This window comes from Streptococcus sp. A22 (assembly GCF_043674215.1).
GTDB lineage: Bacteria > Bacillota > Bacilli > Lactobacillales > Streptococcaceae > Streptococcus > Streptococcus suis_V.
On record NZ_JBIMJQ010000002.1, the window covers coordinates 1 to 57671 of the forward strand.

A 57671-nucleotide genomic window follows, 5' to 3' on the forward strand; every position below is an offset into this window, starting at 1 on the left:
CATCGTCATTCCTCCTGCTATCTTTTTCTATTATTCTACCTTATTTGATAGTAGATTTAAAACTTTGCAACAGAACCTTTTAACTTATCGTTCATAAAACTCCTTTCGCACTACGATACATCGAACTTCGATACATAAAGTGTATCGCATCTCGATATATAAATCAAGAAAAAAATCAGAGAAAAGTCCCTGATTTCATTTCTTGATTGTTTTAGAAAATGGTGTTTTATGTGTCGTGATAAAGTTTTCAAGCCAGATAGCATCATCGCTCTCCGTCGCTACTTCTTCCCTTTCCTCATCCGTGTCCTGTTCTTCATCGTCTGAAAAATCGACTTTTCCAAACAGAACTACCTTGCCCTCCGTTTCAGCACTTGCTGAACTGCTATTAGTTGTTAGAAGCCCAAATGTTACAAAACCTAGCATTGCAAGAGCACCTAAAACAAGTAATTTCTTCATCATTATTTCCTCCAAGATAATTAAGAACCTGTATTCACAGTTCAGCACTTCTAACTAAGGCTAGTTTTTCAGCTACTCACCGCTCGTTTTTTTCAAAATACAGTTAGTATTCCCTCAAAAAACTGCCTTGATTAGCGAAAAACCATCTCTTCTCTAAAAGCACTTTTCTTGTGAATACAATTTCTAAACATTGTTTTGTAAAGTTGTCAAACTTACAAGTATTATCTTACAGGAAATGACGAGCCACTTAAAATTCATTACATATCTGTAACTTTCTCAATTTCCTTATTGATCTGGTGGATTAAATCATAGCAATCTAAAAATTTGGCAATATGCAGGCATTCCTTCATTATTTCTAGGCCACCATCATTTCCATTCATGTAGGACAAGCGTGCTTTTAGGAGCTTAAGCAGCAAGCGATCCCGCATATTCTTTTCCATGATATTGACAGAGTCAAGAATTTTGAGAAAGCGAATCGCAGCAAGCTCCTCTCCCCTATCTAACAAACTACTCGAAATATTGATGAGCACCTTATAGACATTGTCTCTGTTTTCTGTGATGTCCATATAAAACTTTGTTCGATTGAGAACTTCCATTCCCAGAACTTCTAACATTTTGCTAGGAAGACCTCTGCTACAATTTCCGAAAATCCAGAGTTCAAATTTCCCCCAATCATCTATGGACATTAAATAGTCCGATAGAATAGCTTTTTCATCCTCAGAAACATCATAATCAGGATCGCACCATTGTTGCTTAAAAATATGAAAGGCCGCGACCATTACCCTGTCAAACTGACGACCATCTCTATCATACTCTGCTTGATGGTACAAAATTCTATCATCCATATACTGAGCATTGTGACTATAAACTGCACGGACAAATTCCTCTGATGAAAACAAATTATCTATCTGAAAGTAGGACTGGTAGAGGGTAGAAAATTCGCCCTCTACCACATTCATCCGTCTCAAGCAATAAAAAAATGTATCTACAGAAAGATTGCTCTTTCCATTTTCAAAGCGTGATAACTGAGCAGGTGTCACGAAATCCCCTGCCACTTCTTTTAGAGACATATTTTTTGATTCACGAATGAGTTTAAAAATTTTTCCGTAAGTTCCCATTATATTCTCCACGCGTTACATTTATGTAACGAAATTTGCCAACTTTTGAATCTAGTATATCATAGATTTATCATTTTTTTATAGAAAGGCAGGTAGTTATGGCATCTCTCTTATCTACCCAAGAATTATCAAAACAATATGGGAAACAAAAGGCCGTTCATCAGGTTTCCTTGACTCTTAATAAAGGAGAAATCTGTGGCATAGTCGGTGAAAATGGTGCTGGGAAAACAACGCTTCTCCGAATGTTATCGGGCGTCATTTCCCAAACTTCAGGTACCATTACTAGTTCAAAAGATTGTCGTATTGGAGCTTTAATTGAATCCCCTGCTCTACAACCTAATTTATCTGCGATCGATAATCTTCGTTACATGGCTCTGCAATTAAATCTCAAGCAAGCGGACGAAAAAATCTTAGAGACATTAGCAATTGTCGGTTTAGAGGATGTTGATCCTAAGAAAAAATCCAAAGATTTTTCACTGGGAATGCGTCAACGTTTAGCCATTGCCTTAGCTATCCTAGATGACCCTGATTTTTTAATCCTAGACGAACCGATTAATGGTCTTGATCCTGTTGGAATCAAAGAAATGAGAAGTATTATTTTAAATCTTCGAAATCAATATGGGATGACCATCCTTATCTCCAGTCATATCCTATCAGAGCTTGAGATGGTGGTTGATCGCTACATTATCATGCATAAGGGTCTTATCGTCAAAGAATTCTCAAAGCAAGAGCTTGAACAAACCCTAGAAGAACATCTCTATCTACAAACGAACAACCATCCTAAGACCTTGACTATCCTTGAAGAGCAGGGCATCGCTTACAAAATAGATAAGGATTATATCAGTCTGCCATCAAATACGAATGTTATGAGCCTCATTCATCTCTTGATAAACCATGAGATTGAGGTCAAAGAAATTTTTAAACAACAAATGTCATTTGAAGATTATTACCTGACATTGATTCAAGAAGGAGAAGAGCATGATACATTACTTTAAAGCTGATTTATTTAAGATTCAAAAAGAACAGAGATTAACGATTTCATTGGGAATATTGGCTTTACTGTCCTTTTTATCCGCTTTTTTGTTGCATGGCAACGAAGACTTCACTAGCTCTCTTATTCAATTGCTTTCTCAATTTATCACACTATTTTTTATCGTTCCAGCCAACCTATTCTTTGGAGAAGATTTTACTTACCGTACCATCAATCATATTATTATCAAGCAACAAATAAGAAAAGGAGTATTTTTCTATAAAGTCTTAGCAACCCTTGTGCTAGATCTCGCTTATATCCTTCTAGCCTATTTATTGAGTAGCAGTATTGGCTTACTTCTGGGTGCCCCTGTTGATGTTGCAGTGATAATACACAGTTTCATTGCTCAAACACCTTTATTTATCTGTATCTCTCTGTTATCCATCCTGATATTTGTCAAGTCCAATAAAGTCAATCAAGCCTATCTTGCCTTTAGTTTAATGAGCCTTCTTTTTGACAATGTCACCAACCTTATTACTAGTAACCTACTCCATATGACATTACCAACAGATTATTTTCTATTTCTTTCGCTTCAACAGGGGGAACATATTACACAGCTATCCATGTGTGTTAGCTTCATATCTGCTATACTATATCTCTATCTGAGTTACTTTATTTTCAGCAGGAAAGAGTTAAAATGATGTAACTTAGATTTCATATATAAAAAACATGTATGTCACACATCAGAAAAAACGTATGACATACATGTTTTCATTTCACATTTATTCCCCTTGGGCAATCAATTCTGCTCCGCGTTGGCGGTAGGACATATCCCCAACCGACTCAATCAAGAGCTTACCATTTTCATATTTGAGGACGGTGATCGAACCGTTATCAAGGAAAATATTAGCCCCACGTTCTGGCTCTAACAAATGAGCCAGGGTTGCAATGGTCATACCGTGGCTGACCACAAGGGCGTTGCCTCCACCTTGTTTTTCCAAGTCTTGGGCGATGGATTCAAAACCTGTTAAGATACGATTGCTCAAGACCTCCCAAGATTCTGCCCAGCCAGCCGTGTCTGCCTCTTGGATACCTGCTGCGATTTCCGCAAAGGACATAGCCGTCGCATCAACTGTCCCTTTCAAACGAGGCAGGACACCTTGGAAAAGCTCGGCATCATACATACCCTCAAAACTGCCGAAACACCATTCACGGATACGCTTGTCTTGGTAGTAAGGGATTTTTCCTAAAATTCCCAACTCACGCTGGGCGATGGTCATGGTCTGAACGGTCCGCCCCAGGTCACTGGATACAGCTAGTTTAAAATCAAGGCCCGCATCCTTTAGCCCCAAGCCCAGTTCACGAATCCCTTCCTCACCTGCCTTGGTCAGCGGTGTGTCACACCAGCCCTGCACGCGCCCAATGGTATTGAACATGGTTTTCCCGTGACGAGAAATATATAATCTTACATCTGCCATAGTGTTCTCCTTGTCTTTTCTTACTATATAGTCATTTGAATTAGCTTTGATACATCGTCACTTTCGGCTTGCTGTACTCTAGTACTACCTGCACCTCGGTTCCTTGTCTGAAAGCTAATTCACTCGACTATAGTATAGCAAAAAACCGACTGCTTGTCGCAATCGGTTTACGTTTTTAGTTCTTAAAACTATGAATTGGAGCTGGAATTTGTCCGCCACGGTTGATAAAGTCCGCAGAAGATGCCTGATTGACCTTCATGACAGGAGCCGTTCCCAGAAGGCCGCCAAATTCAATCATGTCTCCTTCTTTTCCGAGAGGAATAATACGGACCGCAGTTGTTTTCTGGTTGATGACCCCAATCGCCGCCTCATCCGCAATCATGGCTGCAATGGTTTCAGCAGGCGTTGTTTCTGGAATAGCAATCATATCCAAACCTACAGAACAGATGGCCGTCATGGCTTCCAATTTTTCAAGGTTGAGCGAGCCATTTTGCACCGCCGCAATCATGCCCTCGTCCTCAGACACAGGGATAAAGGCACCTGACAAGCCACCTACTTGGTTGCAGGCCATAACCCCACCCTTTTTAACAGCGTCATTGAGCAAAGCCAGGGCAGCAGTCGTTCCGTGCGTACCAACGGTTTCTAAGCCCATTTCCTCCAAAACTCGTGCCACTGAATCGCCAACAGCTGGCGTTGGAGCAAGGGACAGGTCTACGATACCGAACTTGACACCCAGGCGTTCACTGGCCATATTACCAACCAACTGACCGATACGGGTAATCTTGAAGGCGGTCTTCTTGACGGTCTCCGCCACCACATCAAAGCTCTCACCGCGCACTTTTTCAAGAGCACGCTTGACCACACCGGGCCCAGACACGCCGACATTGATAACCACATCCGCCTCGCCGACACCGTGGAAAGCACCCGCCATGAAAGGATTGTCCTCAACCGCATTGGCAAAAACCACCAGTTTAGCCGCCCCCATATCAGAAGCCTCCGCCGTCTCCTTGATGATCCGCCCCATGTCCCGCACAGCCGTCATGTTGATACCTGTCTTGGTTGAGCCGATATTGACTGACGAGCAGACCTTAGAGGTTTGGGCCAATGCCTGCGGTATAGAGTTGATAAGGATTTCATCACCTTTTTGGTAGCCCTTTTGAACCAGAGCTGAAAAGCCACCGATAAAATCAATGCCGATCTCATGAGCCGCCTTGTCCAAGGCATGAGCCAAGGGCAGATAATCCGTGGCATCTGTCGCCGCACCAATCAAGGCAATAGGCGTCACCGACACCCGTTTGTTAACAATGGGAATGCCTAGTTCTGCCGCAATCTCATCGCCGACTGCTACCAGGTTTTTGGCCTTGGTGACGATTTTTGTATAGACTTTATCCGCAGCTTTCTCAATATCCGCATCAATACAGTCCAAGAGGGAAATTCCCATGGTGATGGTCCGGATATCGAAGTGCTGCTCCTCGATCATCTCAATGGTTTCAGTAACTTGTCTAATATCCATGAAATCTCTCCTTACAAGTTGTGCATAGCATCAAAAATGGCCGCACTTTGAATGTTGATTTTCACATTCAAATTTTGACCAAAGGCATCCAACTCCGAACGCAATTGAGTGAAATCTTTCTTCTCATCTGACGATACAACCGCCATCATGGTAAAATACTCATCCAAAACCGTCTGGGAAATATCATCAATATTAAGCCCCAACTCCGCAATCTTAGTCGCAACACCCGCAACAATCCCTGATTTGTCCTTGCCGACAACAGTAACAATTGCTTTCATGTTTCTACCTCATAAAATTTTCTCCTATTTTACCACAAATAAGAGGAAAACGGAATTGCTAGGACATATTGACCTCGAAATGTTCGCCTCTCCAGTTTATCTGAAAGACAAGGACAATCTCAAAAAATAGTCCTCATGGCTACTTACTTTCCTTTTTCTGAATAGTATGTTACACTGGAATGTACATTTATAACCTGTATGACTCTACAGTCTGGGGAGAGACTGTTGGAAGTTGGAGAGGGAGCGAACAGAGTCCGTATCATTCGTTATGACCGGTTCGGAGCCTATAACGCGAATAAACGGAGTTTGCTACGCTACCTCAATCTCTAACTAAAAAACAGGAACTATCTGTTGGAGTCTTAGAAAGGATATCCAACCTTTATTTTGCCCAAATTCTATGAAATAAAAGAAAGGATGATTATGAAAATTGTCAAACAACTCTGGTGGTTTTTTAAGCTAGAGAAAAAGCGCTACCTCCTTGGCATTATCTCTCTGTGTCTGGTCAGTCTCCTCAACCTGCTGCCGGCCTATATTATGGGAGAAATCATTGACCAAATCGACAGCCGTGCACTGACAGGACAGGGACTCCTCTTGGGCGTACTGGGGCTTATCCTATCTGGCTTTGGCATGTACGCCCTCCGCTATGTCTGGCGAATGAATATCCTGGCCACCTCTTTTCGTCTAGGAAAAATTATGCGGGCTCGCCTCTTTGAGCATTTTATGAATATGTCGCCCTCGTTTTTCCAAAATCACAGGACCGGTGACCTCATGGCCCATGCCACCAATGATATCAATGCCTTGACCCGTCTCGCAGGAGGCGGTGTTATGTCCTTCGTCGATGCGACTGTGACCGCTGTGGTGACCCTGGTAACCATGAGTTTTCTGATTTCTTGGCAAATGACCCTGGTAGCTATCCTGCCCCTGCCCTTCATGGCTATGACGACCAGCTATCTGGGCCGCCGCACTCATGAAAATTTCAAGGCCTCTCAAGCTGCCTTTTCAGAGCTGAACAATAAGGTCCAGGAATCTGTGTCTGGTATCAAAGTCACCAAGTCCTTCGGCTACCAAGAGCAGGAAAGCAAGGCCTTTCAAGAGGTCAACCAGGCAGCCTACCTCCAAAACCTCAAGACCATGCGCTACGATTCCCTCTTCGACCCAGCTGTCCTCTTCTTTGTCGGACTCTCCTATGTTCTCACCTTGATTTTTGGCTCCCAATTCATCGCCCAAGGCCAGGTTACCTTAGGGCAATTGGTCACCTTTATGACTTACCTGGACCTGCTGGTCTGGCCCCTCATGGCTATCGGTTTCCTCTTTAATATTACCCAGCGTGGTGCTGTTTCCTACGACCGCATCCAGAGTTTACTGGATGTTCATTCTGATGTAAAAGAGGCCAGCAAGCCTCTGCCAGCACCAGAAAATGGACAAATCTCCTACAAGGTCGACCGCTTTTCTTACGATAAGTATTCTGAGCAGCCTACTTTAGAAGATATTCACTTCAGCATTAAAAAAGGTCAGACTATCGGCCTGGTTGGTCCAACAGGTTCTGGTAAGACCAGTCTCATCAAGCTCCTCCTACGGGAATATGATGTAGACCAGGGCGCTATTTCCCTAAACGGGCAGGACATCAAAAACTACCGCCTGGCAGACCTGCGTGCCCTTATGGGCTATGTTCCCCAGGACCAATTTCTCTTTGCAGCCAGTGTTGCGGACAATATCAGCTTTGGCGACCCTGATTTGGAATTGCAGCACATCAAAGAGGCGGCCAAAACTGTCCATGTCTATGCAGACATCGAAGATATGCCTAACGGCTTTGCGACCATGGTCGGTGAGAAAGGGATTTCCCTATCTGGTGGGCAGAAACAACGTCTAGCCATGGCCCGTGCCATGATTCTCAACCCTGACATCCTGATTTTGGATGATTCCCTATCAGCAGTCGATGCCAAGACAGAACATGCTATTATCGAAAATATCAAGAGCAGCCGTCTGGACAAGACCACTATCATCACAGCCCACCGGCTCTCAGCTGTAGTCCATGCTGACTTGATTTTGGTTATGGAAGACGGAAAAATCGCCGAGCGGGGTACCCACCAGGAACTCTTGGAAAATCAAGCCTGGTACTACGACACCTACATGATGCAACAACTGGAAATGGAGGAAGAAAATGCAAGCTAAATCAAAAGAAAAAGGCGTTTTCTGGCGCCTCCTATCCTATCTCAAACCCTACTCGCTCCTAACTGCTGCAGCCCTGACCTTTCTCTTGCTGACGACTGTTGTTCGCAGCATTATTCCCCTTCTAGCCTCCCACTTTATTGACAATTATATCGGCCATATCTCCCAGTCTGGGACCATGATTCTGGCTGCCTACTTTGGGCTTTATCTGGTGCAGATGCTCTTTCAATATCTAGGCAATATTTGGTTTGCCAAGGTTTCCTATAGCGTAGTCCGAGATATTCGTCGGGATGCCTTTGGCAAGGTCCAATCTCTAGGCATGGCCTATTTCGACCAAACACCGAGCGGTTCTATCGTGTCTCGCCTGACCAATGACACAGAGAGTATCTCAGAGATGTTCTCAGGAATCCTATCCAGCTTTATTTCAGCCCTCTTTGTCATCGTGGTTACTCTCTATACCATGTTTGCCCTGGACTGGAAATTGACCTCCATGCTGGTACTTTTCCTGCCCGTCATCTTCATCCTGGTCAATCTTTACCGCAAAAAATCCGCTCCTGTCGTCGCTAAGACACGCAGTCTCCTCAGCAACATCAACAGCAAGCTAGCAGAGTCTATCGAGGGCATCCGGATTATTCAGGCCTTTTCTCAGGAAAAACGTCTAACTGAGGAATTTGAGGCTATCAACCAGGAACACCTGGCCTATGCTAGCAAGTCTATGGCCCTGGACAGTCTCTTCCTCCGTCCTGCCCTATCGCTGATTAAGATTTTGACCTATGCCCTGCTGATTAGCTACTTCGGCTTGGACTGGTCAGACGCTACTGTATCTGCTGGGATGATTTACGCCTTCATCCAATATGCTAACCGCCTCTTCGACCCGCTTTTGGAGGTCACCCAGCATTTCTCTACCCTGCAAACCTCCATGGTTTCGGCCGGTCGTGTCTTTACCCTTATGGACCAGACCATTGAGGAACCCCAGCAGGTTGACCAGGGAGCCTGTATCAGCCAGGGAGATATCGTTTTTGAGGACGTTTCCTTCTCCTACGACGGCAAACGGAAAATCCTTGACAAGGTTTCTTTTCAGGTCAAGAAAGGCCAGACTATCGCCTTTGTCGGCGCGACCGGTTCTGGAAAATCGTCTATTATCAACGTCTTCATGCGTTTTTACGAATTTGAATCCGGGCGGGTTCTGATTGACGGTCAGGATATCCGAACCTTCCCTGCCCAGGAATTGCGGTCAAATATCGGTCTGGTCTTGCAGGACCCCTTCCTCTATCACGGAACCATTGCCTCCAATATCCAGATGTACCAGGATATCAGTAGAGAGCAGGTCGAGGAGGCAGCCCGTTTTGTGGACGCTGCTCCCTTTATCGAAAAATTACCAGACGGCTATGACCACCTGGTTACCGAAAAAGGTTCCGCCTTCTCAACTGGACAACGTCAATTGCTGGCCTTTGCTCGCACCATGGCCAGCCAGCCTAAAATCCTGATTTTAGATGAGGCCACAGCCAATATTGACTCCGAAACCGAGCAAACTGTCCAGTATTCCCTGGAAAAAATGCGACAAGGACGGACAACCATTGCCATCGCCCACCGCCTATCCACCATCCAAGATGCCGATTGCATCTATGTCTTGGACAAGGGCAAGATTATCGAGTCGGGCAACCACGAACAACTCTTGGCCATGAAAGGCACCTACCAACGCATGTACCAATTGCAAGCAGGCCAATTGGCAGAGTAAAGATTGTAAAAGGAGCACCTCAGCCAGGTGCTCCTCTTTCTATTCTATTATATTCCATAAAAATCAATCTAGCCTATCTCCCTCCGAGTCTTTCAGTCACCAAGGCTCTCGACAAGGATAAGATGATTTTCTAAGAGTATTATTTTTCTGCTGACCGTCTTGCATAGGCCGTCCAGTCAATACCACGTGCCTGACACCAATTCTGCACAGCCGGTGCTAGAATCAGGTCGGTCTTTCTCAAGTCTGCCACAGTTTTAGCACCCAGCATGGTCATGATTTCCGCAATCTGTGTCTGGTAGCGGTCGATAGCCTGCATGGCCTCTTCCAGGCGGTCTGCCTTGCCGTCTTTTACAAATTGCAGGAAGTGATTGGACATCCCGACCAGGTCAGCACCAAGGGCTAGGGCTTTGACAATATCTAGCGGATTTTTAATACCACCTGAGGCGATGACCTGAGGACGACGGTCAGCCGGCAGAGACATGACCTCCACCAGAGATACCACCGTCGATTGGCCCCAACCCTCCAGGTAGTCGTAATCATGAAAGGCCCGACGGGCATTCTCAATCTTGGCAAAATCCGTCCCACCAGTCCCCGAAATATCAACTGTCTGGACACCAACCGAGGCCAATTTTGCCACCGTTTCCCGGCTCATACCAAAGCCAACTTCCTTGGCAATGACAGGCACATCCAGCTCTCGCACCAGGATCTCGATATTCTTCAACCACATAGAGAAATCTCGGTCCCCCTCTGGCATAACAATCTCCTGAGGAGCATTGACATGAATCTGAATGGCATTGGCCTCCAGCAAATCTACAGCCCGCTTGGCATTGTCCACATCGTGGTGGGCACCTAAGTTAGCAAAAATGATTCCGTGAGGATTTTCTCGACGCATGACAGAAAAGGTCTCCGCCACAGAAGGATCCTTAATGGCCGCACTAACAGAGCCCGACGCCAGCGGAATCTTCCCAAAGCACCCCAAAATCCCCAGCATTTGATTGATTTTCCCAGTCCTTTCACTTCCGCCAGTCATGGCATTGATGAAAAATGGGTGGGCAAAATCCAAACCAGCCACACTGGTTGCAAGGGACACATCCTCCAGCTTAAGCTCTGGCAAAGAATGGTGCACAAAACGAGTCTGGGCAAAGTCCGACGCCGACTGACTACTATACTGCTGGTTGGCCAGCCCCACATGCTGGTCCTTACGATCCAAGCCAAATTGTCCAAAATAATACATAAAATCTCCTTATTCACGCATGGCGATGTTTAGTTGGAGTGGAAGAATCCCGGCTTGTCGCCAAGCCATCTCAATGATCTCTTTTTGTTCCCTACTGTCTACCAGGCAGATGCCGCAGTCACCTCCACCTGCACCTGAGGATTTGGCCACCGCCCCATAAGCCTGGGCCCGATTAGCCAGTTGACTCAGTATAGGCGTCTCGATGACCAGGCCCATATCAGCCGAAAAATCCTGCAAGAGCCTGCGATTTTCTGCCACAGCCTGCTTGACCGCTGCCACTTGTCCTGTCTGACAGGCCAGGATAAACTGCTCCACACAGGCCTTTGAGTCGGCCAGAAACTGGCTATGGATACGATCCTTCTGCTCCTGGCTTTTCTGACTTTCCAGCTGCTGGACCAAACTGTCAGTCGAGGCCGCCGACCCCGTCCAACCAACCAGGAGTTGCAGGGGAGCGGGTAGCTGGATGGATTCAATCTTCAGGCCCAGCCAATCAGAGACTAACAAGTCCTCCAAGGACTGCTCTACCATTGCCTGCAAAAGCCAAGCCCGGTCCAAAGAATGGTAGGCCACAAGTCCCCCAAAGCTAGAAGCTGCCAGGTCACCAAAGGAACCGGTCATGCCCAGTTGGGTCTGGGCCAGGGCAGCCAACTTGTAGACCAAGAGGGGCTCAGCTGACTGTTGGTAATAGGCCAAAACCGCCTTGACCGTCGCCACCGTAACCGCACCTGAAGAACCCAGTCCGTACTTGGTACCTGATACCTGGTCGTCCAGGTCTGACTGGATGCCTAGGGCATAAGCTCCTTGACAGGTCAAGCCCTTGGTCCGCAGATAAACCTCGGTCACCTGCATGGCCATCGTAATCAGTGGATAGGGATTTTCCCCATGGGTAACAATAGTCGCTCCCTGACGGCTCCAAGGCAGATAGAGGTCTGCCTGCTGGCTAGAATGAATACTGGCCTGGTCTGACGTTTGAACGGTCACGGTCAGATACTGGTCCACTGCCGCAATGACAGCTGGCTGACCAGCCTCGACCACCGCATATTCCCCTGCCAGAAAGAGCTTGCCTGGTGCTTGTACTTGTACCTGCATCCTAAGACCTCTCTTCAAATGCCTGCTGGGAGCCTTGCCAGTCCTCATCTGTCAGAACATAGGCCGCAGGACCTGGTAGGCTGGTAATGATTTTTTCTTTGGGGAGGTACTGAGATAGGCCATCGACCAGCTCTGCCATTTGACTGGCTCTGCAAAGAACCTTGACATTTGGTCCCGCATCCATGGTCATGTAGGCTGATAGGCCGCTTTCCTCACGGACCTGACGAACAGCCTCCTGGGCCAGCAAACTATCTGCCGACCAATAGGTAAACGGCGGATTGGCAGACAGGGTGGTAGCATGCATCTTCATGCCATTATGCTCGGTAATCTGACCGACCTGTTCAAAATCCCGGTCCGCAATAGCCTGCTTAATAGCCTGCAAATCTTCCTTAGCAGTGTCCATCCAGGCCTGGTAAAAGGGGGACGTTGCGACCGTATGGTCCATGCCTTCACGGCTGGCAATCTTTTTCTGACCTGTATTGACCGCAAGAACAATCATGCCAATATCCCAGTCCGCATCATCGATGGGATGGGCCATAGAATCTGCCGAACCTGTCCCCATATCCCACTCGACAAAACCTCCGAAAAGGCTACGGGTGCTGGAGCCTGAACCACGACGGGCAAGGGTTGACAATTCCTCTCGACTCAAATTCAGACCTAGAGCTGTCGCGGTAGCCAAGGTCAGGGCCGCAAAGGCTGAGGCTGAGCTGGCTAATCCTGCCGCAGTCGGAACAAAATTGAGACTTTCCACTCGGGCAAAAGTCCTCTCACCTATATATTCGCAAAATAAATCCAAAAATCGCGAAATTTTTAAAATTTCTTTTGAATCTTGCAAGATTCCATTTAAATAAAACTCATCAGCCGTCAAATCGCTGTCAAAAATCACCTTGGTATCTGTGTAAAAGGCATCCAGGGTCAGTGACAGGCTGGAGTTCATGGGCAAGAAGAGTTGCTTGTCTCGCTTACCCCAGTATTTGATCAGGGCGATATTGGTATGGGCACGGGCAATGCCGATTTTCTGGCTCATCTTATTCTCCTAAGTATTGGATCCAGGTTTGCTTGGCACCTGCTTGGGCGAGGATGCAGGCCAATTCCTGGGCTTTTTGTTCTGTTTTTACAAGGGCAATCATACAGCCGCCACGGCCACCTCCGGTCAGCTTGGCTCCTAGAGCTCCATGGGTCTGGGCTAGGCTGACCAGTTTATCTAGGCTGGGGTCTGACACGCCTAATTTTTGTAAGAGGACATGGGCTCGACTCATCTTTTGACCTAGAAGCTCTGCCTGATCATGGGCTAAATCCTCTCGAGCAGCCTGGGTTAAAGAACCTAGTTCTTCCACTAGCTGAACGGCCTTTGGCTCATTTTCCAAAAGAGTCGCAACATCAAGGATAGCCTCAAGGGTATTTCCGGTAACGCCGGTGTCAGCCACGACCAAATAGGCATGGAGGTTGAGGGTCAAAGGTTGGATGGGCTGGTTTTTGACGAAATAAATGGGGAACTTGCCGCTAGTCGTCGCTGCATCAATTCCTGAGGGGTTACCGTGGGCAATCTTTTCCGAGGACTGGACGATGTCCCAGAGCTCGCTGTCGGTCAGCTCCTTTTGGTAGTAGGCAAAGAGGGCGCGTGCCACCGCTACTGCCACTGCGGCACTGGAGCCCATGCCCCGCTCTGCTGGTATAGTGGAACTAATCTGGATATGAATGGCCGGGTCGGTCGGTGCTCCGATGCGGTAGAGGGAAAAGCGAATGGCGTGCTTAAGACTCTCCCAAATCTTGGGCATCTTGTGGACAAATCCCTGATAAAAATCACAGGTCACGGTTAGAGCAGTCCCTTGGGCCGCAACGGTCGCAGTAATCTGGACAGCAGAAAAAGGCATGGCAATGGCCGGCTGACCGTACACCACCGCATGCTCTCCCATTAAAATAATCTTTCCTGCCGAAGCTCCTACTGCTGTCATATCTGCCTCCTTGTCAATCAGCTCTATTATACCACTTTTTTAAATCAATAGAAAATGTGAAAACAGCCGACCATCGCCGACTGTTTTCCAGGAGATTATATGAAAAAGATTTCGCTATTTCTAGCTTGACTATAGTATACCCCTTCAAGCTTAAAGAAAGCTAAAGCCATTTTTTATAACAAATATACAAAAATCCAGCCCGAAAGGCATTGTCCAGGATAGTCGCAATCCAAATGGCATCTAATCCTAGCTTGAAAACCTTGAACAAGATTAGGGCGCCAAGTATCCGCACCAGCCACATGCCGAGACTAGTGGCAAAAAATGGGAGCTTGGCATTGCCCAATCCCTGACAAAGAGCCGTCAGAATCAGAGTAGCCGCCGTAACCGGCACACCGAGCAGGGAATAAAACAAGACAGTCTGACTGGCTTCCGCCACTAGAATGTCTTCGGTATAGAGTCTAGTAAGCTGCGGGCCAAATAAATAGGCTAATCCAGCAACCAAAACCATACAGCCGACGGACAAGAACAAACCTGCTTGCAACAATTGAGCAACCTGTGTCTTATCCTTACGGTATCTAGCCGTCAAGATGACCAGGGCCGTCGCCAGTCCCATGGCTGGTATGTAGTTAAACTGGGTCAGGGTTTCCCCGATAGCATTTCCCGCTAGAACAGCCGTCCCCAGACTGACAATAAGGCTGACCACCACGACATCCCCCGCCCGCATCATCACCCTTTCTCCAGCAGCGGGTAGGGCAAGTCTGACCAAATCCTTATCCATGGATCAGGTCCATTCTGCCAGGGGAACTGGCAACTGCGACCAAAGGAGCAGGCAACCTATGAGACGAGATAGAACTGTTCCGACAGCAATTCCAGCCACGCCGGCATGGAGCACAAAAACGGCGAAAGCGGAGAGCAGGATGTTGAGGAGATTGCTCAAGAGGCTGACATACATGGGGAGGGCAGGCCTACCAAGAGACCTGAGAATGGCGCTGAGGCTGGTCATAAGACCTAGAAAAACGACAGCACCGCCGACTAGGATCAAATAGAGACCGCCCGTTTCTACGACCGCTGCCTCTACTCCCAATAGAGCCAGCAAGCTAGGGCCTGCCAAAATAGCGACTAAACCCAAAATACCGCTGACAAGTAGGGTCAATTTGAGACTTTCCGTCATCCTGGTTCCGACCACTTGCTCACCTTGGTTGCTGGATTGGGCCAGACGTGCAGAAATAGCAGCAGCCAGGGCGATGAAAAGGGCCTGGTAAATAGCCAGAATATTGTTGGCGACGGAAACACCTGACAGGGCAACCATCCCCAGACCTGCCACCAGGTAGGAATCTACCATTCCCATCAGCATCTGCAGGACATTTTCTCCCATGGCAGGTAGGGCAATAGAGATTATTTCTTTATAAATTTTTTTCATAAGGCATAGAAAAAGGGAGTGGGCAAGAACTCGACAAAGCTAAGAAGAGTTCGTCTGCCCACCCCCGCACAGCTCCAACGGTTTGGGGAACCTTTGGAGGTTGAAAATAGAGCGAACAAAGTTCGCATCATTCATTAGATCTGATCCGGAGCGTAAAACGCGAACGAAATGAGGTTTGCTACGCAATCCTTATTTCCAACCTTTCACAGTTCCCCAAACTGTGAAAGCCAATCAACCACTGCGCTGAGATGTTGACATGAACTATAAAAATCGAGTCTAGGCTTTTGCCCACTCCTTGAATATTCCAATTATACTCCCAAATAACGCTCGACTTCGACCTGCATATCCGCTGCTGCAACGATTGTTGTGTGGCGGACAGGAGCTATTTCTAAGCCGTCCACCGCCGGTGGCAAGGCAACACCTGAAATTTCATGGAGTTTAGCCAGCGCCTCAAAGTCTGATAGACCTGTTTCCCCTGTCACAGACTGGACTGCCACAACTGGGAACTTGTAAGGACTAGCTGTAGAGGCGATAACTGTCGGTGTCTGGTCGCCTGTTTTCTCCACATACTTCTTATAGACAGCGGAGGCAACAGCCGTGTGTGGGTCCTCGATATAGTCTGACTCTTCATAAACACGCTTGATTTCCGTCGCTGTCTCCTCTTCCGTCGCAAAGGCGGCATCAAAGAGAGATAGGATAGACGCGTCAGCCCCTTGGATGTCATACTGGCCATCTGTAGCCAAACGATCCATAAGCTCAGCTGTTTTTGCTGCATCATTTCCAAAGAGATGGAAAATCAGGCGCTCCAAGTTAGACGATACCAGGATGTCCATGGACGGGCTAGTCGTCACGCGGAAGGTGCGTTTCTTGTCGTAAACACCGGTCGTGAAGAAATCAGTCAGGACATTGTTGTCGTTGGACGCACAAATCAGTTTGTTAATCGGCAGGCCAATTTGCTGGGCATAGTAGGCAGCCAGGATGTTTCCGAAGTTACCAGTCGGTACAGTAAAGTTGACCTTGTCGCCAGCCGCAATCTCGCCAGTCTTGACCAGCTGAGCGTAGGCGTAGACATAGTAGACAATCTGTGGCACCAGACGGCCGATGTTCATAGAGTTGGCTGATGAAAATTGTAGTTTCTTTGCTGCCAATTTTTCACGCAAGTCCACATCGTTGAACATGTATTTGACCGCTGTTTGGGCATCATCAAAATTACCGTCAATAGCTACAACATGAGTATTATCACCAGTCTGGGTCGTCATCTGCAGCTCTTGCACCTTGGAAACACCGTCACGTGGATAAAAGACCACGATACGGGTGCCAGGCACATCCGCAAAACCTGCCATGGCCGCCTTCCCAGTATCGCCAGAAGTCGCGGTCAGGATGACAATTTCATTTTCCAGACCATGCTTTTTGGCGGCCGTCGTCATCAGATAAGGCAGGATAGACAGAGCCATATCCTTAAAGGCAATGGTCGAACCACGGAAGAGCTCCAGGTTGTATTGGCCCTTTAGTTTTACCACTGGGGCAATGGCTGGTGTGTCAAACTTGCTGTCGTAGGCATTGGTGATACAGTAATCCAGCTCATCTGCGGTAAAATCATCCAAGAAAGCCGACAAAATCAGCTCAGCCACTTCTTGGTAGGAAGCGTCCTTGAGCTGGTCAAAATTCAAGTCAACTGCTGGTGCAGAAAGCGGTGTAAAGAGACCACCGTCTGTCGCCAAGCCCTGCAAGATAGCCTGGCTGGCAGAAACACGGTTGTTAGCATCTCGGGTGGATTGGTAAACTAAAGTCATGGGCGAATATCCTCTAAAAATCTATTTCCCCTATTCTACCATAAATTGACAGAAAATTGGAAAGATTTGAGAAAAAACCGAACAGCGGTTCGGTTTTCAGGCTTTATTTGTCCTTCAACAAGGCCAAGCCTCCGAAGAAAGACCAGTTGAGGAGGGACAGATAGGCTAGCCCTCTCAAAAGTCGAAGGCTGCTGAGCGTGTCAAAATCGATACCATCTTTAACAGCCAGCAGCCAGTCCCCAGCAAATAAAAGATAAAGTGCCCCAAGACAAGCTACGGCAATTAAAATAAAACCAAGTTGCTTCTTCATATCCTTCCCCCTCCTATCCTGCCTTATAAAATGGCTTCCGCAATCAAGCGGTCAAAGCGTCTGATATCAATTCCTTTTTTCAGATTTATCTTGATATGACCTGCCCTAGTCCAGAGTTCAACTTCCGCATTGAAATCTAGGAATTTTCCTGCATTTTCCGTTGACCACATATTGATAGAACTGTAAGGGAGCGAGTACATCTCTACTTTTTTACCCGTTAGCCCCTGTGCATCACGGACAATCAAGCGACGATTGGTAAAAATAGCACTGTCTCGTATGGTTGCATAGGCAGCCTTGGGCTCCTCACCCGGCAATAAAATCTCAAAAACATCAGCTGGCACTGGACATTCACGGACAAAAGTCCAGGCTAAAGGGGTTAATTCTGCCATAGGAGGCCTCCTTGTTTTTATTTTAGTATATCATAATATAAATATTTCCTCAATAACCAAAAACACCAGCCTACCTTGTGTAAACTGGTGTTTGAGAAAGTTTTGGAGGCTGGTCCATTTGTTTATACAACGGTTGTTGAGGAACGATTTTCTAAACGAACCTAGATAGATTACCGAAACCGTTCTAGCCCTAAGTCTTTCTAGGCAGATAGACGAAGACTAAGCCTATTCAGTTTTGAAATCAGTTTTTCCTAAGAGAATCTAGGCGGCGAAGGTGACGGTTGAATTCAAGTTCACCTAGTCAACAACGAAGATATCCCAAATCATCAAGGAATGATTTTCTAAATGAGGCGAGGCAAAGCGACGCAGGCGTAACTGAAGTTAGGCAAGGAGCTTTAACGACGGATCATGACGAAAATCATTACTTGATGCGACCTGGACGTTCTTTGTAGCCGTAATACGCATCTTCGATGATTTCTTGCATATGGTCAACCATGGCCAAGCGTGGGTTAGCAGGTGTACATTGGTCTTCATAAGCAAGCAGCGCCAATTCACGAGAGTACTCTTTGAGTTCTTTCTCATCAACACCTTGGTCTTTCAAGTTCATTTGGATACCGATACGCTCACCCAATTCGTAAACTGCTTTCGCGTAAGATGCCACACCTTCTTCTGGTGTTGAAGCTGGAAGTCCAAGCATTTTAGCGATGTCTTGATACTTCTCGTCCGCACGGTAGTAGTTGTACTTAGGCCATGTAGCGGTCTTAGCTGGACGAGTACCGTTGTAACGGATAACGTATGGAAGCAAGATAGCGTTGGTACGACCGTGAACAGTGTGGAAACGTCCGCCAAGTTTGTGGGCCATTGAGTGAGAAATACCGAGGAAGGCGTTGGCAAAGGCCATACCTGCCATTGTTGAGGCGTTATGCATTTTCTCACGAGATTCCCAATCTGCTTCTTTGACAGATTTTTCAAGGTTTTCAAAGACCAACTTGATGGCTTGAAGAGCCAAACCGTCTGTGTAGTCATTGGCAACTGTTGATACGTATGCTTCTGTTGCGTGAGTCAATACGTCCATACCTGTATCTGCTGCTACAAAGTCAGGCACACTCATAACGAATGCTGGGTCAACAATGGCAATGGTTGGTGTCAATGAGTAGTCAGCAAGTGGGTATTTACGGTTGTTTTTCTTATCAGAAATAACGGCAAATGGCGTAACTTCTGAACCGGTACCAGATGTGGTTGGGATACCAACATATTTTGCTTTTTCACCCAATTCTGGGAATTTGAAGGCACGTTTGCGGATGTCCATGAATTTTTGAACAAGATCACGGAAGTCCACTTGTGGTTGCTCGTAGAAGAGCCACATGATTTTCGCAGCATCCATTACAGAACCACCACCGATAGCGATGATTGTATCTGGTTTGAAGGCTTTCATGGCCTCTGCACCGCGTTCAACTGTTGTGATATCTGGATCTGGTTCGATGTCTGAGAAGACAGTGTACATGACTTTGTTTGAGCGAAGTTGCAATTGTTCAATTACACGTTGAACAAATCCAAGTTTCACAACGACTTCATCAGCTACGATCATGACTTTCTCAACATTTGCCATTACTTGCAAGTATTGAATGGAGTCACGTTCGAAGTAAATTTTTGATGGAACTTTAAACCATTGCATATTATTTCTCCGTCTTCCTACTTTCTTGATGTTGAGCAAGTTAAGAGCACTTACATTGTCACTCACAGAGTTGCGTCCATAAGAACCACATCCCAAGGTAAGAGATGGAAGGAAGGAATTGTAAACATCACCAATACCACCGAAGGTTGATGGAGAGTTCCAGATAACACGGATAGCTTTTACACGCGTACCGAACTCTTTTGCCAAATCTGCATCCGCTGTGTGGATAGCTGCTGAGTGTCCAAGACCATGGAATTCAACCATTTGACGTGCTGCTTCCAGACCTTCTTCACGACCTTCTACTTTCAAGACAGCGATAACTGGTGACAATTTTTCACGTGTCAATGGCTCTTTTTCACCGATTTCAGCCACTTCAGCCGCCAAGATGTTGGTCCCTTCTGGTACTTTGAAGCCAGCTTGCTCTGCAATCCATGCAGCTGGACGACCTACGATGTCCGCATTCAATTTTCCTTCTGCACAGTTTTTGCTGTTAGCCTTCACGCCAAAGCAGAATTCTTCCAGAAGGGCTTTTTCTTTCTTATTAACAAAGTAAGTGTGGTAAGACTTGAACTCTTCTACAAAATCGTCATAGATGTCCTTGTCCACAATAACCGCTTGCTCTGATGCACAGACCATACCGTTATCAAATGACTTAGACATAACGATGTCATGTGCTGCTTGGCGGATATTTGCTGATTTTTCAACATAGGCAGGAACGTTACCCGCACCTACTCCAAGTGCTGGTTTGCCGCAAGAGTAAGCTGCACGCACCATTGCGTTACCACCTGTCGCAAGAATTGTTGCGATACCGTCGTGCTTCATCAACTCTGAAGTTGCTTCCATCGATGGTTTTGTAATCCATTGGATACAGTTTTCAGGTGCACCTGCTGCTACAGCTGCTTCATAGACAACACGGGCCGCGTGTGCTGATGATTCTTGTGCAGATGGGTGGAAGGCAAAGACGATTGGGTTACGTGTTTTAAGAGCAATCAATGATTTGAAGATGGCTGTTGAAGTTGGGTTGGTTGTTGGAGTAACCCCACAGATAACCCCCACTGGCTCAGCAATCAAGGTCAAACCAGTTACTTCGTCGTCTTCAATCACGCCAACAGTTTTGACACCACGCATGTTGTTCACAACGTGTTCGCAGGCGAAGAGGTTTTTAGTCGCCTTGTCTTCAAAGACACCGCGACCAGTTTCTTCATGGGCATGCATAGCCAAGACGCCGTGTTGATCCAAGGCAGCTACTGACGCTTTCGCAACGATGTAGTCAACCTGCTCTTGATTGAGAAGACGAAATTCTTCCAGAGCCACAAGCCCTTTTTGTACAAGCTCATCAACGTGTGCACGAGCTTCTGCCAATTTTTCTTCTGGTGATACTACTTTTTTATCAGCCATGATATTCCTCCAAAAATTCCGTTAATCATTTTGTTAGCTTTTTCACAATGTTATTGTACACTAAGTTTTTTGTTTTGTAAAGTCTTTTTGTTAAATTTTTCACAAGTTTTTTAAAAAATTTTTGAAATAGTAAAGAAGGACAAATTATTTCTGGCTGGACATTTAATTGAGCAACAAAAAGAGCCAGGCAACTAAGCCAAGCTCTTCATCTAAAATCTTTCTTAATCGTGCTAAAAGCCGTCTTGTTCTTCTTTATTTTTTAACAGTGTGACTTTCCAAGCCTTCTTCTTCCAAGAAGATGCGGAATGGCACCAATTCTTCTGCTTCGTAGCGTTCTTTGAAGGCTGCGATTTCTTCTTCAGAAGCGAGAGCTGGGTCCAACTTCATGGACTCTACAGGTATTGGACGTTCTTTGGTAATTTTGGCATCAATGACGACCGTTTTACCGTTTTTATTGTCCTCAACCGCCTTGCGCATGACTTCGTCCATTTCTTCAATCCGACGAACAGTGTAACCAACGGCACCTTGGGCTTCACCAATTTTGGCATAATCAACATCAATAAAGTCTGTACCGAAGAGGTGTTTGTTGGTGTCCTCGTATTTATTCTTAATATATCCGTACTCTGTATTAGCAAAGACAATATTGATGACAGGCAGATTGTACTGAACGTTGGTCACGACGTCTGGATAAGACATGTTGAAGGCACCGTCAAAGAATTCGGCATTTTCCCAGAGGATGTTTACAAAGACCAAAAGGTGACGGTGACTGACGACAAGCAGAGTCTTACCGTTGGCAATAAAGACAGCAAAAATAAATTGACCATCACCGCCACAAACGGTACAATCAATCTTGGAAGGAAAATAATTCCCTAATGAATAAAGGAGGTAAAGTCTTTTAGTTTACTTTTAGTACTAGGCAGCGAGGTGTATGCATAACTGGGGTTAGGCAAACCGAGCTAACGAAGTAATAAAAGAAAAACTAAATGATGTTAATAAAATGAAAACACAAGCACTAACCCTACTAGACGAACGTGGCGTACCACTCGAGCGCATTGCCGAATTGGTCATGCACCTGCAAAACACATACATTCCTGACTTGGAATTTGCGGAGTGTTTAGAAAATGTTCAGGCCGTCCTAGAAAAACGCGAGGTACAAAATGCTATCGTGACGGGGATTGAAATAGACAAATTGGCTGAACAGGGCTTGGTATCCCAACCCCTTCAATCCGTCCTCATGAATGACGAAGGACTCTACGGAATTGATGAAATCCTCGGTCTCTCCATCGTCAATCTCTACGGGACTATCGGTTTTACCAACTACGGCTTTCTGGACAAGTCCAAGCCCGGCATCATCTCTGAGCTCAATAGCAAAGACGGCCAGCATTGCCATACTTTTCTAGACGATATCGTTTGCGCAATTGCAGCCGCTGCTGCTAGTCGAATCGCACACAACGACCCCGATAAAAGTGCTATTACCAATCAAAATTAACTGAAAAACCAACTGTTCAACACATGGAGCAGTTGGTTTTCTAATTATTCATTATTCTGATTATAAATCAAGAGACCTAATCCCATGAAGCCTATTAAGAAGAGGCTCAGCATCCAAACTTGATGACTACTATTTCCAACCATAGAAATGGTTTGACGAAGACCTGAAACAGAATAGGTCATTGGAAGATAAGGCTGAATGACTTGGAAGAAGCGTGGGCTAAGTTCGATTGGATAGGTACCGGCGCTTGAACCCAGTTGCAATAACAAGATAATTAAACTTGCAAAGGATCCGAAACGATTGTTCCAACCCACCAGGGCTGTAACGAGGGCCATGAAGGTCCATGAGGCTAAGAGGATTAATCCCAAGGTTGCCATTGGATGAGCCGGTTCGATTCCAATCAAGCGAAGAACACCGTACAGAATCACTGCTGCTAGACTGGCAATGAGGCCATTGAGCAAGAATTTTCCTCTAGCCCAGTCCCAACGATTTTTGTAGGAGCGATTATCAATGTGTTTGACAAAAATAACATTCGCTGATAAGGCTGCAACCATTAGGGCAACAGACACCATGTAAGGAGCCATGCCGACTCCGTTGGTCTTCACATCATCTTGGTCACTGTGTTCCAAGGTGACTGGTTGAGAAACTGCTTGTGCATTTTTGTCTTCTACAGAGACGACTGATAGTTGTTGACTGGCTGAGCTGAGTGAATTCGTTAGGGTTTCACTACCTGTACGAAGACTGGAAATACCGCTTGTAAGGGTTTGACCGCCACTAGCCAACTGTTCTGCACCAGAAATCAATTGCTGACTACCAGAAGCCAGTTGTCCTGAACCACTGACAAGTTGACTGGAGTTGGATGCTAAGGTTGCCAATCCTGATGTTAACTGGCTACCTCCTGATTGGATGCTGCTATTGTTTGCAACCAACTGGGCTCCACCTGCTGCTAATTGGGAAACACCAGCGGTATAGGCTGTTACTCCTGACATGAGCTGACTTGCTCCATTTGATAATTGCGTTTGAAGTTGACTCACACCACTCGTCAAGGCTTGAGTTCCTGGTAGAACTTGTTGGTTCAAGGCGGTGTTGACCTGACTCAAGCCACTTGATAGGTTTTCAATGGCTGTTGTGGCGCCTGGCAATGCTTGATTGGCAGCCGTGTTAATCTGACCGACAGCTGATTGTAGCTGGCTCATTTGTGTTGCCATGCCAGAAAGACTTTGCAAGCTTGATAGGGCTTGACTGAGTTGCGACAATTGACCCAGAATCGTTTGGGCTAATGTCACTGTTGTCGAAGGTGAATTTTGAAGGGCACCAACCAATTCAGCTTGCTGATCAGCTGTCAAGTTTTGATAGGTAGCCGTTGCTTGCAAGGCTTCAATGCTGGCTGTTTTATCCGCTTGCGCTGCTGTCAACAATCCTTGAGTTTGGCTCCCCATCTCTGTCAAGAGATTGGATAAACTGCTTGTATCTACTGTAAGTCCTCCGATACTTGATAGGCTATCATTTAATTGATTGATGGCCGCCTGCAACTGTGGAAGCCCTGTCAAGAGTGCTTGTATCTGACTAGACTGTTCAGCAGACAAACTAGTTGAACTAGCGAGTTGCTCCAAGCCTGTCTGCAATTGATTGGCCCCTGTTACCAGTTGTTCAACCTGACTTGCTCCTGATTGCAATTGTCCCACTCCAGCGATGAGCTGAGAGGAATTGGCATTTAATTGCTCCGCACCTGAAGCAAGACTTGCCACCCCATTTGTGTAGTTCGTTAAGCCACTGGTCAGTGTTTGACTTCCCGTTGCAGCCTGATTGACTCCATCTGTATAAGACACTACTCCAGTGGCCAATTGGTTTGCTCCTGTCACGAGTGCTTGACCCGAAGTCGTTAAAGTAGTCAGTCCATTTGAGAGTGTTTGACTGCCTGATTCCAATTGAGTAGCACCATCTGTTAATTGTTGGCTACCATCTGCCGCCTCGACCATGCCATTTTGAATTTCTCTCATACTATCAAAAACGGCAGTTGTGTAGGTTTCAGTAATCGTCTCTGAAACAGACGCTTTCAATTTTTCCATGGCTGATTCGCCCATCTTAGAAGCGACAAAGCTGTGACCTTTAGAGGTTTGATAGGAAATTGTTAGATGCTCTGGCTGGTCCGTTAAGAGACTAGAAGCTTTTTCTGACAAATCTTCTGGTAGGGTAATGACCATATAATAGTCCCCTTCTTCCAAGCCTTTTTCCGCATCTGTTTCTGATACAAAGTGGAAATCCAGGCTCTTGCTCTCTTTCATATTATCCACCATATCATCACCAATGGTGAGGGTTTTATCTTGAAAGCTCGCCGACTGGTCTTGATTGACAACTGCCACAGGCAACTGGTCTAGTCGGCCGTAAGGGTCCCACATAGAGGTTAGGAAACTAATGTTATATAAGGCTGGGACACAGGAAACACCGAGAATGGTGATCAAGGTCATTGGTTTTTTGAAAAAATTCTTTACTTTTTCCGACATAAGAACCTCCTTTAGACATCCTGTCCAAAAACTGATAAAATATATTATACAAGTATCATTTTCAAAATCAAGTAATATGAATCGTTTTTTGGACAATGTGTCTAAAAATGTATAAAAGGAGCAAAATGGGAACAGATAATCGGAAAGAACGAACTCGTCAAGCCATTTTAGAAGCAATGGGGACTTGCCTAGAAACTCAGCCCTTCAACGCCATTACAACAACTCACTTGGCGCATGAAGCAGGAATCAGTCGTTCTAGTTTTTATACCCATTATAAGGATAAGTATGAATTGATTGACTCCTACCAACAAGGCTTATTTCACAAGTTAGAGACCATATTTGATCGCTATGATGGAAATCGACAGTCCTCTTTCTTAGAAATTTTTGAATTGCTCTACCGAGAAAGATTACTCTCATCCTTATTGACCCATAATGGTACCCAAGAAATACAGAGTTTTCTAATAAATAAAGTCCGATTACTTATCGCAAATGATTTGTCCGAGCGTTTGGGAAAAGAAGATTTATCACCACTTGAAAACGAGTACCGTAGTATTTACTTTTCGCATGCCTTCTTCGGAATTACACAAGCATGGATAAAAAATGGGAAGCAAGAATCTCCTCAATATATGACCGATTTTTTCTTGAAAATGCTACCGCGAGAATGAAGAAAAGCCACTCATTTGACTGGCTTTTTAGTGTGTTTGTAAAAATTCTTCGATAACCTGCAAGACGCCACTGTCCAAATGGCTGGGAGCGCGGTATTTGGCAACGGCCTTGACCCTATCCGTCGCATTTTCCATAGCGTAGGAATAACCTGCCTGCGCCAGCATTTCAAGGTCATTGTCAGAATCGCCGAAAGCCATAACCTGAGCCATTGTAATGCCCAACGGTTGGATGACCTGCTCGATGCCCCAAGCCTTGTGAATACCAACTGGCAGGATGTCAATAGAGCCATAACCGCTGGTCACAGCCGTCAACCTACCCTCAAGTGCCCGATTAAAGGCTGAGGTCAGAACCTCGACCTTACCTTCCTCCACCCAAATGCCAGCCTTGTAGATAGGCTGTTCAGCTGGCAACTGGCTCAAATCCGCTAGGAAGGTCACCTTATCCAAGAAAGCCTGCATTTGCTCTGGAGCAATCGGCAAATCAGAACCTGCGAAGGGCTGATTGGCCCCCTCCTGCATAAAAATGGTCTGATCATTGGCCAGCATCAAGCACACCTCTCCCCAACTACCTCTAAAGTAGTCCAGAATAGCTGCCACCAGGTCCCGGTCCAACATATGCCGCACCCTGGTTTCCCCTTTTTCAACCACACGGGCCCCGTTGTCCGATACAAAAATCAAGCGGTCCTCAAAGCCCTGACACAATTTCAAGAGCCGGTCCATACCATTGCCACTAGCGATGACAAAGGGGATGTCACGCGCATCTAGCTGGTCCAAGATTGCTGAAAAGCGCGCTCGGTCAATCTGACCATTCCCATCTAAGAAGGTTCCATCCATATCTGTTGCTATTAGTTTTATCATACATCAATCCTTTCACTTTCAATGGAATTTAAAATCAAAGGCCCACAAGTCCAACTCAAATCAGAATTGAAACAACCGTTAAAGAAGACGCTAATGCCTTGTTTGCAAGACTGGACTTAGATATGTCCAGTGCAGTGAATATCTTCTTACGCCAATGCGTATTGCGTGGCGGTTTACCATTTTCCGTAGAGCTACCAAAGTACAATCAAGAAACCTTGGAGGCAATGGAAGAAGCACGAAAGATTTCACGTAATCCAAATGTACCAAGTTATGCAACTGTCCAAGATTTATTTAAGGCATTGGATGAAGAATAATATATCAAATAAAGTTCACGAACAAATTCAAAAAAGCTACAAGTTAATGAAGAAACGTGGATACGATCTGGGTTTGTTGGAAGAAATTATTACGAAACTAAGCCAAGGTATCCCACTTGAAGACAAACATCAAAATCATATGCTGACAGGAAATTTTTCCGGATATTATGAGTGCCATATTAAACCAGATTGGCTCCTAATCTATTTAATAGAAAATGATATTCTAAGCTTGACCTTGATTGATACTGGCACACACTCAGATTTATTTTAGTCACTCATTAGAGTGGCTGTTTTTATTTTATAACTCATTCCAACTAGTCGACTAGATAAAATCAGCCTGTATAATTTCTGAAATAGCACTGCAAAGCTGGTCAAATGTTTTTGGATAAGCATTCGAACCTTCAATTCTCAACGGCGCATTTCTTTTAAATAGAATGTCTACATACCATTGAGTGCCATCTAGAACGTATGGATTTATGTATTCTTCGTCCCACTCAAGCAGTCTACAATTTTCTAAATCGTGTTTAAATTGAGAGGCTGAAAAACTTAATTCTAGCTCACTCCTTGAATCATGGTCATCTATATGAGTATAAATAACTTCTTCATCTTCAAAATCCATTTCAACAAAATTAATCGGACCGAAATATCCTCCAATCCAAACCCTCATACATTGTATATCTTGATAGCCCCTACTCATGTTTAACTCCTTCTTATCTACAGGAATTTCAGACTATACCTATTTATCTTATAACTGTCTGGCATCGTTTTGCTGAACCTTACTTGGTCAACTGCAGATGTTCTTCATTCAGAATTTAGATAGACTCTACTATTCCTTCTCCTCAGTTACCCAATCCAAAGCCATAAATTCATTCATCTCAGAATAGGCTAAATCTACCCGCTTCTGGGTTACTGCATCCAGTTGACCATAATGCTTGCCACCCTGGACAAAATCTTCCAAAATCAGGGTTTGATAGGTATAGAGCTCGTAGCCTTCCGGTGAAAAACGTCCCTTAGGTTCCTTGCTGACCCAGGTCGGATGGGCCTGGGCTGTTTTGATGCGGGTCACACCGTCCTTCTTCTCTATCGTCACGTCCATCAGCACCCCACGCTCGGTCCACTGGGCATTGGCAACACCCGCCATGGTCTCAATCCGCTGGTTAGAAATAAAATTCCCCATAGAGTAGATGATTAACTTCTTCTCACCGTCTTTTTCAACCGTCTCAGAAGGCTCCGCTACATGGGGATGCCCGCCAAACACCAGGTCTGCTCCCCAGTTAATCATGTCATGATAGAGACTAACCTGCTCCTCCGTCGGCTCCAGCTGGTATTCGACACCCGTCTGAGGCATGACGATAGTAATGTCCGCCTCTTTCTCAGCCAGTTCAATCTCAGCCTTCATCTTCTTGCGGTCAAAATCCGACAGATAGGCATTGTATTCTTCCTGGGTCAATGATGCCTCCATCCCATTGAATCCATATGCATAGGCAAGAATTGCTACCTTGATACCATTGACATCACGAATATAAATGGGAGCTGTCGCCCGATTGCCCTCCGCATAGACACCAACTGCATCTACATTGACATTCTTAAAGGTCTCCACTGTGGAAATGAGGCCCGACAACTGCGAATCCAGAATATGATTATGGGCCAAATCCACCACATCATAGCCTGCACCACGAATATCCTTTGCCACCTGGGCCGGCGCATTAAACAAAGGATAGCCAGCCAAAGGAAAATCAGGAGAAATAGTCCCCTCAAAGTCCGCAATAGCCAAATCAGCCTGCTCAATCCAGGGTTTCACATAGGTAAAATTCTCAGAAAAATCATAGGTCCCATCCGCCTGGAGAGCACTCCAATAGAGGAGATCATGGTAAAGCAAGTCCCCATGAGCCATGATACGGGCGGTCTGCACCTCATCCTGCTTGCCTGAAAACCAAGAACCTATCCCAGATGATTGCTGGCTGGTCCTATCCGCCTTACCAAACAAGGGCAAAACATGGTCATGCACGAGAATAATGGACAGGATGACCGCAGCCAAAAGGCAGATAGACATAAATTGGCGCTTGTTTCGTGCCTTTCTAGCAAGTTTCCGACGTTCCTGTAATGATGTTCTAGACATAGAAGTCGACCTCTCTCTTTCCTATAATCCCTTTCATTATACGCCTTTTTACCTCAAAAATCCAGACAATACCTATAGACTTTTACAAGAACTTTACACATATTTCTCCTAGATTCCCTGGCTAATCTGTCAATTTATGATAGACTGACATAAGAATAGATTTGGAGAACACTATGCCGCAACACATACAAAACAAACAATTTTTAAAAGATGTCTTTCTCTGTTCACTAGCCTCCTACGGCGGGCCCGAAGCTCACTACGGTGTCTTTAGCAGGGAATTGATTGACAAAAAGAAGTATATCAGCCAGGAGGAGATGACGGAACTCATCGGAATTTTTTCGCTCTTGCCTGGACCTTCCAGCACACAAACCATTACTGCCATCGGCTATCGTGTAGGCGGGCCATGGATTGCCTTGGCTAGCTTTCTCATCTGGATTCTTCCTGCCTTAGTCATCATGACCAGCTTAGGAATCGGTCTGGAATGGGTAGCTCAAAACCAGGCTTGGAACAAGCTACTGATTTTCTTACCTGCCGTAGCGGTCTCCTTCATTCTCTACGCAGCCATTCAACTGACCAGGAAGGTCGTCACGTCCAAAAAAGACCTCATCCTATACATCTCTTTCTGTCTTCTGAGTTTTGTTCTTATTCCACTTTCTAGCTGGTCTATTCTCTTGCTTCTACTTGCAGGAGGTCTAGCAGGCTTGGTGCCCGTCTGGGGGCAAGCCGGACAAGAATTGCAAAATATCCCCAAAACCAGCAAGGTCAGATGGCAATTGCCAGCCACCATTATCATCCTAGCTATTCTATTTTCTGCAATGGCAAACTATTTTGGTGGCGATAGTCGCTTGTTTGCATCTATTTATCGCTATGGCTATTCCATCATTGGCGGTGGACAAATCATGATTCCGCTAATGATTCAAGACCTAGTCAAACAAGAAGGCTTTCTCAGCCAGGCTGATTTTCTAGCGGGCTATAGCTTGGATCAGGCAGTTCCTGGGCCACTCTTCAGCTTTGCTTCCTTTGTCGTTGCCCGCTCTGTGACAGGAGGAATAGTGGTAAAATTCCTAGCTGGCCTATTGGGTGGGGGACTCATTTTCCTTCCTGGAATCCTGCTAGTCTATTTCGCAACCCCCCTTTGGCAGGTCTATCGTCAGTTACATTATGTTTCCTCATTCTTAAAGGGCATCTCCTGGGCGGTCGCTGCCATCATCAGCTGGACAGCTTTGAATCAGTTGCAGGGCCTATCATCAGGAGGGGAGTGCTTCATCTGTATTCTGGCAACCCTACTCCTCCTATCCAAACGCATCCCGTCTCCACTACTAGTCATCGCCGTTATGCTATTAGGATTTTTCATCGGTTAAAAGTGTTGAATAACAACTAATTAGTGATATAATAAAAGATAGATAAAACTCGACTGGAGGTGCATGAGTCCCAAGCAGTCACGAACGGGGGTCTATTATGTTACACATTCGGTATTATCAATCACAAATTGCCCATCCATCAGAAAAGCAGTATGAAAGTCCAGAAGAATTTCTGATGCTCCAACCTCGTGAAGTTCCGCAACTACAGGATTTCTTCGTGATTGATAGTGTCACCCTTGATGGCCAGGAGCTAGTGGATATGCACCAAAAAAACCATCGGTGATTTGTTTAATTATTTTAACCGTAAGTAAAAGAGTTTGGAAGCCCCAAACTCTTTTACAGTTTATTTTTTACGCTTAGTCATCCAAATGGTGCAATTTCCCACGGAAATCTTCGATGGTTTCATAGCCTTTTTCAGCCATAATGTCTCGGAGTTCTTGGGTAATGCGGTCAAAGGCTGCTAGCCCTTCTTTTTGCAGAGTTGTCCCGACTTGAACCATGCTGGCACCACAGAGAATGTGTTCAAAGGCATCGTGTCCTGTCAAGACACCACCCGTTCCCACAATTTGAATTTCTGGCTTAAGGCGTTGGTAAAAGGCATGGACGTTTGCCAAAGCAGTCGGCTTGATGTATTCGCCACCGATACCACCAAATCCATTTTTAGGCTTGATAATCACGCTCTCATCTTCTATATAAAGACCGTTGCCAATCGAATTCACACAGTTGACAAACTTGAGTGGAAATTGATTGAAAATCGCAGCAGCCTGGTCAAAATGTACAATATCAAAATAAGGTGGCAACTTGATGCCCAGCGGTTTGGTGAAATAGGCAAAGACTTCCCGCAAGATGGTTTCTGTCGTTTCAAAATCATAGGCAATCTGCGGTTTCCCCGGAACATTCGGACAAGAAAGATTGAGCTCAACTAACCCTTGAAAGGCACTATCCTGCACTTTTTTGAGAATGGTGTGGATCTCATCTGGCGACATGCCTACTAATGAAAGAACAAAGGTACGTTCTGGTTCTTCTTCCTGTAACTCCAAAAGATAATCTAAATAATAATCTAGGCCTTGATTGGGCAAGCCCATGGAATTAATAGACCCCAGCGGTATATTTTTGTAGCGCGGCTCTGGATTCCCCTCCCGGTATTCCAGTGTAGCGGTCTTGGTGACAAAGGTTCCTGCTGCTGAGTTTTTCACACCATCCAACTCTTCCTTGGTCATGCACCAGACACCTGCCGCATTCATCAAACAATTGTCAAAAGAAAATCCACCCAATGTCGTCGCTGTTGAAACCATTCTATAACTCCTTTTTGCGTTTTCTAGCTTGATTATACCATAGAAAACATACGGATTTTCCCTATTTACTGCCATTGTTCGGCTTTTATCAGGGAATTTTAAAAATTTTTAAAAAATTTTGCATTTTCTTCTTTACATTTAAAAATCATAGTGCTATAATAATTTTCAGATAAATTAAATTGTCAGACAATTTAATAATAAATAAAGAAATCAGGTGACCCTATGTCAAACGCAAAAGCATATATTACCCAATCATTTGAAGCTGTTAAAGCTCGCAACCCACATGAAACAGAATTCCTCCAAGCGGTTGAAGAACTCTTCTCTACACTTGAGCCTGTTTTTGAAGCTCACCCAGAGTACATCAAAGAAAACATCTTGGCTCGTATCGTTGAGCCTGAGCGTATCATCAGCTTCCGTGTGCCTTGGACAGACAAGGACGGAAATGTGCAAGTTAACCGTGGCTACCGTGTTCAGTTCAACTCAGCTGTTGGTCCTTACAAGGGCGGTCTTCGCTTCCACCCAACTGTAAACCAATCCATCTTGAAGTTCCTCGGTTTTGAGCAAATCTTCAAAAACGTCTTGACTGGACTACCAATCGGTGGTGGTAAAGGTGGATCAGACTTTGATCCTAAAGGCAAAACAGATGCTGAAATCATGCGTTTCTGCCAAAGCTTCATGACTGAATTACAAAAACACATCGGACCATCCCTTGACGTTCCAGCTGGTGATATCGGTGTTGGTGGCCGTGAGATCGGCTACATGTACGGTCAATACAAACGCCTCCGCCAGTTTGATGCAGGTGTCTTGACTGGTAAACCGCTTGGCTTCGGTGGTTCATTGATCCGCCCAGAAGCAACAGGCTATGGCTTGGTTTACTTCACTGACAACATGCTTGCAGCAAATGGTAAATCTTTCAAAGACCAAACAGTCCTTATCTCAGGTTCTGGTAACGTTGCCCAATACGCTGTTCAAAAAGCAACTGAACTTGGTGCCAAAGTGATCTCTGTTTCAGACTCAAATGGCTACATCATCGACGAAACAGGTATCGACTTCGACCTCTTGGTAGATATTAAAGAAAAACGTCGCGCTCGTTTGACAGAATATGCTGCAGAAAAAACAACTGCTAAATACTTCGAAGGTTCTGTATGGAACTACGATGGCAAGGCTGACATTGCCCTTCCATGTGCGACTCAAAACGAAATCAACGGTGATCAAGCTGTTGCCTTGGTGAAAAATGGTGTTTACTGTGTTGCTGAAGGTGCTAACATGCCATCTGACCTTGACGCAATCAAAGTTTACAAAGAAAACGGTGTGCTTTACGGTCTTGCTAAAGCTGCCAACGCTGGTGGTGTAGCCGTATCTGCCCTTGAAATGAGCCAAAACAGCCTCCGCTTGTCATGGACACGCGAAGAAGTTGACGGTCGCCTCAAAGACATCATGGCCAACATCTTCAAGACTGCCAAAGAAACTGCTGAGAAATACGACCTTGGTACAGACTATCTTGCAGGTGCTAACATCGCAGCCTTTGAGCAAATCGCTGATACGATGATTGCCCAAGGTTTGGTATAATCACACACATATTTCATGATAAAAACACACCACAATTGACGTGCCAATTGTGGTGTTCTTTTCTTCTAAGAGACTTCCAGACATGGAAAACCTCCAAAAATCATATTATAGATTATCAACTTATCTTGACGGGTGAAAAGCTTCCGCGAAGATTATCTGCCTATTGACTTGCAAACAAGCCAATAACTGAATTCAATTATCGACTTGTTGTAGCCAACAGGATTACCATATTTCTTCCAACCTCCCAGTCCCCAGACTGTGATAAATTTCCATTAAGAGCCACATTTCTCTTATCAAGAATGGAGAAGCATGGACCAGAGATGCAAAGGATAAGAAAAGCAGGCTAGTTCAACTAACCTGCTTTGTAATCTTTATTCTTATTTACCAAGAGCTGCTGCCATTGTCGCTGCAACTTCTGCTTCAAAGTCATTTGAAGCTTTCTCGATACCTTCACCCACTTCGAAACGAGCAAATTCTACAACAGAAGCGTTTACTGAGTTCAAGTAAGCTTCAACTGTTTTGCTGTCGTCCATGATGTAAACTTGTGCAAGAAGTGTGTAAGCTTGGTCAACTTGAGTGTTGTCAAGCATGAAGCGGTCCATTTTACCTGGGATGATTTTGTCCCAGATTTTTTCTGGTTTGCCTTCTGCTGCCAATTCTGCTTTGATAGCTTCTTCAGCTGCTGCAATCACTTCGTCAGTCAATTGAGCTTTTGAACCATATTGCAAGAGTGGCAATGCTGGTTTGTCAACCATTGCACGGCTTTCGTTATCTTGTTCGATTTTGTGGTTGATTTGTGCCAACTCATCTTTAACAAATTGCTCATCCAATTCAGTGTAAGAAAGAACAGTTGGTTTCATTGCAGCGATGTGCATTGAGATTTGTTTTGCAAGAGTTTCGTCGCCACCTTCAACAACTGAGATAACACCGATACGTCCACCATTGTGTTGGTATGCACCAAATGCTTGAGCATCTGTTTTTTCAACCAAAGCAAAACGACGGAATGAGATTTTCTCACCGATAGTTGCAGTTGCGTTTACGTATGCTTCTTCAAGCGTTTCACCTGAAGGCATAACCAATTTAAGAGCTGCTTCGTTGTCAGCTGGTTTACCTTCTGCAATTACTTTAGCAGTAGTGTTTACTAATTCAACGAATTGAGCGTTTTTCGCAACGAAGTCTGTTTCAGCGTTAACTTCAACAACTGCTGCTACGTTACCATCAACGTAAACACCAGTCAAACCTTCAGCTGCTACACGGTCAGCTTTCTTAGCTGCCTTAGCCATACCTTTTTCGCGAAGCAATTCGATCGCTTTTTCGATATCACCTTCAGTTTCAACCAATGCTTTTTTCGCGTCCATAACGCCAGCACCTGATTTTTCACGCAATTCTTTAACGAGAGCTGCTGTAATTTCTGCCATGTCTATTCTCCTTGTTTGTATTTATAAAATAGAGGAGCGGGCTCAGCCCTGCCCCTCTAGGATTGTTTTTGTGTTTGATAAATGATGTAAAGTGTACTCGGACTAAAAAGCTAGGATTTAGATAAATCTAACGCTTTTCTTAACGTCTTCGTTACTTATTTTCCTTCTACAACTTCAACCAATTCTTCGATTGATTCTGTAGATGCTGGCTCAGCTGCCAATTCAGCTTCAACTGCTGCTACGCTGTCCTCACCTTGGTTGCCTTCGATGATAGCGTCAGCCATTTTAGCTGTGATCAATTTAACAGCGCGGATAGCGTCATCGTTAGCTGGGATGATAACATCAATATCATCTGGATCTGTGTTTGTGTCAACCATCGCTACAACTGGGATACCCAATATCTTAGCTTCTTTAACAGCGATTTGCTCTTTGTGTGGGTCAACTACGAACATTACGTCTGGAATGCGTGGCATGTCAGCGATACCGCCCAAGAATTTTTCAAGACGAGCACGTTGTTTGTTCAACAATGCTACTTCTTTCTTAGGAAGCACTTCGAAAGTTCCATCTTCTTCCATACGGTTGATTTCTTTCAAACGAGCGATACGTTTTTGGATTGTACCCCAGTTTGTAAGAGTTCCACCCAACCAACGGTGGTTGATAAAGTATTGACCAGCGCGGATAGCTTCGTCTTTAACAGCTTCAGCAGCTTGTTTTTTAGTACCTACGAACAAGATAACTGCGTCGTTTGCTGCAGCATCACGGATGAATTCGTAAGCTTGGTCAGCCAATTTTACAGTTTGTTGCAAGTCGATAACGTGGATACCGTTACGCTCTGTGAAGATGTACTTAGCCATCTTAGGATTCCAGCGACGAGTTTGGTGACCGAAGTGTACACCAGCCTCAAGAAGTTGTTTCATTGAAATTACTGCCATGAGTATTTCTCCTTTTTGTTTTTTCTCCTCTCCCGAACTTCGACTTGCAGCCCAACCTTTCGGCAACAAGACCACAATTGGTCCGAGATGAGTATTTGTTGCACAGCAACTCTATTAGTATATCAGAAAAACGGCCTGTTTTCAAGCAAAATAATAGATAATTTCACCAAAATCTGAACGCTAACCTTGACTCCTAACCCTATTCAAAATAGATATCTGCAACAACAGAATAAGACCCCGCAGCAACATCCATTCTTTCTAACTGACCATTGGCATTGACACGGTAAAAGGCTGCTACAGAGGAAACACTCCTATCCGCTCTAGTTGCCAGCATATTAGGGCTATTATGGTCTTCTCTTACCTCAATATAGACCAAGCCATCCGAAGATTGCGCATTGGTAACCACTTGGGCTAGAAAATCCGCTTTGGTAAAAGGAGCCCCGTAACGAGAAGCTGCATGTGCCTTGGCCCAATTAGCTGCTTGTTCGACTGTCAAGTTCTTGGTGTCTACTGAAGACTGAGTAGCCGTCGCTGAACTGGTTTCAGTCGCTGCAATCGAACTACCATCGAGAACCAAGTTTTCAAAGAAGGCTTGTAATTCCTGGTTTTTGGTTGGTCGGAAATACAAACGTTTTTCTGGATTGCCCTGATTTTGCTCGGTAATCCAAGCAATACCTTGACCATCCTTGATAGTAAAGAGATAGAGGTGGGCTAATTGGGATTTTGATGCTTCAATATCTGAATAGATTCCGACCACGGCTGTCTGCCCCGCTCCAACTTGACCGTTCTCGCTCCAAACCAATTCCGGAGCCTCCCCTTGAAAATCGGGTGTCATTTGCTGACCAGGACCACTTAGAACCCCTGACGGCAAGCTCACCCCAAAAAAGCTTCCCTCATTTCTTGGATGATAGGATAAATAGTACTGAGGTGGCGAGAAGGATGGTCCCCATTGTTCAATCACGAAATTCCTTAACGCCTCTGTCTTATCAGCATCCCAGGGACCAGCCTGGCTACTTGAACTACTGGTCGTGGAACTTGTAGTTGATGTACTGAAACTCGTGCTTGTCGAGCTAGAACGAGAAGATGAAGTCGACGAAGAGGTTGAGGTCGCCTCCTGTTTCTGATGACCACATGCCACCAATAAGCCAACACTAGCCCCCAAAAGCAATCCCAAAATGAGTCTATTCTTTTTCATTCCGTCTCTCCTAATCGTCTACTCGATAAAAGACACCTTTACTAAAGTCTTCAGTCGTCGTAACACTTTGCGTACTGAACATCCTATCCTTGCTGGTGTCCGTCTGATCGCTATGCCCTTCTAAAAATCCATAGGTATTCTGCACTCCTTTTGGAATCAATAAGGTCGGTACACTAGCAGAGGCCCGACCATTCGGATCGGTAATACTTACAATTAGGATAGCCCCTTCAACTTTATGATATTTTAAATCAATAAAGCCAACAAATTGACCATCATTATAAGAGACATTCCCCTGGCTATCAATCTCCATCTTATCTCCACGCGCATTGACCCATTCTCCTTCTAAACTAGCAAAATTTCCAGCTTGGATTTGTTCCAAATTCATGGACTGGACTCCATCAGTTTGGTCGGAACTACTCGTTTCTGTTTCTGATTCTATTCTATCAATCTCAAATTCTTCCCAATCAAATTGATTGGGATTCAAAATGTCTGCTTCTGTCTTTCCAAAAACGGAAACCAATTCATCTCTCATATGAAAATCGATCGGAGTGCCTTCTATCAATTGACCCATTTCATCAATCCGATTCAGTGTGCCGACAGCCTCGCCTGTTCCAGAGTACCATCCGTAACTCACATATTCCCCACCTTGGAAGAGAACCATGGCACTTCTTGCACCACCAACTCCAGCCACAAAACCTTCGGCTAACAATGATACCTGGTCAGCAAATATCCCATAAAAACCCGTCACAAACATAGAGCCATCTGGATTTTCTGACCCGAAAAATAATTCATTTTGACCATCGTTATTGAAATCATAAAAGGCATATCTAATGGAGTCCGAAGAATTTATTGCACTTTCCACCACCCAAGAATTCATCGGAAACTGAAGTTCATTCAATACCGTTAGCACACCATCTACATTACTTGGATCAGCTGTAGCTGCAAATTCCACAATTTTCTGATAGTCAGCAAAGACTGCCTGATACAACTCTTTATCGTCTATCTTTAGCTCACTTGAACTGGTCGAACTTTCCTGACTTGTCGAAGAAGAGTTCTCTGTTTCAACCGGAATGTTGGATTGAGTACAAGCCGATAAAGTCATCAAGCACACCAGACCTAGTAAAAAATGTTTTTTCATTCTAACCCCCAAAATAAAATATGCACCGACTAAAGATCGAAATCTTTTGTTAAACTCTCGGACTCTCTACATACGACATACTTTCAAACGCCAATTTCCTTTTTCAATAATATCTAAATATTGATTTTACCACTTGACCCTTTTCGCTTTTTAAGGTACAATATTCTTTGTTATGGCGGTATAGCCAAGTGGTAAGGCACGGCTCTGCAAAAGCTTGATCGTCGGTTCAAATCCGTCTACCGCCTTTATTATAGGATTTTATCCGAATTTATACAAGTCAAAAGCTCGATTTTTCGGGCTTTTTTGATTTTTTATTCGGTTAAATTCGGTTAAGTTTGGTAAAGTTGGTGGGCAAATTTTTCTTTGATTTATTAAAATGACTCTATTTACTCTTGCCATTTATCCCCAATCGACTTATACACAAAAAGCCCTCGGATTTCTCCAGAAGGCTCAATTCAACATACAATGATAGCGGTTGGGCGGCGCATCCAACATCTCAGGTACCCTCACAGGTGCGTCAGGATCCTTTCTGACCTCGTCATCATCCCAATACCTGGCTCTCCACTATATAGTATAGGAGCGCCAAATCCGTCAATTCCCTCAGCTGCAAGCCTGTCAATTCGAACCATTTGTCCAATCGGTACAGCAAGGTATTCCTATGAACAAACAAACTTTGCGCCGCCTTGGTCAACACTGCACCATTGTCCCAAAGTGCACGAATTACATCTTCCATCTCATGTTTCGCAATCATATCCGATAAAATGCGCATGATCGCCTTGTCCTTAGCCCCATCCAAAAAGAACAATTGACTAAAGGTTAAAAAGCTAGCAGAAAGATTCTTTTGCATCCAACTACGGAATAAATCCATTTCAGCCCTTATGGCATCTGGCCACCATTCTTGAACCTGACCCGGCCAAATTTGCCCCAGAAAAGCAGTCATCTTTATGCCAAAGTCATATTCCATGACTCCAATTGTATCTCTGAGAATCTCCTGATAGTCAATAAAAGGACGCTGGTCCATGATAAATACAAAATAATCCGATGCTGAGGCATAGTGACTAACCAAATTCGGTAACAAGGTTTCCATGAATTCTAACCAGGCCTGCACAACCTCCTCGCTGGGATTGGACCATAACTTTATTTGAAGGACCTGCAACTGCCCAACCGAAGTCGGCATCGGACCTTGTCCATCAAAAAAATCTTGCCACGGAGCGCGAGGAATATTGTCCTGATTTTCCTGCAGAAGTTCCAACAAATAGCGCTCTCTATCTGTCAGACTGTTTAATTCTAGATTCAAGAAAAATCGTTCTCCCAAGCTCAAACTAGCCATCCCCTCCCTTTTTTGAGGAGAATCAGCAAGTGATGCCGTCGGAAAATATTGCTTTAACTTATTCTTATCCACACTTACCTCCATGAAATAGTCCCTAGTCACTCTCCACCTGCGCGATACACCAAGCCACCAGCTCCTCCAGGCGCTCCAACTGATCGGTCATGTGCAGGTATCCCAAAACCGCCTCGAAACCTGTGGACATTCGATAAGTGACCACATCTGCGTTCTTGGCCTTGGTGTGACTGTTGGTATTGCGGCCCCGTTTGTAGATTTCTTCCTCTTTTTCGGTCAATAGCTGAGCTTCTAAGAGGGAGGAGATCAGGCTTGCCTGTGCCTTGGCCGAGACATATTTGTTGGCCTCTCCGTGCAGTTTGTTGGGTTTGGTCAGCCCCTTGAAAATCAAGTGCCGTCTGATATACATGGAATAGACAGCATCCCCTTCAAATGCCAGGGCAATGCCGTTGATGAGATTGACATCTACTGCCTTAGTCACGTGTCCACCTCACACCATCCTTGGTATCCAAGAGCTTGATTCCCTGGGATGCCAGTTCATCACGAATACGGTCAGCCGTCGCAAAGTCCCGATTGGCACGCGCTGCTTGACGCTCTTCTATCAAGGCTTCAATCTCGCTGTCCAAGACTTCTTCTTCAAAGACAATACCAAAGACGGCGAGCATCTTGCCAAAGGCTTCTTTTACAGCTTCATCGTAATTGCCTGAGTTGATCCATTTGGCAAAGTCAAAGATAGCCGTAATCCCATTTGCCGCATTGAAATCATCATCCATTGCCGCTTCAAAGGCCGCCAGATGTAATTCAAGAGCTGACTTATCCACAGAGTTTTGCATAGGTTGTGTATAAGTATTTTTCAGATATTTGAGATTGATTTCCGCATCTGAAATCGCCTTTTCTGTATAGTTAAGCGGACGACGGTAGTGCTGGGTAGATAGGAAGAATCGCAAGACCTGACCATCAATTTGTTCCAACATATCATGTGCTGTCAGGAAATTGCCCAAGGACTTGGACATCTTCTCATCATTGATGTTGAGCATGGCATTGTGCATCCAGTAGTTGGAAAAGGTTTGACCTGTCTTGCACTCTGACTGGGCAATCTCATTGGTATGGTGAGGAAATTCCAAGTCCGCACCACCACCGTGAATATCAATGGTAGCTCCCAAAATCTCTGTCGCCATGACCGAGCACTCAATATGCCAACCTGGACGGCCTGCTCCCCAAGGACTTTCCCAAGATACTTCACCTGGCTTGGCAGTTTTCCACAGGGCAAAGTCGAAAGGATGTTCTTTCAGCTGACCTTCTCCCTCAACCCGGCCAGAAGCCCCAGCCTCCAAGTCAGACAGGGTTTTGTTGGCCAAACGAGCATAGTTTTCAGCCTTTTCCACACGGAAATAAACATCTCCAGAAGCTTCATAGGCGTAACCCTTATCAATCAAGACCTGCACAAAAGCAATGATTTCATCCATATAGTCGATTACCCGAGGGTTTTTGGTAGCTCGCTTGACACCTAACTTTGCCACATCTTCCTTGAAGGCTGCGATAAATTTATCAGACAGTTCCTTGGTTGTCATACCAGCTTCATTAGCAGCTTTGATAATCTTGTCATCCACATCCGTAAAGTTTGAAATGTAGGTCACATCATAGCCACGGTATTCAAAATAGCGACGGATGGTGTCAAAAGCCACGACACTACGGGCATTACCGATATGGATATAGTTGTAAACCGTCGGACCGCAAACATACATCTTAACCTTACCCTCTTCCAAGGGCACAAAGTCACGCAGACTGCGGGTCATGGTATCGTAAATTTTAATCATAGTTTCTCCATTACTTCTGAGTATTCTTTAGGACTTGATACTTTTGATACAATTTTACTAGCCAATAAGCTGTCGCGGCCAACCAAATCATCCCTAGCTGCCAGTTTCCTTGGGAAAATTTAAGGATAAATAGAATTGTTCCACCGATGGCGGTCAACACATAAGGCCAGTTTTGTCTTACTAATTTTTTTAACATGATCTACTTTCTAATGTTCTTGCAATGGCCATGGCCACTTCAAAGAAGGTCATACTGTCAACCGTCCGTTCTTCCCGACGGGCATCCCATTCATTCTTGTGGTGGTCCACATAGTCCGCCGTGTAGAAAAACTGATAGACCTTGGCCTGACGATAATTGGCCCAAGCCATGATAGCAGAAGCCTCCATATCGACGACCATAGCACCAGCCGCTAGGCGGCGTTTGACCTTGGCAGCCGTTTCCCGATAGAAAGCGTCCGTGGTCCAGGTCTTGGCCCACACGTATTCGATTCCTGCTTGGTCCAAGGCCTTTTCCATGGTCAATAGCAGAGCAGGGTCATAGCTGATTTCCTCGCTAGCAGGAGCGTAATGGTAGCTAGTTCCCTCATCCCGAAGAGCGGATCTAGGAAGAATAATCTTATCCGCAGCAAGCGACTTATCCAGCACCCCACAAGAACCCAGAACGATAAAATTCTCAAAGCCACAGGCTTTCAGTTCCTCCAAGTGACCAACCGCCATGGGAGCACCGATTACTGCCAACATGACCGCAACCTGCAGTCCATCTCTTTCCAAAATATACCAAGGATGACGACCATTTAGGGTCTGTAAATGACCACCTTCTCTGCTCTCAGGTAGCTGACGGACACGATCTACAATTTCCCCATTGAAGGAGAAAATCATGGTCTCACATACCTCACCGCCACCACGGATAGCCTTATCCGTCGGTTCAATAACAGCAGAGGTATTTTCAAATTCTTCTAATAGCATCTCAACCTTCTTTCGGGTCTAAGTAGACCACTTGTGTCTGCTTTGTAAAACCGATATTTTCATACAGCCGCTTAGCGATGAGGTTATCATCTTCGACGGCGATTTGAAAAGGTTTGTCGTTTTTCCTGATAAGGTCATTGATGACAGCTTTGACTAAGTAAGTGCCGTAACCTTTTTGTTGCTGGTCTGGTGCAATAGCTAAACCGTAAAGGTAGTTATCATCGGTCGATATATCTACTGTGCAAGAACCGATAACCGCTCCGCTATGTTCCAAAAGATAAAGTAAACTATCCTCATCCGCAATGGCTTCACGCACGTAGCGGAGCGCCACCTCATAGTCGTTACCGAATGCCGCAGTCTTACAGCGTGCAATGTCGTCTGCATGGTGAGCCTGTGCCAAACTCACTGTGAGTTCAGCCTGTTGCGAGAACTGATAAGGCTCTCGCTCACGTCCCAGCCATGTCTCAGTATCCGTATCTTCTACCAAGTTCCATGCTGGCGCAAGGTCTGGGTGCTTATCCAGAAAGACACGTTCGGTCTGAAAGGTCACACTAGCGATAGGATAGTTAGCCGTCTTCATCTGGTAGCAATCATAGAGCTTACGTGCCAGACCCTGTCTGCGGTAGTCTGGGTGCACGATAATCGCAAGCTCCACATCCTCATCATCGGCATACACAGTCAAGAGCCCCACCAACTGTTGGTCTTGGTAGGCCAAGAAAAAAGCTGGCATTTCAGGGGCAAAGTTGAGCATATTTGACAGGTAAGGGTCACGATAGGTTCCGTCATGGGATTGTACAGTGCTTATCAGAGTTTTTGCTGCAGATAACTGCTGGGAATTTAGGACATTAGTGGCTATTATCATGCTTATTTTTCCTCTCTATGGCTAACTCACATAGAACTTACCGTATGTGGCTTTCCTACAAATGCGACGAATGGTGGCTAGCTTCTCGTAATTCTGCAAGCTTAATCGTGTAGTGTTCACGACCACCTTCCATGTCATGAATGACCTTCTCATCTTTTTGACCATGAACACGGACGATTTTAGCCGGCATACCGACCACTGTCACATCTGCTGGAACATCGGCTAGGACAACGGCAGCTGCACCCACTTTAGCATTTTCCCCAATCTCAATAGGGCCAATGACTTGGGCGTGGGCAGAAACCAGAGCCCCTTTTCGCACAGTCGGATGGCGTTTGCCACAATCCTTACCCGTACCACCAAGCGTCACCCCGTGGTAAAGCATGACACCTGATTCAATAATGGCGGTCTCTCCGATAACCAAACCAGCTCCGTGGTCAATGAAGACCCCTGAAGCAATCTCAGCACCTGGATGAATTTCAATATTGGTCCAAAAACGCCAAAATTGGCTGTGCATCCTAGCTAGTAATTTAAAGCCTTTTTTCCACATCCAGTGGGACAGACGGTGGGCAGCCAAGGCCTTGACACCTGGGTAGGTCAAAAGAACTTCCAAGGTCGTCCGTGCTGCCGGATCTTTTTCTTTTACAATCTCAATGGTGTCCTTCCACCAACCCATAGTCACTCCTTCTAGCGAGAAGACAAGCCCGCTACCGAACTTGTCTACTCAGCTTATTTCTTTTCAACCTTGTGGAATTTGAATTCGCCAAAGTTGTTGTCTTTTTTCTCTTTGTGGTCTCTTGGACGGCGAGGTTTGTCAGAACGCTCGCGTTTTTCTGGCTCCACATAACCTTCTGGTTTTGGAAGAAGAGCCTTCATAGAAGCGTCAATACGTCCTTTATCATCAATCTTGATAACTTTGACATCAACAATATCACCAATTTCAACCAAATCTTCTGGTTTATTGACACGGGTCCAAGCCATTTCAGAAACGTGGACCAGAGCATCAGTCTTGTCGAAGAGGTTGACAAAGGCACCGAATTTCTCCAAACGAACGACTTTTGCTTGGAAGACTTCGTCCACTTTTGCTTCACGAACAAGACCTGCAATGATTTCCTTGGTCCGTTCAATCGCAGCGCGATCTGGTGAGAAGATAGCCACAAGACCGTCTTCGTCAATATCGATTTTCACGCCAGTTTCTGCAATAATCTTATCGATGGTTTCGCCACCCTTACCGATGACAATCTTAATCTTGTCCACATCAATCTTGATAGTGTCAATCTTCGGTGCAGTTGGTGCCAAGTCAGGACGAACTTCTGGGATCGTCGCTTCGATGACATCGAGGATTTCAAAACGTGCCTTCTTAGCTTGTGCCAAGGCTTCTTCCAAAATTTGTGGTGTGATACCGTCAATTTTAATATCCATTTGAAGGGCTGTGATACCATCACGGGTACCAGCTACCTTGAAGTCCATGTCGCCGAAGTGGTCCTCAAGACCTTGAATATCGGTCAAGACAGTGTAGTTGGTACCGTCTGAAATCAGACCCATGGCAATCCCTGCAACTGGTGCCTTGATTGGCACACCACCGGCCATGAGGGCAAGGGTACCAGCTGTGATAGAAGCCTGTGAAGAAGAGCCGTTTGACTCCAAGACTTCTGCCACCAAGCGGATTGCGTAAGGGAAGTCTTCCAAGCTAGGCAATACCTGCTCAAGAGCACGCTCACCAAGGGCGCCGTGACCAATTTCACGACGACCTGGTGCACCGTAACGACCAGTTGAGCCAACTGAATATTGTGGGAAATTGTAGTGGTGCAAGAAGCGTTTCTTGTACTCATCATCCAAACCGTCGATGATTTGTGTTTCACCCATTGGAGCCAAGGTCAAGACAGAAAGAGCTTGCGTTTGACCACGGGTAAAGAGGCCTGAGCCGTGAACGTTTGGCAAGAAGTCCACTTCTGCATCTAGAGGACGAATTTCATCGACACGGCGACCGTCTGGGCGGACCTTGTCCTCTGTAATCAAACGACGAACCTCTGCGTGCTCCATGAGCTCCAAGATTTCATGAACGTCACGCATGATGCGGTCAAATTCTTCGTGTTCAGCGTATTTTTCTTCGTAAGCTGCGATGACGGTTTCACGCACCGCATTGGTCGCATCTTCACGGGCCAATTTTTCTTCAACCTGCACCGCTTTTTTCAAATCATCATTGTATGCTGCAACAATCTCAGCCTGCAATTCTGGATCCACTTGAAGAAGTTCCACATCTGCTTTTTCCTTGCCGACTGCTGCCACGATTTGGTTTTGGAAGTCAAGGAGTTCTTGAATGGCCGCATGACCTTTCAAAAGAGCTTCCAACATGATGTCTTCTGACAATTCTTTGGCACCAGATTCTACCATGTTGATGGCGTCTTTGTTACCAGCCACTGTCAAGTCGAGCAGTGACTCTTCCATCTGAGCCTTGTCAGGGTTGATGATGAGTTCACCATTGACATAGCCGACCTGCACACCTGCGATTGGACCGTTGAAAGGAATGTCTGAGATTGCCAATGCCAATGAAGAACCAAACATGGCTGCCATTGGAGCAGAAGCATCTGGATCGTAAGAAAGCACTGTGTTGATGACTTGGACTTCGTTACGGAATCCTTCCGCAAACATAGGGCGGATCGGACGGTCAATCAAACGAGCTGTCAAGGTCGCATCAGTTGACGGACGGCCTTCACGCTTCATCCAGCCACCTGGGAATTTCCCAGCAGCGTACATTTTCTCTTCATAGTTGACTTGGAGGGGGAAGAAGTCTCCCGTCGCCATTTTTTTGGACATAACCGCCGCAGTCAAGACTGTGGAGTCCCCATAGCGAACGACAACCGCACCGTTAGCTTGTTTGGCAACTTGACCTGTTTCAACGAACAATTTTTTGCCAGCAAAAACCGTTTCAAATACTTGTTTTGACATGAATTGTCTCCTATTTTTTCTGAAATTTTTCTTGCGTGTTTTCTACAAAAGACAATCAAACAAGCTTGTTTCACTCTCTTTTGCACAAAACCACGCATACCTCATATTTTATCATATTTGAAGGAAAATGTGGGAAATTGAGAAAGTAATTTCTGCTAAAATAAGTTGAAAAACGAATGAGTAACTCAAAAACGAGAAATTAAAGTAGAAATCAATACCTTACACAACCTAAAAACTCGTAAAAAAGAGAAAACGGGAAAACAAAAAAGAACCTGAAAAACAGGCTCTTGCTGAATTGTTGACACGAACTTTGTTCGCTTCATCTCCAACCTCCAACAGTCTATCCCAAGACTGTATTGACACGAACTACGTTCGCTCCATCTCCAACCTCCAACAGTCTATCCCAAGACTGTGTTGACACGAACTACGTTCGCTTCATTTCCAACCTCCAACAGTCTATCCCAAGACTGTTGGAGCGAGCTAAAATCCTAGCGAAGAAGAAAAACTGCCAATGTCCGAAGACATGGCAGTTTCCTATTTTTCAGTCGTTTTTGACGGCTTTTGTATCCTATCTTAACGACGGAGTCCGAGTGAGTGAATCAATTCACGGTAACGGTTTACGTCTGTGCGGCGTAGGTATGCCAACAAGTTACGACGGCGACCGATTTTTTTCATCAAACCACGGTAAGTTGCGTGGTCTTTTTTGTGTTGTTTGATGTGGTCGTTAAGGTGGTTGATTTCCCAAGTAAGTACTGCTACTTGTACTTCAACTGAACCTGTGTCGCCTTCATGACGAGCATATTGTGCCATGATTTCATTTTTTTTCTCTTTTGAGATTGCCATGATATGTTCTCCTTTGTTTTTGAGCCTAAACCGAGTGACAGGTTGGCGACCTGTAACCAAGAAAAAGCTAGATTTGTCCTTTTGGACCTCATTTATTCTATCAAGGATTGTCCTTTTTGTCAACTGATTTGAAAACTAGCTGAGTAGCTCTGCTATTTTCAAAAAAAGCCAGCTTTCGCTGACTGTTACTTTAACTTATTCTGCTTTTGGCAAGATGAGGTTGAGGACGATACCTACAATGGCTGAGAGGGCTGTTCCTGAAAGGGTAATGGCACCGATGTTAAGAACTGCTCCACCAAGACCCAATACCAGCATCGAACTTGCGATAATCAGGTTGCGGACTTGACCGAAATCAACACGGCTCTCAATCAAAACTTTCAAACCGTTTGAGGCGATAACCCCGTAAAGTAAGATAGACATACCACCAAGAACGGCACTTGGAATGGTTGAGATAAGGGCTGTAAATTTACCCAAGAATGAGAAGGCAATGGCAATCAGGGCTGCGTTACGGATAACAGATACTGATGCGATGCGGGTCATACCGATAACCCCTGTGTTTTCACCGTAGGTCGTGTTAGCAGGTCCGCCGATAAAGGCAGATACGGCAGTCGCCACACCGTCACCAATCAAGGTACGGCTGAGACCTGGATCTTTCAAGAACTGGCGACCACAGATTTGGCTGAGAACCGTGTGGTCTCCGATATGCTCTGCGATGGTCACCACTGCGATTGGCAAGATGGCAATCATTTCTGGACCGAAGTAGAAATTGTAGGATTTGAAAGTACCTGTTTCAAATGGTAGATAGAAACCTGGTAATTCAAACCAAGCTGCTTCCAAAACGGGTGTAAAGTCAACTAGTCCGAGGAAGATGGCAATCACGTAACCACCGACAATGGCAATCAAGAAGGGAACAATCTTGGCGAAGCCTTTCCCTTTGGTATTGACAAAAGCCGCAATCAAGAAGGTAGCAATAGCCGCTACGACATTTCTCCAGTCACCGTCTGCGACAAAACCTGCTGAAGTCACGGCAGAGTTGGCGAGACCCAGACCGATAACGATAATCATAGGTCCGATAACAACTGGTGGCAAGAGACTGTCAATCCACTTGGTGCCGATAACTTTAACAAGTGCAGCAATCAAGACATAAATCAAGCCGACAAAGAGAATACCTGTCTGCGCAGCTGACACATCGCCACCCATTTCCTTGATAGCAAGAGCCATAGCTGAGATGTAGGCAAAGGATGAACCCAAGTAAACCGGCACCTTAAACTGTGTCGCTACTTGGTAAATCAAAGTCCCGACACCTGATGCGAAGAGGGCAACGGACACGGGCATACCGAGAATCAGCGGCACCAAAATCGTCGCACCAAACATAGCGAACACGTGCTGGAAACTCAACAAAATCCCTTGAAGCGGTGCTGGTTTCTCATGGACATCAAACAAAAGATTGGCTTTTGTACTCATAAATCTCCCATTCTGGGCACACAAAAAGACCCAGACTTTCTAAATATACATAGTCATAGGCCCTTAATGAATTATCCTGTTGTCTTTCTCACCTCACGGGATGAGTTTAAAAACCTACGCTTTTGGTATTGTAACATAAGCACTTACTTTTGGCAAGGAATTTTCGAGACTTTTTAGCGTTGCTCGGGAAAATAGCAGAGCAGGAAAGGCGAACTCAATTGTCTATTCAAACTCTTCTTCCAACTCTTTTTCCACCTGCTTCTGACGGTAGGTATTTACCCAAGATACTATGTTCAGCAATAGCAGAACAAGACAGGTCATAGAAATAAAGAATATTAAAACGACTGCCCAAAAATGTCCATCCCAAATACCAGTATAATGCTGGCCGTAAGTCTGGTAGTTATTCCAAGCCATTAAGATAGTTGTACCAACGATTACCCCTCCTAAATAGAGGTAGCCTTGCCAAACAGGCCCCCGTTCCATGTCTATCCCCTTCTTCCAGTAGCCATAAAAGAGATATGCTGAGATCAGCAGCATGGCAACCAGTTCAAAAACATAGGTCTCAAAAGACCACTTTAAAACCACACTCTTGAGAAGAAATGAGAGAGGCAAAAGAATATTCATGGTTCTGCCCACCCAGGCAAAGACTTGGTTTTCTTCTTGTCGAACACGTTCATCAGTCACAATTTTTTTCATTAGTTGGTTCCTCCCAAAATAATTGATCTAAACTTTTCCCTAAACAGTGGCAAATCGATAGACAAAGACTAAGACTGGGATTGTATTTCCCCGCCTCAATCAGACCGATGGTCTGGCGGGTCACTCCGATAGCCTCCGCTAAGTCCCCTTGGGTCATATCTTTTTCTACACGAGCCAGCTTAAGTCGTATGTTCTTCATATCATAGCCGTCCTCCTTTCGTATTTTTATAGTTATATTATACACTATATTTTCTATTTTGCAATATATATATTACATTTTGTTTGGTTTTTTTAACAAAAAAGAAGGCGGCCTTGCCTTCTTAAAATATTTAATCTTGACTTATCCCACACTCTGAATCCGTTTCTTAATCTTCTGACTAAACTCAATCATCCTCCGCTTTTCTTCTGGCCAGATTTTAGTCACACGGTCCACGGCAATAATAAACACAATGACCACCGCATAGTCTTTGGCACTATCAATCACACCTAGGTTTTCCAAAATAGTCAAGAGCAGGTAAAAGCTAAACAAGATGGTCCGTTTGGGCAGAGCCATCAGGAATTCAACTCCAGCCTTGTAGCCCAGATAAATCTGCCGATTGAGCCCTCTGGCTTTTTCCAAACGACGATTTAGAAAGGAACGGATACGACTATAAAACCAATCGGACGTAAAAAAGAGGGACTGAATGGCGATGGCAATAAGCGACAGATTGTTAGCATGTTTCTCCGTCATACCAGACACTCTGGCAAAAATGTAAGTCCAATCCCCATTATCAATCCACATCCAAATTGAAAGATATACAACAGCACCTGCCACCACAATCAAGGGAAGAGCACGAAGGTATTTAAGCATGAACAACTACTCCACTATCTTTTTTTCTATTATCAACCGAAAAACCAAACAAGTCAAGAGAAAAGAAGGAGACATCCCCTCTTAAAACTTCCCTAGATTGGTCAAGTCTTTTTTCTCTGGCATGACTTCCTTGTTGTCCCAGTGCTCCACAATCTTGCCGTCTTTGAGGCGGTAGATGTCAAAGTGGGCATAGTCCTGACCTGCAATCCAGACTTTCGAGTACACCACCACATAGTCACCCTGTCCCATCACCTTGAAGACAAAGTCGTAGTTGACTTGATTGTCGACAAGATAGTCCTTATAGGCCGCACCGCCTTGGGCAATCTCTTGGTTGTGCTGAATCAGGTCCGCTGCCACATAGTCGTCAAACTTCTCGATTTCTCCATTTTGAAGGACATCGACCAAGAAACGACGGACGATTTTCTTGTTGTCCTCGGTCTTGTCTAGGTCTGTCAACTCAAAGTCGGCATAAATCGGGTCTGTTTGGCCAATGGTTTTTGGATAGGCATCAATGACATCCCAATGCTCGACGATACGGCCGTTTTCATCTGAACGGAAAATGTCCGCCGTCACCCACTCAGCCTCACCGTCATTGAGTTTCTGGTGGACATGGACGAAGACAAAATTTCCGTCTTCAATGGCACGCACAATGCTGATTTCCCGCTTGGGATTGCGTTTGAAAAAATCCGCAAAGAAAGCCGCAAAGCCCTCTTTCTCATCAGGAACACCCGTACTGTGCTGAGTGTAAGTGGCTCCCATATAGTTTTCATGAACTTCCTTGATTTCCCCGTCGCGAATGCCACGAAGGTAAAGATTTTTAGCATTTTCTAGTTGATGTGACATAGTATTTTCTCCTATTTTAGTAGATTTTCTTTCTCGAGGTACTCCCTAGCCACTTGCTCTGCCGACTCGCCTTCCACATCGACCGCATAGTTCATCTGAGTCATTTCCTCGGTCGAGATTTTGCCCGCCAAAGCCCCCAAAACTTGCTCCAACTCAGGATAGTTCTCTAAGGTTTCTTTGGTCAATAGCGGAGCGGCCTGATAGGGTGGGAAGAGCTCTTTGTCGTCTTCCAGGATTTTCAGTTTGTAAGTGACCACCTTGCTATCTGTCGAGAAGGCTTCGACAATTTGCACATCTCCATTTTTAATAGCTTCGTAGCGAAGGGCAGGCTCCATGGTTTTGACATTAAGATTGAGCCCGTAAAGATTGGTCAGACCGACATTCCCATCCTCTCGGTCATTAAACTCCAAAGAGAAGCCTGCGACAGCTGTCTGCTGCACTTTTGCCAAATCCGAAATCTTTTCTAGACCATGATCTTGAGCATAGTCTTCCGTCACCGCCAAGGCAAAGGTATTTTGAAAATCTGTCGGAGCCAAATAAACCAAGTCGTCCTGCTTCAAAATCGCTTCTTTTGCGTAGGTATAAACCTCCTCAGGATTGTTGGACAAATCAGACGGCGGACTAGTCAAAAGGGTGGTCGTAATGGTACCAGTATATTCAGGGTAAATATCAATCGAGCCTGATTTGAGGGCTTCATAGAGGAAGCTAGTCTTGCCAAAGTTTGGCTCCAGCTCCACCTCAATATCCGTCTGATCTTCAATCAAGAGTTTATACATATTGATGAGGATTTCAGGCTCTGCCCCCAATTTCCCAGCGATGACTAGCTTTTTCGATGACGATTGGTTGAGCGGAACATAGCTAGCTCCGACTGCCAAAAGTGTCACCAAGAGAGCCGCCAGAATGGTACGAGGCTTCTTGTCCTGCAAGAACTTGATGACCGAGCCAAAGAGGACTGCCAAGACTGCCGACGACACCGCCCCAATCAAAATCAGGGCCGAATCATTTCGGTCAATTCCCAAGAGGATAAAAGAGCCCAGACCACCCGCACCGACCAAGGCAGCAAGGGTTGCCGTCCCGATAATCATAATGGCTGCCGTCCGAATGCCAGACATGAGAATAGGCATGGCTAGAGCCAACTGAAACTTACGCAGTTTTTCTAGCTTGGTCATTCCAAAGGCTGTCGCAGCCTCTTCTAGCGAGGGATCGATTTCTGAAAGTCCAGTCAAAGCCCCCTGCAAAATGGGGAAAATGGCATAAATGACCAGAGCCACCACCGCAGGCAGCGTTCCGATACCCATAAAGGGAATGAAAAGTCCCAGCAGTGCCAAGGAGGGAATAGTCTGAAATACTCCTGTCACCTGCAAGCTCCACTCGGTCAGCTTTTTCTTGTTAGACAAGACCAAGCCCAGTGGCACCGCAATGGCAATAGCAATAATCAAGGCCAGAAGGGAAATCCGCAGGTGCTCAAAGAGGGCTGTCAGCCAGTCTGCCTTGCGTTCCAGAAAGGTTGTTACCAACTGATCCATTAGGCACCTCCCCGATTTTTCATAAATTCAACAACAAAGTCATTAGCAGGCTGGTTACGAAGTTCATCAGGCGTACCCAATTGAACCACTTCTCCTGCCCTCATCAAGCAGATACGGTCTGCCAGCTTAACCGCTTCGTTCATATCATGCGTGACGAAAACCGTTGTCATCTTGAACTCTTCATGCAAGTCCTTGATCAAGTCCTGCAACTGCCCTTTACTAATAGGGTCTAGGGCTGAGAAAGGCTCATCCATCAGCAAGACCTTGGGATTGGCAATGATGGCCCGCAGAATCCCAATCCGCTGTTTTTCTCCCCCAGACAAGTCCTTGGGCAGACGGTCCAAATAGCTGTCCGGCTCCAGACCTACCTTGGTCAAAAGCTCTCTGGATTTTTTTAGAATATCTTGCTTGCTCATCCCCTTCATCTCAGGAATAAGAGCAATATTTTCAGCCACTGTCATATTTGGAAATAAAGCAATCTGTTGCAGGACGTAGCCAGTTTCCAAGCGTAGCTCACGCAGGTCAAAGTCTTTCAGCCGCTTGCCCTGAATCCGAATATCTCCATCTGTCTGCTCAATCAGGCGGTTGATCAGTTTCAGCGTCGTTGTTTTTCCGCTCCCGCTTGGTCCAATCAGGACAAAGAATTCTCCCTCTTGAATGTCAAAGGTCAAATTCTTCAAGATTGGTCCGTTGACCTGATAGGTCAAGGACACATTTTGGTACTCAATCATTGGTTTCTCCTCCTAAGATTTCCGTCAAGACCTGTCCATAGCGACCAAAGAGGTCCAGTAACTGCTCCTGTTCTTCCAAGCTGAACTGGGACAGGGCTGTTTTTTCCGCTTCTTCCAAGGGGTCCAAAATCCGACAGGCATAGACACGGCCAGCCTCGGTCAATTTGACCTTCTTATGCCGTTTGTCTGCTGGATTTTCCTCAAAAAAAACATAGCCCTTATCCAGAAATTTCTTAATGGTGGCATTGACCACCTGCTTACTAGAGTAAGTCTTCTTACTGACCAAATTCTGTGTCACACCTCCGGGATGATAATAGAGCCACATAAGGATCGATAGGCACTTGCCGTTTAGCCCCTGTCGCCGTGCATAACCCTCGTAGAGCCCGACCTGCTGGTCAAAGATACGGGCCAAGTCTTTACTCCGCTGTCTCAATTCTGTCATCGTCGCTCTGCTCCTGTAATTAGTCATTTTTTTTACTATTTTACCAGAAAAAGTAAGATAGTCAATATTATTGACCATCTTTTCTCCTCACATATACCCGTAAAATTCCCTGCGGACCACTGCCGAATGCACCCAGTTAATCAAGGTGGTGAAATCGAAGACTGGCAGGCCAGTTGCTCGGTGGAGAGCCGCCGCATAGGGAGGCAGGTCACTACATTCCAGCAAAATCGCCCCAATTTCTGGATGATTGGCACGTAATTCCTGCACAACTGCGATTAGATCCGCCTTCAAGCGACCGTTGTCCAGATAAGGCTTGTTGTAGCGGATAGGAGCAAAGCTCTCCAAGCTACCAATTTCCTTGACAATACAGTCTGAAATAGAGGCATTGGCCCCCTCTCCGTCTGCTACCAGAACCGCAATCTTCTGGTCTGGCTTGAGCCCCATTTTAATCAAGGGAATCTGAAGAACGCTGGACAGATAGACAGGAACCGCTACCGCATCCCGCACCTGCTCCTGAAAATGATTGAAATAGCCACAGGCACCGACAATAGCCCGCACACCCTTTTTCTCCAGCTTCTTAGCAGCCTCAATGACCATGTCCAACAATTTCTCCTCACCATTGAAGAGGTCTTCTATTTCCAAAACAATGTCCTCATAGACGACCGGGAAGGAGAAGGTGGTCGCATTGGCAACATTGCCCGGTAATTTGACATAGTTAAAGTCAATGGTAATAATTCCAATGGAAAATCCTGCCACAGAAGCATCCTGCACCTGATAAAACTGGTCCAGCTACCCTGCATTCTCAATACTCGCTCTGAAATGTGTCATTTATACCTCCCGCTCTCGAAAGAGTCCTGTTTCCAAGTAAGCCAAGGTCTCTTCCTTACTCAAATGGGCCAAATCCAAGTCTTCCAAGGTCAAGCCTTCTTCAAAAAATTTTCGACCTGTCATGACGGAGCCCAAGACAATCATACTATCAATAACTGGAGTGGCCACCCCGTATTTCTTACCTAATTCATGATAGATATGGCAACCAACAGGCACATCCTCTGTCACATAGCGGTCCTGAATGGTGAAGGGGCCAGTCCCATAAGCCATCGGAAACTGCTGGTCGAAGGGAACAATGCAGTCATCACCCATATACTCTGGACCCAAAATACTGGTCCGCGACAAAAAATTCTCCTTGGGATAACGAAGCAAATCAACACCAATCGCCTCCGCCAGCTGCACCTGTTCTAGATAGAAGGCATATTGCACTTCTGCCACGGATTCACTGTAAGCGTGCGAATAGATCGAGTACTGGAGCGGATCATTTCCACCGAAAATCCGACCAAAATTCTCCATCACGCTAGCTCCCAAAATCGTACCAGGACAATGCAGGACTGGATTGACATTGCTAAAACCAACATCCAAAACAGTCTGTCCGCCCGTCACACCATCCCCTTCCGTAATGGCATCAAAAGCTCCAATCGCCTGCGAACTTTCTAGGAAGAGTTCTTGGTCGGTCATGGGCAGAGCTGCACCCCGAAGCGTAATGGCCCGATATTTTAACTCGATTTTAGGCGTCATGACCCCGCCCTCCCTGACAATTCGGGCTCCATAAGGGGCACTGGTCCAGCCACCGACAATCACCTGCTTCTGACAACCCAACTCTCTCATCTTCTTACGAAGTTTCAAACTGCCAAAATTATCTGGAATGATATGAACAATCATCCCATCTTCTAAGACAGGCACCAAGGCTTCAAAAAATTGGTCATGGGCAATGGACGGCACCGCCACAATGACAATTTTAGCTCCCGCAACAGCCTCTTCAATGCGGTCTGTCACCAGGTCAAAAAAGGCACGTCCGCTACGCTCAAAACCGTAAAGACTATTTTGTCCTCCTGTCAAGGTAATCCCTGTCTTGTCCAGATTTTTTAAGGTTTGTCCCGCAAATTCTGGCAATTCAAATAAATGCACCCGATTCCCAGCCAATTTAGAATCCGCTCCTACAGCCTTTCCAACCGCACCTGCTCCCAAAATCGCAATCGGTGCTTGTTTCCATTCTTCTACTGACATAAATTCCTCCAATAGTCGTTTCTTCCTAGTATACCAAAACCAAATTCTCTCGGCCAATAGCAAAAAATTATAACTATCTATAAGAATAGACTATCACGAGGATAGCCTATTTCATCTTATTTTTCTTTCAAAACAACATTAAGTAAGAGAGCTGCCAAGGTTCCTGTTGAAATACCAGATGAGAAGACCATTTGAAGAGCTGATGGCAGATGACTCAATAATTCTGGACGAACGGTCACTCCAATCCCAAGCGCAAAGGCAATGGAAATAATCAAGAGCTCACGGTCCCCAATTTTAATCGTTGCAAGAGTCTTAATTCCTTGGGCAGCTACCAAACCAAACATGATAATGCCAACACCACCAAGAACAGGTTGGGGCATGATGGAAATCAAGGCAGATAATTTTGGAAAGACACCAAGTAAAGTAAGAATAATACCCGCAAGAATCATAACATGACGACTAGCAACTTTTGTCAAAGTAATAAGGCCAACGTTTTGTGAGAAGGCTGTATTTGGACCAGCCCCAAAAACACCAGCAATCAAGGAACCAACTCCGTCTGCCAGAACACCATTTGCTGCCCGCTCAGAAGAAATCTTTTGATTTGAGGCTTCTCCAATGGCCATCATAATTCCGACTGTACCAATCAAGGATACGACATAGGCTGGAATGAAGGCTAGAATGGAAGATAGGTCAAATTTTACACCGTAATGGAAAATTTTAGGAAGAGCAAACCAGGCTGCTTCTCCAACAGCCGATAAATCAACTTTTCCAAGAAAAATACACAAGATGTAACCAAAAACCATCCCAAAGAAAACAGAGGCTGTTTTCAGCATTCCTTTACCATAATGATTTAAAGCCAAGGTAAAGACCAAGACGGTAAAGGCAATACTGACATTTTCAACAGAAGCATAGTCTGCCGCACCGACACCACCCGCTGCCCAATCCATGCTGACCGGCAAGAGGGTAATCCCGATAAGAGCGACAACTGTTCCTGTAATCAGTGGCGGGAAGAAACGCATCAAGGGTTTCACAAAACGACTGAGAGCAATCTCTACAAATGAACCAGCAATGGTTGCACCCACGATACCAGCAATTCCCAACTGACTACCAACGCTGATCGCTGGATTGGCAAAGGTAAAGTCCGTCCCCATCATACCAGAGACACGTGAACCTACTGGGCCAATACCTTTCGATTGCAAAATGGTGGCAATACCAGCAACAAAGATTGAAGCCGATACCATAATAGACGTATCTTCTACCGATAATCCCAAGGCACTTGCAACGACAAGAGGCACTGCGATGATTCCTGCAAAAGCTGCTAAAATATGCTGAAAAGCAAGCAAAACAGCCATCCCTTTTGGTGGTTGTTGATCAATTCCGTATAGCATTTCGGAAGACTGCTCCGTTCTTGTTTTCTGAGACATGATTTCTCCTTCATCATTCCTAAATAATGGTTTTAGTTTATCAGAAAAAGAAATCCATTTCAATACGTTTTTATAATTTTTAATAATAATATTCGTTTTTTATCCATTTAAAAAGAATACATACAAATATTTGAGTTAAATGTTCGTTTTTTTGTTTGTAATTAGGTGAAAAAATGTTATAATACACCAAAGTATAGCGAAAAGGATAGAATAGCCATGAAAACATTAGAAGAACGTATTTTAAAAGATGGTCAGATATTAGGAGAAAACATCTTAAAAGTTGACTCATTCTTGACCCATCAGGTTGATTTTGGCTTGATGAAGGAAATGGGGCAGGTCTTGGCAGATGCCTATCGCTCCAAGGACATTACAAAGGTCGTCACCATTGAAGCTTCAGGTATTGCTCCAGCTGTTTATGTAGCCGAAAGTTTAGATGTGCCAATGATTTTTGCTAAAAAACATAAAAATATTACGATGACAGAAGGCATTTTGACGGCAGAGGTCTATTCCTTCACCAAACAAGTCACTTCGACCGTCTCCATCGCCAGCAAATTCCTCAGTCCAGAGGACAAGGTGCTGATTGTCGATGATTTCTTGGCCAATGGACAGGCAGCCAAGGGCTTGATTGACATTATCCAGCAAGCGGGCGCTACCGTGGTCGGTGTCGGCATTGTCATCGAAAAATCCTTCCAAGACGGGCGTCAACTGCTCATTGATGCCGGCGTTCCTGTCACATCTCTGGCTAGAATTGACCGTTTTGAAAATGGACAGGTCGTCTTTGCACCAGCAGATATTTAAACTAGAAATCGGTTGTTCTGACCGATTTTTTTCTTTTGTTTTGGCAAATGGCAGAGCTTCCTATACGACTTGCTCTGTTTATTTTTTATCCTTTTTTAATAAAAATATATCATTTTTCATTATTTTTTTATTGAAATTCGATAAATTCTGTGGTATGCTAGAGAAAAATCACAAAGGAGTTTTTATGTCACAACCACATCCGACCTATGAAGACTGGAGTATCAGT

Annotated in this window: 54 protein-coding genes, 1 tRNA gene and 3 pseudogenes (1 of these 58 running past the window's edge); 14 read left to right on the top strand and 44 right to left on the bottom strand. The window is 45.2% G+C overall.

The window, feature by feature from the left end:
* Positions 1–195 precede the first annotated feature (195 nt).
* Together ACHBHN_RS00825 and ACHBHN_RS00830 are read right to left on the bottom strand one after the other, a co-directional pair.
* Positions 196–459, bottom strand: coding sequence for a hypothetical protein (locus tag ACHBHN_RS00825; protein WP_044689802.1), 264 nt, complete (start codon positions 457–459; stop codon positions 196–198).
* Between the two features lie 254 nt (positions 460–713).
* Positions 714–1574: a helix-turn-helix domain-containing protein gene (locus tag ACHBHN_RS00830; protein WP_394733449.1), complete on the bottom strand. Its 861-nt coding sequence runs from the start codon at positions 1572–1574 to the stop codon at positions 714–716.
* A gap of 98 nt (positions 1575–1672) precedes the next feature.
* On the opposite strand from ACHBHN_RS00830, the gene ACHBHN_RS00835 reads away from it, so the two are divergent.
* Positions 1673–2569: an ATP-binding cassette domain-containing protein gene (locus ACHBHN_RS00835; RefSeq protein WP_394733450.1), complete on the top strand. Its 897-nt coding sequence runs from the start codon at positions 1673–1675 to the stop codon at positions 2567–2569.
* Positions 2553–3245 carry an ABC transporter permease gene (locus ACHBHN_RS00840; protein ID WP_394733451.1) on the top strand — a complete coding sequence of 231 codons (693 nt, stop codon included), beginning with the start codon at positions 2553–2555 and terminating at the stop codon, positions 3243–3245. Before ACHBHN_RS00835 ends, ACHBHN_RS00840 begins: the two co-directional genes overlap by 17 nt.
* 81 nt (positions 3246–3326) lie before the next feature.
* Here the strand turns inward: ACHBHN_RS00840 and ACHBHN_RS00845 are convergent, their stop codons facing one another.
* The 3 genes from ACHBHN_RS00845 to ACHBHN_RS00855 form a co-directional block, all read right to left on the bottom strand.
* Complete coding sequence (locus ACHBHN_RS00845) at positions 3327–4022, bottom strand: histidine phosphatase family protein (RefSeq protein WP_394733452.1); 696 nt, start codon at positions 4020–4022, stop codon at positions 3327–3329.
* Positions 4023–4197: 175 nt separating this feature from the next.
* A complete protein-coding gene (locus ACHBHN_RS00850; RefSeq protein WP_394732877.1) occupies positions 4198–5535 on the bottom strand; it encodes a PFL family protein in 1338 nt (445 codons plus the stop codon).
* A gap of 11 nt (positions 5536–5546) precedes the next feature.
* Positions 5547–5813 carry an ACT domain-containing protein gene (locus tag ACHBHN_RS00855; RefSeq protein ID WP_002941251.1) on the bottom strand — a complete coding sequence of 89 codons (267 nt, stop codon included), beginning with the start codon at positions 5811–5813 and terminating at the stop codon, positions 5547–5549.
* A 420-nt stretch (positions 5814–6233) separates the two neighbouring features.
* On the opposite strand from ACHBHN_RS00855, the gene ACHBHN_RS00860 reads away from it, so the two are divergent.
* Together ACHBHN_RS00860 and ACHBHN_RS00865 are read left to right on the top strand one after the other, a co-directional pair.
* Positions 6234–7985, top strand: a complete 1752-nt coding sequence (locus tag ACHBHN_RS00860) for an ABC transporter ATP-binding protein (protein ID WP_394732916.1) — start codon at positions 6234–6236, stop codon at positions 7983–7985.
* Positions 7975–9720 carry an ABC transporter ATP-binding protein gene (locus ACHBHN_RS00865; RefSeq protein WP_394718799.1) on the top strand — a complete coding sequence of 582 codons (1746 nt, stop codon included), beginning with the start codon at positions 7975–7977 and terminating at the stop codon, positions 9718–9720. Before ACHBHN_RS00860 ends, ACHBHN_RS00865 begins: the two co-directional genes overlap by 11 nt.
* Before the next feature lie 139 nt (positions 9721–9859).
* Here the strand turns inward: ACHBHN_RS00865 and fni are convergent, their stop codons facing one another.
* The 10 genes and pseudogenes from fni to ACHBHN_RS00915 form a co-directional block, all read right to left on the bottom strand.
* Entirely contained in the window at positions 9860–10954 is a 1095-nt protein-coding gene (gene fni, locus ACHBHN_RS00870) for a type 2 isopentenyl-diphosphate Delta-isomerase (protein ID WP_172079314.1), read from the bottom strand.
* A 9-nt stretch (positions 10955–10963) separates the two neighbouring features.
* On the bottom strand, positions 10964–12043 hold the full coding sequence (locus ACHBHN_RS00875) for a phosphomevalonate kinase (protein ID WP_105122136.1): 1080 nt from the start codon (positions 12041–12043) through the stop codon (positions 10964–10966).
* Position 12044: 1 nt separating this feature from the next.
* On the bottom strand, positions 12045–13070 hold the full coding sequence (mvaD, locus tag ACHBHN_RS00880) for a diphosphomevalonate decarboxylase (RefSeq protein WP_105110366.1): 1026 nt from the start codon (positions 13068–13070) through the stop codon (positions 12045–12047).
* A gap of 1 nt (position 13071) precedes the next feature.
* Positions 13072–13998 carry a mevalonate kinase gene (mvk, locus tag ACHBHN_RS00885; RefSeq protein ID WP_105160403.1) on the bottom strand — a complete coding sequence of 309 codons (927 nt, stop codon included), beginning with the start codon at positions 13996–13998 and terminating at the stop codon, positions 13072–13074.
* A gap of 160 nt (positions 13999–14158) precedes the next feature.
* Positions 14159–15418, bottom strand: a pseudogene (locus tag ACHBHN_RS00890) (MATE family efflux transporter).
* 308 nt (positions 15419–15726) lie between these two features.
* Positions 15727–17211, bottom strand: a complete 1485-nt coding sequence (gene thrC / locus ACHBHN_RS00895; protein ID WP_257104052.1) for a threonine synthase — start codon at positions 17209–17211, stop codon at positions 15727–15729.
* Positions 17212–17314: 103 nt separating this feature from the next.
* Positions 17315–17521 (bottom strand): hypothetical protein, encoded by a 207-nt coding sequence (locus tag ACHBHN_RS00900; RefSeq protein WP_105122132.1) that lies wholly within the window; start codon positions 17519–17521, stop codon positions 17315–17317.
* Between the two features lie 23 nt (positions 17522–17544).
* On the bottom strand, positions 17545–17910 hold the full coding sequence (locus ACHBHN_RS00905) for a PH domain-containing protein (protein ID WP_105122131.1): 366 nt from the start codon (positions 17908–17910) through the stop codon (positions 17545–17547).
* 421 nt (positions 17911–18331) lie between these two features.
* Positions 18332–20983, bottom strand: coding sequence for a bifunctional acetaldehyde-CoA/alcohol dehydrogenase (gene adhE / locus ACHBHN_RS00910; protein WP_394732879.1), 2652 nt, complete (start codon positions 20981–20983; stop codon positions 18332–18334).
* A 252-nt stretch (positions 20984–21235) separates the two neighbouring features.
* Positions 21236–21694 (bottom strand): annotated as a pseudogene (locus tag ACHBHN_RS00915) (thiamine pyrophosphate-dependent enzyme); the annotation flags it as partial.
* Between the two features lie 286 nt (positions 21695–21980).
* Here ACHBHN_RS00915 and ACHBHN_RS00920 point away from each other — a divergent pair.
* Entirely contained in the window at positions 21981–22472 is a 492-nt protein-coding gene (locus ACHBHN_RS00920; protein WP_394733453.1) for a phosphatidylglycerophosphatase A, read from the top strand.
* Positions 22473–22516: 44 nt separating this feature from the next.
* Here ACHBHN_RS00920 and ACHBHN_RS00925 read toward each other — a convergent pair whose 3' ends face one another.
* On the bottom strand, positions 22517–24976 hold the full coding sequence (locus tag ACHBHN_RS00925; RefSeq protein WP_394733454.1) for a YhgE/Pip family protein: 2460 nt from the start codon (positions 24974–24976) through the stop codon (positions 22517–22519).
* 125 nt (positions 24977–25101) lie between these two features.
* On the opposite strand from ACHBHN_RS00925, the gene ACHBHN_RS00930 reads away from it, so the two are divergent.
* Positions 25102–25641, top strand: coding sequence for a TetR/AcrR family transcriptional regulator (locus ACHBHN_RS00930; protein ID WP_105122128.1), 540 nt, complete (start codon positions 25102–25104; stop codon positions 25639–25641).
* 27 nt (positions 25642–25668) lie between these two features.
* On the opposite strand, the gene ACHBHN_RS00935 is transcribed toward ACHBHN_RS00930, so the two are convergent.
* On the bottom strand, positions 25669–26499 hold the full coding sequence (locus tag ACHBHN_RS00935; protein ID WP_257117110.1) for a Cof-type HAD-IIB family hydrolase: 831 nt from the start codon (positions 26497–26499) through the stop codon (positions 25669–25671).
* Positions 26500–26558: 59 nt separating this feature from the next.
* On the opposite strand from ACHBHN_RS00935, the gene ACHBHN_RS00940 reads away from it, so the two are divergent.
* Together ACHBHN_RS00940 and ACHBHN_RS00945 are read left to right on the top strand one after the other, a co-directional pair.
* Positions 26559–26813: a type II toxin-antitoxin system RelB/DinJ family antitoxin gene (locus tag ACHBHN_RS00940; RefSeq protein WP_172095341.1), complete on the top strand. Its 255-nt coding sequence runs from the start codon at positions 26559–26561 to the stop codon at positions 26811–26813.
* Positions 26813–27084, top strand: a pseudogene (locus ACHBHN_RS00945) (type II toxin-antitoxin system YafQ family toxin). Before ACHBHN_RS00940 ends, ACHBHN_RS00945 begins: the two are co-directional and overlap by 1 nt.
* Positions 27085–27135: 51 nt before the next feature.
* On the opposite strand, the gene ACHBHN_RS00950 reads toward ACHBHN_RS00945, so the two are convergent.
* On the bottom strand, positions 27136–27510 hold the full coding sequence (locus tag ACHBHN_RS00950; protein ID WP_394732005.1) for a hypothetical protein: 375 nt from the start codon (positions 27508–27510) through the stop codon (positions 27136–27138).
* Between the two features lie 129 nt (positions 27511–27639).
* A complete protein-coding gene (locus ACHBHN_RS00955; RefSeq protein ID WP_394733455.1) occupies positions 27640–28932 on the bottom strand; it encodes a CapA family protein in 1293 nt (430 codons plus the stop codon).
* A gap of 173 nt (positions 28933–29105) precedes the next feature.
* Here ACHBHN_RS00955 and ACHBHN_RS00960 point away from each other — a divergent pair, with 173 nt between their 5' ends.
* Both ACHBHN_RS00960 and ACHBHN_RS00965 read left to right on the top strand, forming a co-directional pair.
* Entirely contained in the window at positions 29106–30293 is a 1188-nt protein-coding gene (locus tag ACHBHN_RS00960) for a chromate transporter (RefSeq protein WP_394733456.1), read from the top strand.
* A 97-nt stretch (positions 30294–30390) separates the two neighbouring features.
* Positions 30391–30576 (top strand): hypothetical protein, encoded by a 186-nt coding sequence (locus ACHBHN_RS00965; protein ID WP_394733457.1) that lies wholly within the window; start codon positions 30391–30393, stop codon positions 30574–30576.
* Positions 30577–30649: 73 nt separating this feature from the next.
* Here the strand turns inward: ACHBHN_RS00965 and ACHBHN_RS00970 are convergent, their stop codons facing one another.
* Entirely contained in the window at positions 30650–31588 is a 939-nt protein-coding gene (locus ACHBHN_RS00970; protein ID WP_394733458.1) for a dihydroorotate oxidase, read from the bottom strand.
* Between the two features lie 222 nt (positions 31589–31810).
* On the opposite strand from ACHBHN_RS00970, the gene gdhA reads away from it, so the two are divergent.
* Entirely contained in the window at positions 31811–33157 is a 1347-nt protein-coding gene (gdhA, locus tag ACHBHN_RS00975; protein ID WP_105122653.1) for an NADP-specific glutamate dehydrogenase, read from the top strand.
* A gap of 377 nt (positions 33158–33534) precedes the next feature.
* On the opposite strand, the gene tsf is transcribed toward gdhA, so the two are convergent.
* The 4 genes from tsf to ACHBHN_RS00995 form a co-directional block, all read right to left on the bottom strand.
* Positions 33535–34575 carry a translation elongation factor Ts gene (gene tsf, locus ACHBHN_RS00980; RefSeq protein ID WP_105122652.1) on the bottom strand — a complete coding sequence of 347 codons (1041 nt, stop codon included), beginning with the start codon at positions 34573–34575 and terminating at the stop codon, positions 33535–33537.
* A gap of 155 nt (positions 34576–34730) precedes the next feature.
* Positions 34731–35507 (bottom strand): 30S ribosomal protein S2, encoded by a 777-nt coding sequence (gene rpsB / locus ACHBHN_RS00985; RefSeq protein WP_394733459.1) that lies wholly within the window; start codon positions 35505–35507, stop codon positions 34731–34733.
* 199 nt (positions 35508–35706) lie between these two features.
* Positions 35707–36702 (bottom strand): DUF4767 domain-containing protein, encoded by a 996-nt coding sequence (locus tag ACHBHN_RS00990; RefSeq protein ID WP_105122651.1) that lies wholly within the window; start codon positions 36700–36702, stop codon positions 35707–35709.
* 10 nt (positions 36703–36712) lie between these two features.
* A complete protein-coding gene (locus ACHBHN_RS00995; RefSeq protein WP_105122650.1) occupies positions 36713–37840 on the bottom strand; it encodes a DUF6287 domain-containing protein in 1128 nt (375 codons plus the stop codon).
* Between the two features lie 174 nt (positions 37841–38014).
* On the opposite strand from ACHBHN_RS00995, the gene ACHBHN_RS01000 reads away from it, so the two are divergent.
* Positions 38015–38085, top strand: a tRNA-Cys gene (locus ACHBHN_RS01000).
* Positions 38086–38381: 296 nt separating this feature from the next.
* Here ACHBHN_RS01000 and ACHBHN_RS01005 read toward each other — a convergent pair.
* From ACHBHN_RS01005 to ACHBHN_RS01100, 20 genes are all read right to left on the bottom strand, one after another.
* Entirely contained in the window at positions 38382–39242 is an 861-nt protein-coding gene (locus tag ACHBHN_RS01005; protein WP_161943060.1) for a helix-turn-helix domain-containing protein, read from the bottom strand.
* A gap of 22 nt (positions 39243–39264) precedes the next feature.
* A complete protein-coding gene (locus ACHBHN_RS01010; RefSeq protein WP_105122649.1) occupies positions 39265–39663 on the bottom strand; it encodes a Mini-ribonuclease 3 in 399 nt (132 codons plus the stop codon).
* On the bottom strand, positions 39656–40999 hold the full coding sequence (cysS, locus tag ACHBHN_RS01015) for a cysteine--tRNA ligase (RefSeq protein WP_105122648.1): 1344 nt from the start codon (positions 40997–40999) through the stop codon (positions 39656–39658). Before cysS ends, ACHBHN_RS01010 begins: the two co-directional genes overlap by 8 nt.
* Positions 41000–41009: 10 nt before the next feature.
* Positions 41010–41195 (bottom strand): hypothetical protein, encoded by a 186-nt coding sequence (locus ACHBHN_RS01020; protein WP_024418656.1) that lies wholly within the window; start codon positions 41193–41195, stop codon positions 41010–41012.
* The gene (locus ACHBHN_RS01025) at positions 41189–41962 is read right to left on the bottom strand and encodes a nucleoside phosphorylase (protein ID WP_105111385.1); all 774 of its coding nucleotides are present in this window, start codon (positions 41960–41962) and stop codon (positions 41189–41191) included. The genes ACHBHN_RS01020 and ACHBHN_RS01025 overlap by 7 nt, the downstream gene beginning before the upstream one ends.
* A 1-nt stretch (position 41963) precedes the next feature.
* Complete coding sequence (locus tag ACHBHN_RS01030; RefSeq protein ID WP_105111386.1) at positions 41964–42824, bottom strand: GNAT family N-acetyltransferase; 861 nt, start codon at positions 42822–42824, stop codon at positions 41964–41966.
* Between the two features lie 55 nt (positions 42825–42879).
* Positions 42880–43497: a serine O-acetyltransferase gene (cysE, locus tag ACHBHN_RS01035; RefSeq protein ID WP_099832434.1), complete on the bottom strand. Its 618-nt coding sequence runs from the start codon at positions 43495–43497 to the stop codon at positions 42880–42882.
* Positions 43498–43550: 53 nt separating this feature from the next.
* The gene (gene pnp / locus ACHBHN_RS01040; RefSeq protein WP_394733460.1) at positions 43551–45770 is read right to left on the bottom strand and encodes a polyribonucleotide nucleotidyltransferase; all 2220 of its coding nucleotides are present in this window, start codon (positions 45768–45770) and stop codon (positions 43551–43553) included.
* 573 nt (positions 45771–46343) lie between these two features.
* The gene (gene rpsO, locus ACHBHN_RS01045) at positions 46344–46613 is read right to left on the bottom strand and encodes a 30S ribosomal protein S15 (protein ID WP_002938849.1); all 270 of its coding nucleotides are present in this window, start codon (positions 46611–46613) and stop codon (positions 46344–46346) included.
* 195 nt (positions 46614–46808) lie between these two features.
* Complete coding sequence (locus tag ACHBHN_RS01050) at positions 46809–48077, bottom strand: solute carrier family 23 protein (protein WP_105160306.1); 1269 nt, start codon at positions 48075–48077, stop codon at positions 46809–46811.
* A gap of 222 nt (positions 48078–48299) precedes the next feature.
* Positions 48300–48773: a DUF6773 family protein gene (locus tag ACHBHN_RS01055; RefSeq protein WP_105160305.1), complete on the bottom strand. Its 474-nt coding sequence runs from the start codon at positions 48771–48773 to the stop codon at positions 48300–48302.
* The gene (locus tag ACHBHN_RS01060) at positions 48754–48972 is read right to left on the bottom strand and encodes a helix-turn-helix transcriptional regulator (RefSeq protein WP_024378860.1); all 219 of its coding nucleotides are present in this window, start codon (positions 48970–48972) and stop codon (positions 48754–48756) included. The genes ACHBHN_RS01055 and ACHBHN_RS01060 overlap by 20 nt, the downstream gene beginning before the upstream one ends.
* A 141-nt stretch (positions 48973–49113) precedes the next feature.
* Complete coding sequence (locus ACHBHN_RS01065) at positions 49114–49623, bottom strand: hypothetical protein (RefSeq protein ID WP_105160304.1); 510 nt, start codon at positions 49621–49623, stop codon at positions 49114–49116.
* An 81-nt stretch (positions 49624–49704) separates the two neighbouring features.
* On the bottom strand, positions 49705–50466 hold the full coding sequence (locus tag ACHBHN_RS01070) for a nuclear transport factor 2 family protein (RefSeq protein WP_105160303.1): 762 nt from the start codon (positions 50464–50466) through the stop codon (positions 49705–49707).
* Positions 50467–50477: 11 nt separating this feature from the next.
* Complete coding sequence (locus tag ACHBHN_RS01075; protein ID WP_394733461.1) at positions 50478–51992, bottom strand: ABC transporter permease/substrate-binding protein; 1515 nt, start codon at positions 51990–51992, stop codon at positions 50478–50480.
* The gene (locus ACHBHN_RS01080) at positions 51992–52723 is read right to left on the bottom strand and encodes an ABC transporter ATP-binding protein (RefSeq protein ID WP_105111277.1); all 732 of its coding nucleotides are present in this window, start codon (positions 52721–52723) and stop codon (positions 51992–51994) included. Before ACHBHN_RS01080 ends, ACHBHN_RS01075 begins: the two co-directional genes overlap by 1 nt.
* On the bottom strand, positions 52716–53165 hold the full coding sequence (locus ACHBHN_RS01085) for a MarR family winged helix-turn-helix transcriptional regulator (protein WP_105111301.1): 450 nt from the start codon (positions 53163–53165) through the stop codon (positions 52716–52718). Before ACHBHN_RS01085 ends, ACHBHN_RS01080 begins: the two co-directional genes overlap by 8 nt.
* Before the next feature lie 87 nt (positions 53166–53252).
* Positions 53253–53921 (bottom strand): aspartate/glutamate racemase family protein, encoded by a 669-nt coding sequence (locus tag ACHBHN_RS01090; RefSeq protein WP_394733462.1) that lies wholly within the window; start codon positions 53919–53921, stop codon positions 53253–53255.
* A 72-nt stretch (positions 53922–53993) separates the two neighbouring features.
* Positions 53994–55223, bottom strand: coding sequence for an NAD/NADP octopine/nopaline dehydrogenase family protein (locus ACHBHN_RS01095; RefSeq protein ID WP_105160299.1), 1230 nt, complete (start codon positions 55221–55223; stop codon positions 53994–53996).
* A 116-nt stretch (positions 55224–55339) separates the two neighbouring features.
* Complete coding sequence (locus ACHBHN_RS01100; RefSeq protein ID WP_394733463.1) at positions 55340–56647, bottom strand: nucleobase:cation symporter-2 family protein; 1308 nt, start codon at positions 56645–56647, stop codon at positions 55340–55342.
* Positions 56648–56863: 216 nt separating this feature from the next.
* Between ACHBHN_RS01100 and ACHBHN_RS01105 the strand changes: the two genes are divergently transcribed.
* Positions 56864–57445 (top strand): xanthine phosphoribosyltransferase, encoded by a 582-nt coding sequence (locus tag ACHBHN_RS01105; protein WP_394733464.1) that lies wholly within the window; start codon positions 56864–56866, stop codon positions 57443–57445.
* A gap of 184 nt (positions 57446–57629) precedes the next feature.
* Positions 57630–57671, top strand: the beginning of a protein-coding gene (locus tag ACHBHN_RS01110; protein ID WP_105160296.1) for a DUF2975 domain-containing protein. Its footprint extends 432 nt past the window's final position; only the first 42 of its 474 coding nucleotides appear in the window; the start codon lies at positions 57630–57632; its stop codon lies off the right edge, out of view.

What these genes read in the sequence shown, in the direction of transcription:
- cysE (WP_099832434.1), bottom strand. Translation starts at nt 43,497, where the DNA reads ATGGGTTGGTGGAAGGACACCATTGAGATTGTAAAAGAAAAAGATCCG.
- ACHBHN_RS00875 (WP_105122136.1), bottom strand. Translation starts at nt 12,043, where the DNA reads ATGCAGGTACAAGTACAAGCACCAGGCAAGCTCTTTCTGGCAGGGGAA.
- ACHBHN_RS00850 (WP_394732877.1), bottom strand. Translation starts at nt 5,535, where the DNA reads ATGGATATTAGACAAGTTACTGAAACCATTGAGATGATCGAGGAGCAG.
- ACHBHN_RS00990 (WP_105122651.1), bottom strand. Translation starts at nt 36,702, where the DNA reads ATGAAAAAGAATAGACTCATTTTGGGATTGCTTTTGGGGGCTAGTGTT.
- ACHBHN_RS00965 (WP_394733457.1), top strand. Translation starts at nt 30,391, where the DNA reads ATGTTACACATTCGGTATTATCAATCACAAATTGCCCATCCATCAGAA.
- ACHBHN_RS01065 (WP_105160304.1), bottom strand. Translation starts at nt 49,623, where the DNA reads ATGCTTAAATACCTTCGTGCTCTTCCCTTGATTGTGGTGGCAGGTGCT.
- fni (WP_172079314.1), bottom strand. Translation starts at nt 10,954, where the DNA reads ATGTATTATTTTGGACAATTTGGCTTGGATCGTAAGGACCAGCATGTG.
- ACHBHN_RS01055 (WP_105160305.1), bottom strand. Translation starts at nt 48,773, where the DNA reads ATGAAAAAAATTGTGACTGATGAACGTGTTCGACAAGAAGAAAACCAA.
- ACHBHN_RS00865 (WP_394718799.1), top strand. Translation starts at nt 7,975, where the DNA reads ATGCAAGCTAAATCAAAAGAAAAAGGCGTTTTCTGGCGCCTCCTATCC.
- pnp (WP_394733460.1), bottom strand. Translation starts at nt 45,770, where the DNA reads ATGTCAAAACAAGTATTTGAAACGGTTTTTGCTGGCAAAAAATTGTTC.
- ACHBHN_RS01105 (WP_394733464.1), top strand. Translation starts at nt 56,864, where the DNA reads ATGAAAACATTAGAAGAACGTATTTTAAAAGATGGTCAGATATTAGGA.
- ACHBHN_RS00860 (WP_394732916.1), top strand. Translation starts at nt 6,234, where the DNA reads ATGAAAATTGTCAAACAACTCTGGTGGTTTTTTAAGCTAGAGAAAAAG.
- ACHBHN_RS01050 (WP_105160306.1), bottom strand. Translation starts at nt 48,077, where the DNA reads ATGAGTACAAAAGCCAATCTTTTGTTTGATGTCCATGAGAAACCAGCA.
- ACHBHN_RS00845 (WP_394733452.1), bottom strand. Translation starts at nt 4,022, where the DNA reads ATGGCAGATGTAAGATTATATATTTCTCGTCACGGGAAAACCATGTTC.
- adhE (WP_394732879.1), bottom strand. Translation starts at nt 20,983, where the DNA reads ATGGCTGATAAAAAAGTAGTATCACCAGAAGAAAAATTGGCAGAAGCT.
- ACHBHN_RS01100 (WP_394733463.1), bottom strand. Translation starts at nt 56,647, where the DNA reads ATGTCTCAGAAAACAAGAACGGAGCAGTCTTCCGAAATGCTATACGGA.
- ACHBHN_RS00950 (WP_394732005.1), bottom strand. Translation starts at nt 27,510, where the DNA reads ATGAGTAGGGGCTATCAAGATATACAATGTATGAGGGTTTGGATTGGA.
- gdhA (WP_105122653.1), top strand. Translation starts at nt 31,811, where the DNA reads ATGTCAAACGCAAAAGCATATATTACCCAATCATTTGAAGCTGTTAAA.
- ACHBHN_RS01095 (WP_105160299.1), bottom strand. Translation starts at nt 55,223, where the DNA reads ATGTCAGTAGAAGAATGGAAACAAGCACCGATTGCGATTTTGGGAGCA.
- ACHBHN_RS00905 (WP_105122131.1), bottom strand. Translation starts at nt 17,910, where the DNA reads ATGGCAGAATTAACCCCTTTAGCCTGGACTTTTGTCCGTGAATGTCCA.
- ACHBHN_RS00830 (WP_394733449.1), bottom strand. Translation starts at nt 1,574, where the DNA reads ATGGGAACTTACGGAAAAATTTTTAAACTCATTCGTGAATCAAAAAAT.
- ACHBHN_RS00930 (WP_105122128.1), top strand. Translation starts at nt 25,102, where the DNA reads ATGGGAACAGATAATCGGAAAGAACGAACTCGTCAAGCCATTTTAGAA.
- ACHBHN_RS00835 (WP_394733450.1), top strand. Translation starts at nt 1,673, where the DNA reads ATGGCATCTCTCTTATCTACCCAAGAATTATCAAAACAATATGGGAAA.
- cysS (WP_105122648.1), bottom strand. Translation starts at nt 40,999, where the DNA reads ATGATTAAAATTTACGATACCATGACCCGCAGTCTGCGTGACTTTGTG.
- mvk (WP_105160403.1), bottom strand. Translation starts at nt 13,998, where the DNA reads ATGACAGCAGTAGGAGCTTCGGCAGGAAAGATTATTTTAATGGGAGAG.
- ACHBHN_RS00995 (WP_105122650.1), bottom strand. Translation starts at nt 37,840, where the DNA reads ATGAAAAAACATTTTTTACTAGGTCTGGTGTGCTTGATGACTTTATCG.
- ACHBHN_RS01080 (WP_105111277.1), bottom strand. Translation starts at nt 52,723, where the DNA reads ATGATTGAGTACCAAAATGTGTCCTTGACCTATCAGGTCAACGGACCA.
- ACHBHN_RS00855 (WP_002941251.1), bottom strand. Translation starts at nt 5,813, where the DNA reads ATGAAAGCAATTGTTACTGTTGTCGGCAAGGACAAATCAGGGATTGTT.
- rpsO (WP_002938849.1), bottom strand. Translation starts at nt 46,613, where the DNA reads ATGGCAATCTCAAAAGAGAAAAAAAATGAAATCATGGCACAATATGCT.
- ACHBHN_RS01030 (WP_105111386.1), bottom strand. Translation starts at nt 42,824, where the DNA reads ATGATAATAGCCACTAATGTCCTAAATTCCCAGCAGTTATCTGCAGCA.
- ACHBHN_RS00920 (WP_394733453.1), top strand. Translation starts at nt 21,981, where the DNA reads ATGAAAACACAAGCACTAACCCTACTAGACGAACGTGGCGTACCACTC.
- ACHBHN_RS00900 (WP_105122132.1), bottom strand. Translation starts at nt 17,521, where the DNA reads ATGAAGAAGCAACTTGGTTTTATTTTAATTGCCGTAGCTTGTCTTGGG.
- ACHBHN_RS01025 (WP_105111385.1), bottom strand. Translation starts at nt 41,962, where the DNA reads ATGCTATTAGAAGAATTTGAAAATACCTCTGCTGTTATTGAACCGACG.
- ACHBHN_RS00960 (WP_394733456.1), top strand. Translation starts at nt 29,106, where the DNA reads ATGCCGCAACACATACAAAACAAACAATTTTTAAAAGATGTCTTTCTC.
- ACHBHN_RS00970 (WP_394733458.1), bottom strand. Translation starts at nt 31,588, where the DNA reads ATGGTTTCAACAGCGACGACATTGGGTGGATTTTCTTTTGACAATTGT.
- rpsB (WP_394733459.1), bottom strand. Translation starts at nt 35,507, where the DNA reads ATGGCAGTAATTTCAATGAAACAACTTCTTGAGGCTGGTGTACACTTC.
- ACHBHN_RS00935 (WP_257117110.1), bottom strand. Translation starts at nt 26,499, where the DNA reads ATGATAAAACTAATAGCAACAGATATGGATGGAACCTTCTTAGATGGG.
- ACHBHN_RS00955 (WP_394733455.1), bottom strand. Translation starts at nt 28,932, where the DNA reads ATGTCTAGAACATCATTACAGGAACGTCGGAAACTTGCTAGAAAGGCA.
- ACHBHN_RS00925 (WP_394733454.1), bottom strand. Translation starts at nt 24,976, where the DNA reads ATGTCGGAAAAAGTAAAGAATTTTTTCAAAAAACCAATGACCTTGATC.
- mvaD (WP_105110366.1), bottom strand. Translation starts at nt 13,070, where the DNA reads ATGAGCCAGAAAATCGGCATTGCCCGTGCCCATACCAATATCGCCCTG.
- ACHBHN_RS00825 (WP_044689802.1), bottom strand. Translation starts at nt 459, where the DNA reads ATGATGAAGAAATTACTTGTTTTAGGTGCTCTTGCAATGCTAGGTTTT.
- thrC (WP_257104052.1), bottom strand. Translation starts at nt 17,211, where the DNA reads ATGACTTTAGTTTACCAATCCACCCGAGATGCTAACAACCGTGTTTCT.
- ACHBHN_RS01060 (WP_024378860.1), bottom strand. Translation starts at nt 48,972, where the DNA reads ATGAAGAACATACGACTTAAGCTGGCTCGTGTAGAAAAAGATATGACC.
- ACHBHN_RS01070 (WP_105160303.1), bottom strand. Translation starts at nt 50,466, where the DNA reads ATGTCACATCAACTAGAAAATGCTAAAAATCTTTACCTTCGTGGCATT.
- ACHBHN_RS01075 (WP_394733461.1), bottom strand. Translation starts at nt 51,992, where the DNA reads ATGGATCAGTTGGTAACAACCTTTCTGGAACGCAAGGCAGACTGGCTG.
- ACHBHN_RS01085 (WP_105111301.1), bottom strand. Translation starts at nt 53,165, where the DNA reads ATGACAGAATTGAGACAGCGGAGTAAAGACTTGGCCCGTATCTTTGAC.
- tsf (WP_105122652.1), bottom strand. Translation starts at nt 34,575, where the DNA reads ATGGCAGAAATTACAGCAGCTCTCGTTAAAGAATTGCGTGAAAAATCA.
- ACHBHN_RS01020 (WP_024418656.1), bottom strand. Translation starts at nt 41,195, where the DNA reads ATGTTAAAAAAATTAGTAAGACAAAACTGGCCTTATGTGTTGACCGCC.
- ACHBHN_RS00840 (WP_394733451.1), top strand. Translation starts at nt 2,553, where the DNA reads ATGATACATTACTTTAAAGCTGATTTATTTAAGATTCAAAAAGAACAG.